The sequence below is a fragment of the Sphingomonas sp. Sphisp66 genome, from assembly GCF_047324325.1.
Taxonomy (GTDB): Bacteria; Pseudomonadota; Alphaproteobacteria; order Sphingomonadales; family Sphingomonadaceae; genus Sphingomonas.
Genome location: NZ_CP168508.1, coordinates 3590972 through 3646783, shown reverse-complemented (window position 1 = coordinate 3646783; position 55812 = coordinate 3590972). Strand labels below are relative to the sequence as shown.

53 protein-coding genes (2 of these 53 only partly in view) are annotated in these 55812 nt (G+C 67.6%); 26 read left to right on the top strand and 27 right to left on the bottom strand.

Translation table 11 applies throughout. The features are described 5' to 3' along the window. The 8 genes from miaB to ACEN8G_RS16415 form a co-directional block, all read right to left on the bottom strand. Nucleotides 1-730, bottom strand: partial view of a tRNA (N6-isopentenyl adenosine(37)-C2)-methylthiotransferase MiaB gene (gene miaB, locus ACEN8G_RS16450; protein WP_413416922.1) — the 5' portion only. 617 nt of this gene lie to the left of the window's left edge; 730 of the gene's 1347 nt are visible here — the first part of the coding sequence; the start codon lies at nt 728-730; the stop codon falls past the left edge of the window. A gap of 124 nt (nt 731-854) precedes the next feature. Further along, on the bottom strand, nt 855-1742 hold the full coding sequence (locus ACEN8G_RS16445; RefSeq protein WP_413416920.1) for a lysophospholipid acyltransferase family protein: 888 nt from the start codon (nt 1740-1742) through the stop codon (nt 855-857). Nucleotide 1743: 1 nt separating this feature from the next. Further along, a complete protein-coding gene (locus ACEN8G_RS16440) occupies nt 1744-2166 on the bottom strand; it encodes a Fur family transcriptional regulator (RefSeq protein WP_307117512.1) in 423 nt (140 codons plus the stop codon). A 127-nt stretch (nt 2167-2293) separates the two neighbouring features. Continuing rightward, the gene (locus ACEN8G_RS16435; RefSeq protein ID WP_307117513.1) at nt 2294-2707 is read right to left on the bottom strand and encodes a MucR family transcriptional regulator; all 414 of its coding nucleotides are present in this window, start codon (nt 2705-2707) and stop codon (nt 2294-2296) included. Between the two features lie 109 nt (nt 2708-2816). Next, the gene (rimI, locus tag ACEN8G_RS16430; RefSeq protein ID WP_307117514.1) at nt 2817-3302 is read right to left on the bottom strand and encodes a ribosomal protein S18-alanine N-acetyltransferase; all 486 of its coding nucleotides are present in this window, start codon (nt 3300-3302) and stop codon (nt 2817-2819) included. Next, entirely contained in the window at nt 3299-3928 is a 630-nt protein-coding gene (gene tsaB, locus ACEN8G_RS16425) for a tRNA (adenosine(37)-N6)-threonylcarbamoyltransferase complex dimerization subunit type 1 TsaB (RefSeq protein WP_413740799.1), read from the bottom strand. Before tsaB ends, rimI begins: the two co-directional genes overlap by 4 nt. Nucleotide 3929: 1 nt before the next feature. Continuing rightward, nucleotides 3930-4523: a malonic semialdehyde reductase gene (locus tag ACEN8G_RS16420; protein ID WP_413416917.1), complete on the bottom strand. Its 594-nt coding sequence runs from the start codon at nt 4521-4523 to the stop codon at nt 3930-3932. Between the two features lie 30 nt (nt 4524-4553). Next, nucleotides 4554-5126: a NifU family protein gene (locus ACEN8G_RS16415; protein WP_413416915.1), complete on the bottom strand. Its 573-nt coding sequence runs from the start codon at nt 5124-5126 to the stop codon at nt 4554-4556. Nucleotides 5127-5260: 134 nt separating this feature from the next. On the opposite strand from ACEN8G_RS16415, the gene ACEN8G_RS16410 reads away from it, so the two are divergent. Further along, on the top strand, nt 5261-5572 hold the full coding sequence (locus ACEN8G_RS16410; RefSeq protein ID WP_413416913.1) for a GIY-YIG nuclease family protein: 312 nt from the start codon (nt 5261-5263) through the stop codon (nt 5570-5572). Between the two features lie 46 nt (nt 5573-5618). On the opposite strand, the gene ACEN8G_RS16405 is transcribed toward ACEN8G_RS16410, so the two are convergent. Beyond that, a complete protein-coding gene (locus tag ACEN8G_RS16405; protein ID WP_413416911.1) occupies nt 5619-5885 on the bottom strand; it encodes a hypothetical protein in 267 nt (88 codons plus the stop codon). A 49-nt stretch (nt 5886-5934) separates the two neighbouring features. After that, a complete protein-coding gene (locus ACEN8G_RS16400; protein WP_413740624.1) occupies nt 5935-6762 on the bottom strand; it encodes an aspartyl/asparaginyl beta-hydroxylase domain-containing protein in 828 nt (275 codons plus the stop codon). A 417-nt stretch (nt 6763-7179) separates the two neighbouring features. Here ACEN8G_RS16400 and ACEN8G_RS16395 point away from each other — a divergent pair, with 417 nt between their 5' ends. Beyond that, nucleotides 7180-10074 (top strand): M16 family metallopeptidase, encoded by a 2895-nt coding sequence (locus ACEN8G_RS16395; RefSeq protein WP_413416907.1) that lies wholly within the window; start codon nt 7180-7182, stop codon nt 10072-10074. A 163-nt stretch (nt 10075-10237) separates the two neighbouring features. Here ACEN8G_RS16395 and ACEN8G_RS16390 read toward each other — a convergent pair whose 3' ends face one another. After that, nucleotides 10238-12019 (bottom strand): AMP-dependent synthetase/ligase, encoded by a 1782-nt coding sequence (locus ACEN8G_RS16390; RefSeq protein WP_413419035.1) that lies wholly within the window; start codon nt 12017-12019, stop codon nt 10238-10240. A 50-nt stretch (nt 12020-12069) separates the two neighbouring features. Further along, nucleotides 12070-13788 (bottom strand): gamma-glutamyltransferase, encoded by a 1719-nt coding sequence (ggt, locus tag ACEN8G_RS16385; protein WP_413419037.1) that lies wholly within the window; start codon nt 13786-13788, stop codon nt 12070-12072. Nucleotides 13789-13952: 164 nt separating this feature from the next. Here ggt and ACEN8G_RS16380 point away from each other — a divergent pair, with 164 nt between their 5' ends. Continuing rightward, complete coding sequence (locus tag ACEN8G_RS16380; protein ID WP_413419039.1) at nt 13953-14531, top strand: HdeD family acid-resistance protein; 579 nt, start codon at nt 13953-13955, stop codon at nt 14529-14531. Here the strand turns inward: ACEN8G_RS16380 and ACEN8G_RS16375 are convergent. Beyond that, a complete protein-coding gene (locus ACEN8G_RS16375) occupies nt 14528-15502 on the bottom strand; it encodes a quinone-dependent dihydroorotate dehydrogenase (RefSeq protein WP_413740623.1) in 975 nt (324 codons plus the stop codon). The two genes, ACEN8G_RS16380 and ACEN8G_RS16375, sit on opposite strands and share 4 nt — an antisense overlap. Nucleotides 15503-15772: 270 nt before the next feature. Between ACEN8G_RS16375 and ACEN8G_RS16370 the strand changes: the two genes are divergently transcribed. The 11 genes from ACEN8G_RS16370 to ACEN8G_RS16320 all read left to right on the top strand — a co-directional run bounded on the left by ACEN8G_RS16370 (nt 15773) and on the right by ACEN8G_RS16320 (nt 24248). After that, nucleotides 15773-16684 (top strand): DUF6597 domain-containing transcriptional factor, encoded by a 912-nt coding sequence (locus ACEN8G_RS16370; protein WP_413418716.1) that lies wholly within the window; start codon nt 15773-15775, stop codon nt 16682-16684. A 79-nt stretch (nt 16685-16763) separates the two neighbouring features. After that, on the top strand, nt 16764-17240 hold the full coding sequence (locus ACEN8G_RS16365) for an SUF system Fe-S cluster assembly regulator (protein WP_413418718.1): 477 nt from the start codon (nt 16764-16766) through the stop codon (nt 17238-17240). Between the two features lie 3 nt (nt 17241-17243). Continuing rightward, the gene (gene sufB, locus ACEN8G_RS16360; protein WP_413418720.1) at nt 17244-18707 is read left to right on the top strand and encodes a Fe-S cluster assembly protein SufB; all 1464 of its coding nucleotides are present in this window, start codon (nt 17244-17246) and stop codon (nt 18705-18707) included. Between the two features lie 140 nt (nt 18708-18847). Further along, nucleotides 18848-19261, top strand: a complete 414-nt coding sequence (locus tag ACEN8G_RS16355) for an endonuclease domain-containing protein (protein WP_413418722.1) — start codon at nt 18848-18850, stop codon at nt 19259-19261. Beyond that, complete coding sequence (locus ACEN8G_RS16350; RefSeq protein WP_413418724.1) at nt 19258-19833, top strand: hypothetical protein; 576 nt, start codon at nt 19258-19260, stop codon at nt 19831-19833. The genes ACEN8G_RS16355 and ACEN8G_RS16350 overlap by 4 nt, the downstream gene beginning before the upstream one ends. An 8-nt stretch (nt 19834-19841) precedes the next feature. Further along, nucleotides 19842-20585 carry a Fe-S cluster assembly ATPase SufC gene (gene sufC / locus ACEN8G_RS16345; protein WP_307117529.1) on the top strand — a complete coding sequence of 248 codons (744 nt, stop codon included), beginning with the start codon at nt 19842-19844 and terminating at the stop codon, nt 20583-20585. Continuing rightward, nucleotides 20582-20887 carry a hypothetical protein gene (locus ACEN8G_RS16340; protein WP_413418726.1) on the top strand — a complete coding sequence of 102 codons (306 nt, stop codon included), beginning with the start codon at nt 20582-20584 and terminating at the stop codon, nt 20885-20887. Before sufC ends, ACEN8G_RS16340 begins: the two co-directional genes overlap by 4 nt. After that, nucleotides 20884-21966, top strand: coding sequence for a SufD family Fe-S cluster assembly protein (locus tag ACEN8G_RS16335; protein ID WP_413418728.1), 1083 nt, complete (start codon nt 20884-20886; stop codon nt 21964-21966). Before ACEN8G_RS16340 ends, ACEN8G_RS16335 begins: the two co-directional genes overlap by 4 nt. Before the next feature lie 127 nt (nt 21967-22093). Further along, nucleotides 22094-23305, top strand: a complete 1212-nt coding sequence (locus tag ACEN8G_RS16330; RefSeq protein ID WP_413416099.1) for a cysteine desulfurase — start codon at nt 22094-22096, stop codon at nt 23303-23305. Continuing rightward, entirely contained in the window at nt 23302-23778 is a 477-nt protein-coding gene (locus ACEN8G_RS16325) for an SUF system Fe-S cluster assembly protein (RefSeq protein ID WP_413416098.1), read from the top strand. The genes ACEN8G_RS16330 and ACEN8G_RS16325 overlap by 4 nt, the downstream gene beginning before the upstream one ends. A 113-nt stretch (nt 23779-23891) precedes the next feature. Then, the gene (locus ACEN8G_RS16320) at nt 23892-24248 is read left to right on the top strand and encodes a HesB/IscA family protein (protein ID WP_413416097.1); all 357 of its coding nucleotides are present in this window, start codon (nt 23892-23894) and stop codon (nt 24246-24248) included. Here ACEN8G_RS16320 and ACEN8G_RS16315 read toward each other — a convergent pair. Then, entirely contained in the window at nt 24245-25312 is a 1068-nt protein-coding gene (locus tag ACEN8G_RS16315) for a glycosyltransferase family 2 protein (protein WP_413416096.1), read from the bottom strand. The two genes, ACEN8G_RS16320 and ACEN8G_RS16315, sit on opposite strands and share 4 nt — an antisense overlap. A gap of 79 nt (nt 25313-25391) precedes the next feature. On the opposite strand from ACEN8G_RS16315, the gene mgrA reads away from it, so the two are divergent. The 3 genes from mgrA to ACEN8G_RS16300 are packed head-to-tail and all read left to right on the top strand — an operon-like array spanning nt 25392 to nt 29117. Beyond that, on the top strand, nt 25392-26453 hold the full coding sequence (gene mgrA / locus ACEN8G_RS16310) for an L-glyceraldehyde 3-phosphate reductase (RefSeq protein ID WP_413416095.1): 1062 nt from the start codon (nt 25392-25394) through the stop codon (nt 26451-26453). Beyond that, complete coding sequence (locus tag ACEN8G_RS16305; RefSeq protein ID WP_413416094.1) at nt 26450-26917, top strand: GreA/GreB family elongation factor; 468 nt, start codon at nt 26450-26452, stop codon at nt 26915-26917. Before mgrA ends, ACEN8G_RS16305 begins: the two co-directional genes overlap by 4 nt. Nucleotides 26918-26942: 25 nt before the next feature. Further along, on the top strand, nt 26943-29117 hold the full coding sequence (locus ACEN8G_RS16300) for a penicillin acylase family protein (protein ID WP_413416093.1): 2175 nt from the start codon (nt 26943-26945) through the stop codon (nt 29115-29117). A gap of 234 nt (nt 29118-29351) precedes the next feature. Here ACEN8G_RS16300 and ACEN8G_RS16295 read toward each other — a convergent pair whose 3' ends face one another. Both ACEN8G_RS16295 and ACEN8G_RS16290 read right to left on the bottom strand, forming a co-directional pair. Next, nucleotides 29352-29720: a ribose-phosphate pyrophosphokinase gene (locus ACEN8G_RS16295; protein WP_413416092.1), complete on the bottom strand. Its 369-nt coding sequence runs from the start codon at nt 29718-29720 to the stop codon at nt 29352-29354. After that, nucleotides 29717-30268 carry a DNA-3-methyladenine glycosylase gene (locus tag ACEN8G_RS16290; protein ID WP_413416091.1) on the bottom strand — a complete coding sequence of 184 codons (552 nt, stop codon included), beginning with the start codon at nt 30266-30268 and terminating at the stop codon, nt 29717-29719. The genes ACEN8G_RS16295 and ACEN8G_RS16290 overlap by 4 nt, the downstream gene beginning before the upstream one ends. Before the next feature lie 86 nt (nt 30269-30354). Between ACEN8G_RS16290 and ACEN8G_RS16285 the strand changes: the two genes are divergently transcribed. Next, complete coding sequence (locus ACEN8G_RS16285; protein WP_413416090.1) at nt 30355-30786, top strand: hypothetical protein; 432 nt, start codon at nt 30355-30357, stop codon at nt 30784-30786. A 6-nt stretch (nt 30787-30792) separates the two neighbouring features. Here ACEN8G_RS16285 and dinB read toward each other — a convergent pair whose 3' ends face one another. Beyond that, a complete protein-coding gene (gene dinB / locus ACEN8G_RS16280; protein WP_413416089.1) occupies nt 30793-31860 on the bottom strand; it encodes a DNA polymerase IV in 1068 nt (355 codons plus the stop codon). Between the two features lies 1 nt (nt 31861). After that, a complete protein-coding gene (locus ACEN8G_RS16275) occupies nt 31862-32461 on the bottom strand; it encodes a TetR/AcrR family transcriptional regulator (RefSeq protein WP_413416088.1) in 600 nt (199 codons plus the stop codon). A gap of 171 nt (nt 32462-32632) precedes the next feature. Here ACEN8G_RS16275 and ACEN8G_RS16270 point away from each other — a divergent pair, with 171 nt between their 5' ends. The 6 genes from ACEN8G_RS16270 to ACEN8G_RS16245 all read left to right on the top strand — a co-directional run bounded on the left by ACEN8G_RS16270 (nt 32633) and on the right by ACEN8G_RS16245 (nt 43228). Continuing rightward, entirely contained in the window at nt 32633-33817 is a 1185-nt protein-coding gene (locus tag ACEN8G_RS16270) for an efflux RND transporter periplasmic adaptor subunit (RefSeq protein ID WP_413416087.1), read from the top strand. A gap of 11 nt (nt 33818-33828) precedes the next feature. Next, entirely contained in the window at nt 33829-37068 is a 3240-nt protein-coding gene (locus tag ACEN8G_RS16265) for an efflux RND transporter permease subunit (protein ID WP_307117545.1), read from the top strand. Next, nucleotides 37065-38480 (top strand): efflux transporter outer membrane subunit, encoded by a 1416-nt coding sequence (locus ACEN8G_RS16260; protein ID WP_413416086.1) that lies wholly within the window; start codon nt 37065-37067, stop codon nt 38478-38480. Before ACEN8G_RS16265 ends, ACEN8G_RS16260 begins: the two co-directional genes overlap by 4 nt. A gap of 358 nt (nt 38481-38838) precedes the next feature. Continuing rightward, entirely contained in the window at nt 38839-41880 is a 3042-nt protein-coding gene (locus tag ACEN8G_RS16255; RefSeq protein WP_413416085.1) for a TonB-dependent receptor, read from the top strand. A gap of 65 nt (nt 41881-41945) precedes the next feature. Next, the gene (locus tag ACEN8G_RS16250; protein ID WP_413416084.1) at nt 41946-43004 is read left to right on the top strand and encodes an alginate lyase family protein; all 1059 of its coding nucleotides are present in this window, start codon (nt 41946-41948) and stop codon (nt 43002-43004) included. 38 nt (nt 43005-43042) lie between these two features. Then, the gene (locus ACEN8G_RS16245) at nt 43043-43228 is read left to right on the top strand and encodes a hypothetical protein (protein WP_307117549.1); all 186 of its coding nucleotides are present in this window, start codon (nt 43043-43045) and stop codon (nt 43226-43228) included. Between the two features lie 6 nt (nt 43229-43234). Here ACEN8G_RS16245 and ACEN8G_RS16240 read toward each other — a convergent pair whose 3' ends face one another. From ACEN8G_RS16240 to ACEN8G_RS16225, 4 genes are all read right to left on the bottom strand, one after another. Then, nucleotides 43235-43924 carry a Crp/Fnr family transcriptional regulator gene (locus ACEN8G_RS16240; protein ID WP_413416082.1) on the bottom strand — a complete coding sequence of 230 codons (690 nt, stop codon included), beginning with the start codon at nt 43922-43924 and terminating at the stop codon, nt 43235-43237. Nucleotides 43925-44460: 536 nt separating this feature from the next. Next, complete coding sequence (locus ACEN8G_RS16235; protein ID WP_413416081.1) at nt 44461-45171, bottom strand: gamma-glutamyl-gamma-aminobutyrate hydrolase family protein; 711 nt, start codon at nt 45169-45171, stop codon at nt 44461-44463. Next, nucleotides 45168-46127 (bottom strand): serine O-acetyltransferase EpsC, encoded by a 960-nt coding sequence (epsC, locus tag ACEN8G_RS16230; protein WP_413416079.1) that lies wholly within the window; start codon nt 46125-46127, stop codon nt 45168-45170. Before epsC ends, ACEN8G_RS16235 begins: the two co-directional genes overlap by 4 nt. An 8-nt stretch (nt 46128-46135) precedes the next feature. After that, the gene (locus ACEN8G_RS16225) at nt 46136-46777 is read right to left on the bottom strand and encodes a peroxiredoxin (protein WP_413416078.1); all 642 of its coding nucleotides are present in this window, start codon (nt 46775-46777) and stop codon (nt 46136-46138) included. 338 nt (nt 46778-47115) lie between these two features. Here ACEN8G_RS16225 and ACEN8G_RS16220 point away from each other — a divergent pair, with 338 nt between their 5' ends. Beyond that, nucleotides 47116-47295 carry a hypothetical protein gene (locus tag ACEN8G_RS16220; RefSeq protein WP_413418421.1) on the top strand — a complete coding sequence of 60 codons (180 nt, stop codon included), beginning with the start codon at nt 47116-47118 and terminating at the stop codon, nt 47293-47295. Here the strand turns inward: ACEN8G_RS16220 and ACEN8G_RS16215 are convergent. Further along, complete coding sequence (locus ACEN8G_RS16215; RefSeq protein ID WP_413740622.1) at nt 47279-48520, bottom strand: MFS transporter; 1242 nt, start codon at nt 48518-48520, stop codon at nt 47279-47281. The genes ACEN8G_RS16220 and ACEN8G_RS16215 overlap by 17 nt on opposite strands. Further along, complete coding sequence (locus ACEN8G_RS16210; protein WP_413418425.1) at nt 48517-49914, bottom strand: glycoside hydrolase family 30 protein; 1398 nt, start codon at nt 49912-49914, stop codon at nt 48517-48519. Before ACEN8G_RS16210 ends, ACEN8G_RS16215 begins: the two co-directional genes overlap by 4 nt. 83 nt (nt 49915-49997) lie before the next feature. On the opposite strand from ACEN8G_RS16210, the gene ACEN8G_RS16205 reads away from it, so the two are divergent. Continuing rightward, nucleotides 49998-50984: a cupin-like domain-containing protein gene (locus tag ACEN8G_RS16205; protein ID WP_413418427.1), complete on the top strand. Its 987-nt coding sequence runs from the start codon at nt 49998-50000 to the stop codon at nt 50982-50984. Nucleotides 50985-51168: 184 nt separating this feature from the next. On the opposite strand, the gene ACEN8G_RS16200 is transcribed toward ACEN8G_RS16205, so the two are convergent. The 3 genes from ACEN8G_RS16200 to ACEN8G_RS16190 all read right to left on the bottom strand — a co-directional run. Continuing rightward, nucleotides 51169-52665 (bottom strand): tryptophan halogenase family protein, encoded by a 1497-nt coding sequence (locus ACEN8G_RS16200; RefSeq protein ID WP_413417186.1) that lies wholly within the window; start codon nt 52663-52665, stop codon nt 51169-51171. Nucleotides 52666-52799: 134 nt separating this feature from the next. Further along, nucleotides 52800-54743 carry a glycoside hydrolase family 3 protein gene (locus ACEN8G_RS16195; protein ID WP_413417184.1) on the bottom strand — a complete coding sequence of 648 codons (1944 nt, stop codon included), beginning with the start codon at nt 54741-54743 and terminating at the stop codon, nt 52800-52802. A 116-nt stretch (nt 54744-54859) separates the two neighbouring features. Beyond that, on the bottom strand, nt 54860-55812 hold the end of the coding sequence (locus tag ACEN8G_RS16190) for a TonB-dependent receptor (RefSeq protein ID WP_413417182.1). The gene runs 1921 nt beyond the window's last position; 953 of the gene's 2874 nt are visible here — the last part of the coding sequence; its start codon lies beyond the right edge, outside the window; the stop codon is at nt 54860-54862.

Sequence of the window (55812 nt, the reverse complement as noted above, 5' to 3'; positions counted from 1 at the left end):
GGCTGGTGGTGTAGCGGATGCGGTGCAGCCCCTCGATCCGGTCGAGCGCGTGGATCAGGCCGTGCAGGCCGGTGCCGGCCTCGTCGTCCCAGGCGTTGACGTTCTGGCCGAGCAGGGTGATCTCGCGCGCGCCAGCATCGACCAGCGCCTTGGCCTCGTCGACCAGCTCGGCGAAAGGCCGGCTGATCTCGGCGCCGCGGGTATAGGGCACGACGCAATAGGTGCAGAACTTGTCGCAGCCTTCCTGGACGGTGAGGAAGGCGGTGGGGCTCACCTTGCGGCGCTTGGGCAGCGCGCCGAACTTGCTGAGCGCCGGCATGTCGGTGTCGAGCGCCGAGGCGCCCTCCGCCGCCCTGGCGACCAGCTCGGGCAGGTTGTGATAGGCCTGCGGGCCGACCACGACATCGACCTTGGCGCGGCGGACGATCTCCTCGCCCTCGGCCTGGGCGACGCAGCCGGCGACTGCGATCATCGGCTCGGCCCGGCCCAGCTCGCGGGCGCCCTTCCGCAGGCGGCCGATGTCCGAATAGACCTTCTCGGTCGCCTTTTCGCGGATGTGGCAGGTGTTGAGCACGACGAGATCGGCAGCCTCGCCCTCGGCAGCGGCGGTCATGCCCTGCGCGGCCATCAGCTCGGCCATGCGCTCACCGTCATAGACGTTCATCTGGCAGCCGAACGACTTGACGTGGAAGGTCTTGGGATTGGCCTTGGGATTCTGGGGAGCGTTCATGATCGGCCGCCCCTTACACTAGCCGTCACCCCGGCGAAAGCCGGGGTCTCGTGCGGCTCCTGTCCCGCGCTACGGCATGAGATCCCGGCTTTCGCCGGGATGACGGTTATGGGCCGGGAGGCGCTCAGGCTTCGGGAGCCGGCTTCGGCTTGTAGCCGATCGGGTCCTCGGCGAAGCGGAAGGTGCGCAGGGGATGGCCGAGCGTCTTTACCAGCGCCTCCTCGATCCGCCGGCGGCTCTCCGCGGCGATCACCTTGCGGCCCGGGAAGTCGCGCGGGTGGAAAGGCTCGAGGAAATGGACGTCGAGGCGGAAGCTGCCCTTGCGGCTGAGGATGCGCTTCGCGTTGTTGAGGCCGGTTTCCTGGCCGATCCAGCAGATGTCGTCGGCCGCCGCGCCATAGTAGAGCATCACCGGCTGGACCATCACGCCGGGCGGTGGCGGCTCGAGCACGCGGAGCATCGGCGTCTTGAACGGCAGTAGCGACTTGCCGTCGGTGGTGGTGCCTTCGGGGAAGACGGTGATCGCCCAGGTCTCGGCCAGCGCGTCGCGCAGCTCGTTGATCTGCTCGGCGACGCCCAGCCGGTTCTCGCGCTTCACATAGACGGTGCGGTTGAGCCCGGCGAGCCAGCCGACCACCGGCGAGCTCTGGATCTCCGCCTTGGCGATGAAGGCGGTGCCGCTCGCGCCGCCGAGCGCAAGGATGTCGATCCAGCTGAGATGGTTGGAGATGTAGAAGACGTCGCGCTTGAGATGCGTGCCGATGCGGTTGACCCGCGCGCCGCAGATCCGCGCCGCGGTCGACAGAAAATAGCGCGGCCAGGGCGAGGGCAGGCGGACCAGCCGGAAGAGGTAATGGAGCGGCACCAGCACCAGCAGCGCAAGCACGAGCAGCGCGACGCGGCGCCATAGCCGGAACTGGCCGCGCAGGCTCAGCCTGGTGTCATGCCCCTGGATGGCCTCCTCGCGGAGGCGGGCGGCGCGTTCGGCCCGGGTTTCGCCCGCAGGCGCCACCTCAATTCTTGCGGTCGAGCGCTACGCCGTAGAGCTCCATGCGGTGATCGACCAGGCGGAACCCAAGCCGCTCGGCGATCTGCTTCTGGAGCTGCTCGAGCTCGGGATCGACGAACTCGATCACTTCGCCGGTCTCGACGTTGATCAAATGATCGTGATGCGCCTCGGGCGAAGGCTCGTAGCGGGCGCGGCCGTCGCCGAAATCGTGACGGTCGAGGATGCCGGCCTCTTCGAACAGGCGCACGGTGCGATAGACGGTGGCGATCGAGATGCCCGGATCGATTGCCGAGGCGCGCTCATAGACCTTCTCGACGTCCGGATGATCCTCGGCATCGGAGAGGACGCGCGCAATCACCTTGCGCTGTTCGGTGATGCGCAGCCCCTTTTCGTGACAAAGCGCTTCGAGATCGATCTTGCGAGCCATGGCCGCGATGTAGCGTGGGCCGGGCCAAGTTGGAAGACTGTGGCCGCGAAAAGGCGTGAACGCGAAACGAAAAGGCCGGCCCGGAGCGATCCCCGGGCCGGCCTTGCGTATTTCAACCTGTTGCAGCTCAGCGCTTGCGGCGCTTGGTGCCCAGGCCGATCTTCTTCGCCAGGCTGCGGCGCTGCTCGGCATAATTGGGGGCGACCATCGGATAGTCGGCCGGCAGGTTCCACTTGGCGCGGTACTGCTCGGGGGTCATCTGATAGTGCGTCATCAGGTGACGCTTCAGCATCTTGAGCTTCTTGCCGTCCTCGAGACACACAATGTAGTCCGGCTTCACCGAGGCGCGAATGGAGACGGCCGGCTCCTGCTTGACTTCGGGCTCGGCGACGGTGCGGCCAAGACCCGAAAGCGCGCCATGCACGTTCTGGATCAGAGTCGGAAGGTCGGAGACCGCAACACTGTTGTTGCTGACATGTGCTGCAACAATATCCGCCGTCAGCGTGACCAGCGTTTCATCAATCTCAGCTTGCGTTTCCATTTTTATCCTTTCGACCCGAATAAGAACGACTTTTACTCGCCGCCCGGAAACATCCTATCGGACCGTTTCGGTTCAAACGCAATACCATAATTGCGTGTTTCAGTAAGTCTCAGTCCAGGTCCTTGATGTCGCGTGCATAAGTATGCGCGTCGAACAATTGCCCGCTACGTCCCCGATAGTAATCCCGACGCTCCCCGACCTTTTCAAAGCCTTCGCGACGGTAGAGCCATACGGCATCGTTTCCTGAACGAACCTCGAGATGGATGCGCGCCACGCCGCGGCCGCGCGCTTCTTCGATCACCGCACGGAGGAGCGCGCCGGCGACACCCCGGCGGCGGGCGGCGGGTCGGGTGGCGAGGAGCAGCAGCTCGGCTTCGTCGAGCGTGACCCGGGCCAGCGCGAAGCCGACATCCTGCCCGTCGATGCTGGCGATCACCAGCCAGACGCCGGGCAGCGAGAGCATGCCCAGGCATTGGGCGCTGGTCCACGCCTCGCCATAGCGGGCGTCGAAGGCGTCCTGCATGATGATGTTGACGTTATAGAGGTCCTGCGACCCGCCTTCGCGCAGCTCGACCAGGTTGACCGTGCCGCTCACGCCAGCCCTCGCTCGGCCAGGGTCTTGGCATCGGGCGCCCGGCCATAGATCGGGCGGGCGGGAAGCGTGGTGAAGCCTGGCGCGAGGAGCCGGGCATCGGCGGCGGACGGAAGCGTCTCGCGCAGGGCGAGCCCCTCGGCCAGCGGGGCGAGATGGCGCACGCCGCTGCCAAAGGCCGGGCGGCCGGCCAGCGCCTCGAGCGCGGCGGCGGGAACGAGCGAGCGGAACGGCCCGTCTTCCCCGAAAGGCTGGGAATGGAACGCCTGCATGAACACCTCACCGTGCCCGCCTTCGAGCACCACGGCAAGCTGTGGGATGTCCGCATTGCCGGCAAAGCCGGACGCAGCGAGCAGCGCGAGCGACGAATAGCCGCGGACCTCGGCGCCCCAGCCGATCGACAGGCCGAGCGCGCCGCCCAGGCCGACGCGCACGCCGGTGAAGCTGCCGGGGCCGACATCGACCAGGATGCGCGCCGCGCGACCTTCGCCGGGCAGCGACGCGATCATCGGCACCAGCCGCTCGGCATGGCCGCGGCCCACCACTTCATGGGCCGCGGCGATCACCGTCGTTCCGTCGAGTAGCGCGACCGAGCAGGCTGCAGTCGCGGTCTCGATGACGAGAGTCAGATCAGAGGACGCGATTGAACTGCTCGAATTCGGGGCGGGGGAGTCGATCGAAGATGGAGGAAGGGTCGCCATGTCCCAGCGTGGAAATGAAGTTGGACTTCACATTGGGCTGGTCTGCAAAAAACGCTTCGTCAACCTTGGCGTTGTCGAAACCCGACATCGGGCCGGTATCGAAGCCGAGCGCGCGGGCGGCGAGGAGCAGATAGGCGCCCTGCAGCGACGAGTTGCGGAAGGCGGTGGTGTAGCGGGCTTCCTCGGTCGGGAACCAGTCCTTGGCGGTCGGCGCGTGCGGGAAGAGCCAGGGGAGCTGCTCGTTGAACGCCAGGTCCATGCCGATGATCACGGTGGCGGGCGCCTTGCGGATCTTGTCGGCATTGGCGGCGCTGGCGAACTGGGCGAGCTTTTCCTTGGCCTCGTCGGTGGTCAGCCAGATCAGGCGGGCGGCCTGGTTGTTGGCCGAGGTCGGGCCCATCTTGGTGAGCTCGTAGATGGCGCGGATATCCGCCTCGGTCACCGGGGCATCGGTATAGCCATTGTAGGAACGTGCGGCACGGAACAGCTTGTCCAGCGCCGCGTCGTCGAGCGGGGTGGCCATTTACTATAGTCCTTTCGTGGGCGTGTGGGCTCAGACGGCCCGGACTTCGGTGACTTCGGGAACGTAGTATTTGAGCAGCTGCTCGATGCCGTTCTTGAGCGTGGCGGTCGAGCTCGGGCAGCCCGAGCAGGCGCCCTGCATCTGGAGATAGACCTTGCCGGCGTCGAAGCCGCGATAGACGATGTCGCCACCGTCATTGGCGACGGCCGGACGCACGCGCGTCTCGATCAGTTCCTTGATCTGCGCGACGATCTCGGCGTCCTCGGGGTTGTCGCCGAAGTCGGCGCTCTCGGCCGGCACGCTGAACCCGGCGGCGGCGGCATGGAACAGCGGCATGTTCGCGGCGAAATGATCGAGCAGGATGCCGAGCACGTCGGGCTTCGCGTCGCGCCAGTCGGAACTGGGGGCGATGGTGACCGAGATGAAGTCGCGGCCGAAGAACACGCCGGTCACGTCGCCCAGGGTGAACAGGGCAGTGGCGAGCGGCGAGGCCTCCGCCTCTTCGGGCGAAGCGAAGTCACGCGTGCCGGCGTCCATCACGGTACGGCCGGGCAGGAACTTCAGGGTCGCCGGGTTGGGCGTGGCTTCGGTCTCGATCAGCATAGGCGCCATTTGGGCGCTCGGAGGGCGGGGATCAAGCGGGGAGGGGGAAACGAAAGGTTTCCTGGTGTGAGGGCCAACCAACTATCCGTCACCCCGGCCTTGTGCCGGGGTCCACTGCCCGGCAAGCTTCAAACATGGGGCGGGAGCGGCAACCTTGCGTCTACATCCTGGCGAGTACGCGGAACGGCACGCTCTATACCGGCGTCACGTCCGATCTGCTTGGGCGTATCTACCAGCACCGCAACGGCATCACGAAGGGTTTCGTGGCGGAGCATCGCACTTATCGGCTGGTCTTCTACGAGATGCATCAGGAGATGGAGACCGCGATATGCCGCGAGAAATCCATCAAGCGATGGAAGCGGGATTGGAAACTCAACATTATCGAGCGCGACAATCCGCATTGGGATGACCTAGCGGTGGCGCTGGGGTTCGAGCCTTTGCCATAGGATGCGCGGTACCGTGGACCCCGGCACAAGGCCGGGGTGACGATTATTACTGCGCGTCCTCATGCGTGGTCGCGTCGGTCACGCTCTGGTCGTGGCCGCTCTTGTCGCTGAAGAAGGCGGCGGCGAACAGGCCGCAGCCGAGCAGGGTGGAAATGAACACGCCGCCGATCGTCGCCGCGATCGCGGAAGGATACAGCGCGTCGTAGAGCGAGAGATACCAGAGCGCGCCCGCGACCATCACCACGCCCGCAAGCGCGATCCAGAAGATCATCCGGCGAAATTCGGTCCAGGCCCTGGTGCGTTCGCTAGCCATGTCGGCAACTCCTTGGTTGCGGCGCATGTGGGTGCGGTCAGGCAGTCTATCAATTGGACGGATTGCCCACCTGGTTCCACTGGGTCAGATTCGTGCGGGCATCCTGGACGAAGGCCGAATGGCGGATCCAGGTGAGGAACCTGTCGACGAACCAGCGGCCCGGCTGGCGCAGCGGGCGGCGGAACTGGATGAGCAGCACGATGCGGGTGCCGCTGGTGTCGTTCCACACCTCGTGGTCATAGGTGTCGTCGAACACCAGGGTCTCGCCCTCCGACCAGCGCAGGACGCGATCGTCGAGGCGCATGCGGGCATCGCCGTCGCGTGGCACGACCAGGCCGAGATGGCAGGTGATCAGCCCCTTGGTGACGCCGCGATGCGCCGGGATATGGGTGCCGGGCGCGAGGATCGAGAAGAAGGCGCTGTTGAGGCCGGGGATCGCCTCGACCAGCCGGGTGGTCACCGGGCAGCGATCGAGATTCTCCTGCACCAGATAGCCATAGCCGTAGAGGAAATAGCTGCGCCACTTGTTCGCCGGGGCGATCGCGCGGTGATCGGGCGAGACCTGGACGAGCGACGGCGCGCGGTGGTCGAGCGCGGCGGCGATCGCCTCGGCGCGGATCGCCTGCCAGTTGGCGCGCAGCGCCTCGGTCCAGGCGAAGTCGCGCACGTCGAGCACGGGCTCTGTCGAGACCAGAGAGAAGCGGGCGATGAACCGGTCGAAGGTGCCGCGCAGATATTTGCCATATTTGATCATGAAGGGGCGGTCGCGCTCGGCACGCAACGGCGCGTCGGGCATCACTGCCCCCGACATGACCGTGAGATCGGGAATCATCTCGCGCGCTTCCGCCGCTTCGACTTCGCCCGCGTCCCGCCACATTGCGCTGCCCCGCGCGCTCGGCTCGACCTTCACTGCACCTGACCTTGCTGGGTTCACCACCTGCTTCGTCCGCGAGTCGCGCCCGCATCTTGGCTGGATACGCGGCGCATGGGTCGAAAACATGGCCCTGCCGCGGCGCACAAGGGCGGGTTCGTGACGCAGGGGTAATGTATCCGAGCTCCTTCTCCCCTTGTGGGAGAAGGAAGGGGCCCGCTCGCGGAGCGAGTGGGAAGGATGAGGGGGCTTGAGTCTCACTCCCCCTCACCCTTCCGCCGACTTCGTCGGCTCCCTCCCTCTCCCACAAGGGGAGAGGGAGATGGTCAGGCCGTCCGCGCACCGCACATTCTCAACGCCACGTACATCCAGGAGAAAGGTTCGCGCTGGCATGCCCGGCGCTTCGCTCCTAGATGGACCTCTATGCACTCTTTCCTGCGTGCGCCTCTCGCGCTCCTCGCCCTTGCCTCGCTCGCCCCGGTGCTGCCGGCCCAGGCCCAGCAGAATACCAATCCTCCGGGCGTGCCCGATACGCAGACGGTGGGGCGCCCGGTCCAGACCGCGAAGGATCCGTGGCTCTACGAGAAGAGCGACCTGGTCCATGACGATGCGTGGAAGTTCGGGCGGCTCCCCAATGGCCTGCGCTATGCGGTGCGCAAGAACGGCGTGCCGCCGGGCCAGGTCTCGGTGCGGGTGCGCATGGATGTCGGCTCGCTGATGGAGCAGGACAGCGAGCGCGGCTTCGCGCACTTGCTCGAGCATCTCTCCTTCCGCGGATCGGTCCACGTGCCCGACGGCGAATCGAAGCGGATCTGGCAGCGGCTGGGCGTGACCTTCGGCTCCGACTCGAACGCCTCGACCACGTTCACCGCGACCACCTACAAGCTCGACCTGCCCAATGCGACGCCGGCCGGGCTCGACGAGAGCTTCAAGATCCTGGCGGGCATGATGTCCGGCCCGGACATCACCCAGAAGATCCTCGATTCCGAGCGTCCGGTGGTGCTGGCCGAGCAGCGCGAGCAGCCGGGGCCGCAGGTCCGCCTGCAGGACGCGATGCTCGACCTGATGTTCGCCGGCCAGCCGCTGTCGCAGCGCGAGCCGATCGGCACGGTCGAGACGCTGAACGGCGCGACGCCGGCGAGCGTCCAGGCCTTCCACGATCGCTGGTACCGCCCCGAGCGCGCCACCGTCATCGTCAGCGGCGATGTCGATCCGGCGCTGCTCGAGCAGATGGTGGTCAAGCATTTCTCCGACTGGAAGGGCACCGGCCCCGCCGTGCCGACGCCGGACTTCGGCAAGCCGGTGGAAGGCAAGCCGGTCGCCGCCAGCATCGTCGAGCCGGCGCTGCCGGTGCTGACGACCATGGCGATCGTCCGTCCCTGGACGGTCGATGGCGACACGGTGATCTTCAACCAGAAGCGGATGATCGACCTGGTCGCGATCCGCATCATCAACCGCCGGCTCGAGACGCGGGCGCGCTCGGGCGGCACCTTCATCGCCGCCGGCGCGGACCTGAGCGACGTCGGCCGCTCGGCCAACATCACCACGGTGCAGGTGCTTCCGGTCGGGGACGACTGGGAGGCCGCGCTGCGCGACGTGCGCGCAGTGATCGCCGATGCCCAGGCGACTCCGCCGACCCAGGCCGAGATCGACCGCGAAGTCGCCGAGATCGAATCGTCGATGAAGCAGCGGATCAACACCGCGCCGGTCGAGGCCGGGGCCAAGCTCGCCGACGACCTGGCCGAGGCGGTCGACATCAACGAGACGGTGACGACGCCTGAATTCTCCTACGCGATCTTCAAGGGCGCGGTGGACGGCAAGATGTTCACCCCCGCCACGGTGCTCGCCTCGTCGAAGACGGTGTTCCAGGGCACCGCGACGCGCGCGATGGTCAATCTCCACACGCCCGACGCGACGATCACCGCCAAGGTCGCCTCGGCGCTCGAGGCCAATGTCGCGGCGAACGCCAAGCGCAAGCAGGTCGGCAATGTCAGCTTCGACGCGCTGCCGAAGCTCGGCGTGCCCGGCAAGGTGGCGACCCGCGAGCAGATCCTGCCCGGCACCGGCATGGAGAAGCTGGTCTTCGCCAACGGCGTGACGATGCTGATGCGCCAGGATCCGTCGGAGACCGGCAAGGTCTATGTCAATGTGCGGTTCGGCCGCGGGCTTTCGGGCCTGTCCGGCACCGCCCAGACCCCGGCCTGGGCCGGCGAGGGCGCGCTGATGGCGAGCGGCGTCGGCAAATATGGCCAGGACGAGCTCGATGCGCTGACCGGCCGCCGCCAGATCGGCGCCGATTTCGACATGGACGACGATGCCTTCACGCTGAAGGCGCAGACCACCAAGGACGACCTGACCGACCAGCTCAAGCTGCTCGCCGCCAAGCTCGTCGCGCCGGGCTGGGATCCCAATCCGGTGCTGCGCGCCAAGGTCGCGACGCTGTCCGGCTATGCCAACCTGTCCTCCTCGCCCGACGCGGTGCTGAGCCGCGACCTCGAGCGGCTGCTCCACAATGGCGATGCGCGTTGGGGCATCCCGCCCCGGGCGACGATCGAGGCGACCACCCCGGCCAGCTTCCGCAAGTTCTGGGAGCCGATCCTGGCGAGCGGGCCGATCGAGATCGAGGTGTTCGGCGACATGGATGCCGAGGCGACGGTGAAGGCGGTGGCCGCCACCTTCGGTGCGCTCAAGCCGCGCCTGGCGAGCAAGGCGCCGCTCGCGCCGGTGGTCTTCCCCGCCCATGTCGAGACGCCGGTGACGCTGACCCACAAGGGCCAGCCCAACCAGGCCGCGGCGGTGATCGCCTGGCCGACCGGCGGCGGCACCGACAATGGCGGGATCACCGAGAGCCGCAAGCTCGAGGTGCTCGCCGCGGTGTTCCGCGACCGGCTGCTCGACCAGCTGCGCAGCCAGGCGGGCGTGAGCTATTCGCCCCAGGTCGCCAGCCAGTGGCCGCTCGGCCTGCCGGCAGGCGGCAAGATCATGGCGCTCGGCCTGGTGCCGCCCGACAAGGTCGACTTCTTCTTCGAGCTGTCGCGCAAGATCGCGGCGGACCTCGTCGCCAAGCCGATCGACGCGGACGAGCTCAACCGCGCGCTGACGCCGCTCAAGCAGCAGATCCTGCGCATGTCCTCGGGCAACATGTTCTGGATGCGCCTGGTCGAGGGCGGCACCTATGATCCGGCCCGGATCGCCGGCGTCGAGACGCTCGCCGCCGACTATTCGCGGGTGACGCCGATGGACGTGCAGGGGCTGGCGATGAAGTATCTCCGCCCGGACAAGGACTGGACGCTGAAGGTGGTGCCGGAGAAGAAGTGACCTTCCAACTCCCCTCCCTGCAAGGGAGGGGTCGGGGTGGGTTGCGAGCGCAGCGAGCTCCGTCCTTCGCCATCGATGAAAAAGAAAAGGCCGGGGATCGACCCCGGCCTTTTCTTTACCCACCCCTAGCCCCTCCCTTGCAGGGAGGGGAATCTGGGATGCATCACTTGTACAACGCGTCCAGCCGCTCGCCATATGCCGCCTTCAGCACGTGCCGGCGGATCTTCAGCGACGGAGTCAGCTGCTCGTTCTCGATCGTGAACGGCTCGTCGGCGACGATGAACTTGCGGACGCGCTCGATCACCGACAGGTCCTTGTTGACCCGCTCCACCGCCGCGCCGAGCGCCGCCTTGTAGTCGGGGTCGTGCGCCAGTTCCTTGAAGTCGCACTTGGTGGCGGTGTGGGCGCACCATTCGGCGGTCCATTCGGGATCTGGGACGATCACCGCCGACATGTAGGGCTTCTTGTCGCCGGCGATCATCGCCTGGACGATCTCGGGCTGGAGGGTCAGCATGCCCTCGACCTTCTGCGGCGCGACATTGTCGCCCTTGTCGTTGACGATGATGTCCTTCTTGCGGTCGGTGATCTTGATCCGGCCCTTCTCGTCGATATGGCCGATGTCGCCGGTATAGAGCCAGCCGTCCTTGAGGACGCGCTTCGTCTCCTCCTCGTTGCGCCAATAGCCGTGCATGACCAGCTCGCCGCGCACCAGGATCTCGCCGTCATCGGCGATGCGCACCTCGACGCCCTCCAGCGGCGGGCCGACCGTGTCCATCTTGAGGCCGGCCTTGGGCCGGTTGCACGAGATCACCGGGGCGGCCTCGGTCTGGCCGTACCCTTGCAAGAACGTGATGCCGAGGCTCTGGAAGAAGATGCCGACCTCGGGATTGAGCGGGGCGCCCCCCGAGACCATCGCCTTGATCCGCCCGCCGAACTTCTTCGAGAGCTTGGGCTTGAGCGTGGCGCCGAGGAGCAGGTTCATCGGCAGGTCGCGGATCCCCGAATTGCCCGCCGCCTTGCGGCCGCCGATCGCCACCGCCTTGTCGAGCAGGAAATTGGCGAAATTGCCCTGCTTCTCGACCTGCTTGACGATGCGGGTGCGCAGCACCTCGAACAGGCGGGGCACGACGACCATCAGCGTCGGGCGGACTTCCTCGATGTTCGAGGCGAGCTTCTCCAGCCCTTCGGAATAATAGATCTGCGCGCCCAGCCCGATCGGGAAATATTGCCCGCCAGTATGCTCATAGGCGTGGCTGAGCGGCAGGAAGCTGAGGAACACTTCCTCCTCCCAGCCGAAATCCTCCGAGATGATCGCGCAGCACGCCTCGACATTGCTCAGGATCGCGCCGTGATGCTGCATCACGCCGCGCGGGGAGCCGCCGGTGCCGCTGGTATAGATGATGCAGGCCAGGTCCTCGCGACGGAAGGTGCAGCTCACCCCGCGCGGGTCGGTGTCGTGCCTGGCGATCAGCGCGCGCCAGTCATGGAATTCCAGGCTGCCCTGCTGGCTGATGCGCAGATCCTCGAGCCCGATGATCATCCGCGCGGTCGAGGCGCGGATCGCCGCGGGCAGCAGTGTCTTGGCCAGCTTGCCGTTCGAGACGATGATCGCGCAGGCGCCCGAATTCTCGATGATGTGCTGGTGGTCGCGCTCGGTGTTGGTCGTGTAGGTCGGCACGGTCACGCAGCCGGCGGCCATGATCGCCAGGTCGCTGATGCAGAATTCCGGGCGGTTCTCCGAGACCAGCATCACCCGGTCGCCGCGCTTCAGGCCGAGCGCAGTGAGCGCCGCCGACAGGCTCGCCACCTGCCGCGCGGCTTCCGCCCAGCTGGTCGGCTGCCATTTCCCCCCTGCCTTGTGCCAGAGGAAGGGCGCATCGCCCTTTTCCTTCGCCCGTGCGAAGAACATCTGGACCAGGTTGTCGAACCGTTCGAGCCTGCGCATTCTCTCTCCCCATTGCGGGCGCCCCTTTGGAGCGTCCCGCCTTGCCCCGACTATTCCGACGGCCGGTTCGGCTGCGCGCCCACACGGCTGATAACGGTCGTGTGGCCCTGTTGGTCCATCACGACGCCTTCACTGCGCGGATCGGCGCCGCCGGTCCAGCGGCCATTCACCCGTTCCACTGCATTCATCTTGAGTCCGAGCGGGGCCGACTGGACCTTCTCGCCCAGCGCCTGCAGCGCCGGGAGCATCGCGTCCAGCTGGGTGCCCTTCTCGGCATAGGCGGTCGGGCCGGGCGCATAGAGCAGGCCCAGCGCGATCGCGTCCTGCGCCGAGAGCTTCCAATCGACCACGCCGATGATCCCCTTCGCCACTTGGGCGATGATCGTCGAGCCGCCGGCCGCGCCGATCGCCAGGCGGACCTTGCCGTCCGGGCCATAGACGATGGTCGGTGCCATCGAGCTGCGCGGGCGCTTGCCGCCCTCGACCCGGTTGGCGACCAGATAGCCGTCCTTCTCGGGCACGATGTCGAAATCGGTGAGCTCGTTGTTGAGCATCGTGCCGTCCACCGACAGGCCCGATCCGAAGGCGCCTTCGATAGTGGTGGTCACCTGGGCGACGTTGCCGGCCTTGTCGACCACCGAGAGCGAGGTGGTGCCGGGCACTTCCTGCGGCTTCACCGCGATGCGCTTCGGCGCGCCGGCGGGCAGGCCGGCCTTGACCTCGGCCATCGAGCTGTCGGCGTGGATCAGCGCCGAGCGGCTTGCGAGGTAGCTGCGGTCGAGCAGGCCGGCGATCGGCACCTGCACATAGTCGGGATCGCCGACATACATGTCGCGGTCGGCATAGGCGAGGCGCGAGCTCTCGGCGAACAGGTGCCAGGCGACGGGATTGTCCTTGCCGAGCTTCGCCATGTCGAAGCGCTCGAGCTGGGCGAGGATCATCATCACCGCGACGCCGCCCGAGGAGGGCGGGCCCATCGAGCAGATCTTGTAGGCGCGATACTTGCCGCACAGCACCGGGCGATCCTTGGCCGCATAGGAGGCGAGGTCCCCGGTGGTCATCTTGGACGGGTTGCGTGCCGCGCCGTTCACCGTGGCGACCAGCTTCTCGGCCTGCGGGCCAACATAGAAGCTGTCGGGGCCGAGCCTGGCGACGCGCTCGAGCAGGTCAGCCTGGGCGGTGTTGCGGACATGCGCGCCGGCCGGCATCGGCTTGCCGGCGGCGTCGTAGAAGATCGCGCGGACGCCGGCATCGACATGCGGGCCATAGCTGCGCAGCGCATTGCCGAGCCGCGACGAGATGTCGAATCCGTCGCGGGCAAGCCGGATCGCGGGCTGGAACAGCCGGGCCCAGGGCAGCTTGCCGCCGCGCTGATGGGCGAGGGCCATCGCGCGCAGCGTGCCCGGCACGCCGACGCTGCGGCCGCCCGGCACCGCCGCCATATGGCTGAGCGGCTGGCCGTCGGGGCCGTAGAACCAGTGGTCGGTGGCGGCCATCGGCGCGGCCTCGCGGCCGTCGACCGTGGCGATCTTGCCGGTCTTCACATCGTACTGGAGGATGAAGGCGCCGCCGCCGATGCCGGCGCTCTGCGGCTCGACCACGTTCAGGGCGAGCATCGTCGCGATCGCCGCATCGGTGGCGCTGCCGCCTGCGTTGAGGATCTCGGTGCCGGCGGCGGCGGCGCGGTAATCCGCCGCGCTGACCACACCCTGGGCGGAAGCCGCGACCGGCGCGGCGACGAGGGCGAACAGCAAAAGCAACTTCTTCATGGCGCTAGGCCTAGCGGGCTTTGGCCGGAGCGCAAAGACGCTACGTCGGGCGTCATACAATCGGATGATTGCCTGGGGGTATAACCAGGCGCAATCTCCCGGGCAGGGAAAGCGCGGGTATCCGCCCATGCCGGACGGCCACGCGCTTCCATGGAGGGCTCGCCATGACCGACACTGCCAGCTTCGCATCCACCACTCCTTCGCTGCTGCGTGCGCTTGGCAAGCGCTGGTGGCTGTTCGCGCTGCGCGGTGCCGCCGGCATCGCCTTCGGCTTCCTCGCGCTGCTCTGGCCGGGCCTCGCGCTGCTTACCCTGGCGCTGGTCTGGGGCGCCTATGCGCTGGTCGATGGCTGTTTCGCGCTGGCGGCGGCGATGTCGGGGATGCGCAGCGGCGACACGCCACGCTGGTGGCTGGTGCTGACCGGCCTGGCCGGGATCGCCGCAGGCCTGCTGACCTTCATCTGGCCGGGCATCACCGTGCAGGTGCTGCTGCTCCTGATCGCGGCCTGGGCGATCGTCACCGGGGTGATGGAAGTCGCCGGTGCGGTCGCGCTGCGCAAGGAGATCGAAGGCGAGATCTTCCTGATCCTCGCGGGGTTGATCTCGATCGCCTTTGGCGTGGTGATCCTGGGCTGGCCGGCGGCTGGCGCGCTCAGCCTGGTGCTGCTGGTCGCCTGGCTCGCGATCATCGGCGGCGCGGCCTATATCGGCCTGGCGCTCCGCCTGCGGAAGCTGGCGCGCTAGGCAAGCGCCTTGGCGATGGCCCGGGCCAGGCCTGGCCCCTTGAACACGAGGGCCGAATAGATCTGGACCAGCGTGGCGCCGGCATCGATCCGGCGCTTCGCCTCGTCCGGTCCGTCGATCCCGCCCGCCGAGATCAGCGGCAGCGCGCCCGCGGCGATCTCCGCTGCCTCGACCAGCTTGGCGCGCGCCAGCTCCTGGAGCGGCTTGCCCGACAGCCCGCCGGCCTCTCCCGCATGCGCCGAGCGCAGCGGCGGGCGCGAGATGGTGGTGTTCGAGACGATCAGCGCGTCGACATGGTTGTCGAGCGCCGCCCGGATCGCGCCTTCGAGCCCCGCCCGGTCGAGATCGGGCGCGACCTTCAGGAACAGCGGGACCTCGCCGCGCGCGGCATGGCTGGCCGCGAGCAGCTCGTCGAGCGCGGGGCGCGACTGGAGGTCGCGCAGGCCCGGGGTGTTGGGCGAGCTGACGTTGATCGTGATGTAGTCGGCATGCGCCGCCGCCTTGCCGACGCCCAGCGCATAGTCCGCCACCCGGTCGTCGCTGTCCTTGTTCGCGCCGACATTGATGCCGAGCACGCCCTTGCGCGCCTTGAGCTTCGCGATGCGCGCCAGCGCCGCGTCGATCCCGCCATTGTTGAAGCCCATGCGGTTGATCACCGCCTCGTCCTCGGCAAGCCGGAACAGCCGCGGCTTGGGGTTGCCCGGCTGGGGGCGGGGGGTCAGCGTGCCGACCTCGACCGCGCCGAAGCCCAGCGCGAACAGCCCCGGGATTGCCTCGGCATCCTTGTCCAGCCCCGCGGCGAGGCCGATTCGGTTGGGAAAGGTCAATCCTCCCAAATGGATGGGAGATCGAACCATATCGGATCCAAAAACGGTTCCGATCGAATCCCACAGCGCCAGCGCGCGGATCGCGGCGCGGTGCGCCTTTTCGGCATCGAGCGCGAACAGCGCGGAACGGAGCGGATAGGCCATGGACGGGGCCTTCGCACCGCTTTTCCCCTCCGTAAAGCTGCGTATGTCGATTCCTTGCAATACGCGTGTCGGGCGCTCGGCTAGAAAAGTGCTGCGACCCGAGGGGTTTCCGCTCAATGGGGGAACCCTTTCCTTTTGGCCCGGTTGGCTTAGGCTGACCGGGCCACTTTTCTATTCCGCGACTGTGCGGTATATTTGCGTGGAAAATAAGGAATCCGAGGAGGGGATAATCTCGGATCAACAGGGCAAGAGATGCGGGGCGCAACCAGGATGAAACCGGCCCAACCGGCCGCCATGAACGACCGCGAGCCGCGGCCGCAGATCGAATTCCGCAAGGCGGAAGGCGCGCTGATCCCCCATGTCGAATCCTATTATCTCTATCGCTACGACGGCGGCGAGATCGAGGGGATCGAGCGCGTCGACCTCGGCCAGCTCCGCTTCCTGATCCAGGGCAGCGGCACGGTCCATTTCCCCGACGGCCATAGCGAGAGCACCAAGAAGGTGATGATCAACGGCCCGGGCACGGCCGCGGCGACCTATCGCATGCAGGGGCCGTTCCAGTGCTTCGGCGTGTCGCTGCGCGCGATCGGCTGGAAGGCGCTGATCGGCCTGCCGGCCTACAAGGTCACCGATCATATCGTCGATGGCGAGAAGCTGTTCTGCGAGCAGGCCGGCCTGCTCTGGCACCGCCTCCACAAGATGGAGACGCTGGAGGAGATGATCGCCGCGATCGAGCCGCTGCTCCGCATGCGCCAGCAGGAAGTGAAGCCGGTGCCGGCGGCGCATCTCGTCTTCCTGCGCGCGGTCCGCGAATGGGCAGCGACCAAGGACCCGACGATCGACGATCTCTATGCCCGCATCCGCAAGAGCTCGAACATCGGCGAGCGCCAGGTCCAGCGGCTGTGCAAGGACTATTTCGCCGGCAGCCCCGCCCATCTGAAGCGCAAGTTCCGTGCGATCGGCGCGGCGATGCGCATCTATCAGGGGGCGAGCGTCGACGAAGTGGTCGAGCCCTTCTCCGACCAGTCGCACATGATCAACGAGGTCCGCCAGTTCACCGGCCACACCCCGACCTCGCTGCGCGCGCGCATCGATCCGGTGCTGGCGCTGACGCTCGACAACGAGACCTTCCATTTCCTGCCCGACGTGATCCCCGAATCGGTTGACCTTCGCCGCCGTTGAGCCCATTTGCCCAATCGGAACGAATTTATCCGATTGAGCCCGTGGCGCGGTTGCGCGCAGGGCGGCCAAGGGATTTGAAGTGCGCCTGTCGAGCCTTGCCGACTATGCGGTGGTGATGATGTCCGCGGCGGCGCGCCATTGCGGCGCGACGTGCCGGCTCAACGCGACCACGCTCGCCGAGGATACCGGGCTGCCGCTGCCCACCGTGCAGAAGCTGGTCAGCAAGCTCTCCGGCGCCGGCCTGCTCGAGAGCGCGCGCGGCACCGGCGGGGGCTTCCGCCTCGCCCGTCCCGCCGCGGCGATCAGCCTGGCCGATATCGTCGAGGCCGTCGAAGGCCCGATCGCGCTGACCTCCTGCGTCGATGCCGGCAAGCAGGATTGCTGCGTGCAGGACAGCTGCAAGGTCAAGCCGCACTGGAATGTCGTGAACGGTGCTGTAAAGGGCGCGCTCGCGGGCATTTCCCTCGCCCAGATTTCCAGCGCTCCGGCCCAGGCCGAAGCGCCACATCCGGCAGATCAGATCCGGACCCCGGCGCTGGCCGGGGAGCAGGTGTAAAGCATGGCTACGAAGAATGCGGAAGCACTGGCGGCCGCCAACAAGAAATATGAATGGGGCTTCGCCTCCAACGTCGAGCAGGAGTTCGCGCCCAAGGGATTGAGCGAGGACACGGTCCGCTACATCTCGGCCAAGAAGGGCGAGCCCGAATGGATGCTCGAATGGCGGCTCAAGGCCTTCCGCATGTGGCAGGAGATGACCCTGCCGGAATGGGCGAAGCTGTCGATCCCGCACATCGATTACCAGGACGCGTACTACTACGCCGAGCCCAAGCAGAAAAAGACGATCAGCTCGCTCGACGAGCTCGATCCCGAGATCCGGCGCACCTATGAGAAGCTGGGCATCCCGATCGAGGAGCAGAAGGTGCTCGCCGGCGTCGAGGGCGCGCGCAAGATCGCGGTCGACGCGGTGTTCGACAGCGTCTCGGTCGCGACCACCTTCCGCGAGGAGCTGAAGGCCGCCGGCGTCATCTTCCTGTCGATCAGCGAGGCGATCCGCGAATATCCCGAGCTGGTGAAGAAGTGGCTCGGCAAGGTCGTCCCGGTCCGCGACAATTTCTATTCGGCGCTGAACAGCGCGGTCTTCTCGGACGGCACCTTCGTCTATGTGCCCGAGGGCGTGCGCTGCCCGATGGAGCTCAGCACCTATTTCCGGATCAATGCCGAGAATACCGGCCAGTTCGAGCGCACCCTGATCGTCGCCGACAAAGGCGCGTACGTCTCGTACCTCGAAGGCTGCACCGCCCCGATGCGCGACGAGAACCAGCTCCACGCCGCCGTGGTCGAGCTGGTCGCGCTCGACGATGCCGAGATCAAATATTCGACCGTGCAGAACTGGTATCCTGGCGACGAGAACGGCGTCGGCGGCATCTTCAACTTCGTGACCAAGCGCGCTTTGTGCTCCGGCACCAATTCGAAGGTGAGCTGGACCCAGGTCGAGACCGGCAGCGCGATCACCTGGAAATATCCGAGCTGCATCCTGCAGGGCGACGGTTCGGTCGGCGAATTCTATTCGGTGGCGGTCACCAACGGCCACCAGCAGGCCGATACCGGCACCAAGATGCTGCACATCGGCAAGAACACCAAGTCGACGATCGTCTCCAAGGGCATCTCTGCGGGCAAGTCGAACAACACGTACCGGGGGCGGGTGCTGGTCAATGCGGCGGCGGAGAATGTCCGCAACTTCACTCAGTGCGACAGCCTGCTGCTCGGCGACCAGTGCGGCGCGCACACCGTGCCCTATATCGAAGTGAAGAACCCGAGTGCGCAGATCGAGCATGAGGCGACCACCTCCAAGATCAGCGAGGACCAGATGTTCTACGCGATGCAGCGCGGGCTGGACCAGGAGGCCGCGGTGGCGCTGATCGTCAACGGCTTCGCCAAGGAAGTGCTGCAGCAGCTGCCGATGGAGTTCGCCGTCGAGGCGCAGAAGCTGCTGGGGATCTCGCTGGAGGGGAGTGTCGGCTGATGTCTGCTCCGGTCGACAAGGGCTGGAACAGAAAAGCCCCTCCCCTTCAGGGGAGGGATCGCTTGGGTCGAAATGCCTCCCAGGCATTTCTAAACCATGCCGGGGGCATGGTTTACCCAAGCGATGGGTGGGGGCTGTCCGTGGAACAGATCCGGTGGCTGCAGCAGCGTGCGACCGAGATGCGCCGCAATCCGACCGAACCCGAGAAGCGCCTGTGGCGGAACCTGTCCAACTCGCAATTGGCCGACCACAAGTTTCGCCGGCAATCGGTTATCGGTCCCTATGTCGCCGATTTCCTCTGTGCACAGAAGGCGCTGATCGTCGAAGTCGATGGCGACACGCATGATGCGGTGAAGGATCGGCTGCGTGACGACATTCTCGGCGAGCGTGGCTTTCGCGTTCTCCGGGTCAGCAATTACGAGGTGATGTCGAACATGGACGGGGTGATCCAGGTCATCGCTTCCGCTCTCGGCGAAATGCCTGACCGCTGGGACAGGCCCCACCCCAACCCCTCCCCTGAAGGGGAGGGGCTTTTGGAAGGTGAGACCCTGTGATCCTCACCGCCGCCCTCCTGCTCTTCGCCCAAGACGTCCCCGCCACCCAGGCGGTCGGCGCCCCCGTGGAGGACGAAGCGAACATCGTCGTGCGCGCCACCTTCGGGCGCACCACGATGCTGTTCGACAAGGGTGCGGACGGCCGGCTGCGCAACTGCCGGGTGATGATATCGAGCGGCAGCCAGCGGCGCGACAGCAATGCCTGCCAGGCGACGCCGGTCTGCTACGCCAGGACCGCCGACGAAGTGACCGATTGCCGCGAGCTGAGCGTGCTGGAGCAGGCCGCCGCCGCAGTGTCCGCGCCGCCGCCGATACCGGCACCCGGCAAGGCACAGGTCTTCGAGCTGCCCAAGCTGGTCCAGCCCAAGGCGGCGCTGCCGAGCTCCGCGATCGGCCCCAATGCGTCCAGCGAGGAAAGCCGCGAGACCGAGCGCCAGCGCGTCAAGCCGATCGCCCCGCCGGTGAACCCGGCCGCGGACGGCCCGGTGGTGCGCTTCACCACCGGCAACCAGCCCCAGCGCGACGATACCGACAAGTCAGAGAAGGGGCCGATTTTCGGGCCCAAGGAATGAACGACAGCATGTTGAAGATCACCGACCTCCGCGCCGAAATCGACGGCAAGGAAATCCTCAAGGGCCTGAGCCTGGACGTGAACGCGGGCGAGATCCACGCGATCATGGGCCCGAACGGCGCCGGCAAGTCGACGCTCGGCTATACGCTGGGCGGACGCCCCAATTATGAGCCGACCGGCGGCAGCGTGACGTTCGACGGCCAGGACCTGCTCGAGCTCGCACCGCACGAGCGCGCCGCGGCGGGCCTGTTCCTCGGCTTCCAGTATCCGGTCGAGATCCCCGGCATCTCGAACCTGCATTTCCTGCGCGAGGCCTTGAACAGCCAGCGCCGCGCCCGCGACGAGGCTCCGCTCTCGGGCGGCGAGTTCCTCAAGCTCGCCCGTGCCCAGGCCGATGCGCTCGGCATGGACGTCGAGATGCTCAAGCGCCCCGTCAATGTCGGCTTCTCGGGCGGCGAGAAGAAGCGCAACGAGATGGTTCAGATGGGCATCATCGGTCCGAAGCTGGCGATCCTCGACGAGACCGATTCCGGCCTCGACATCGACGCGCTCAAGGCAGTGGGCGAGGGGATCAACCGGATCATGCGCGCGCCCGACAAGGCCGTGCTGCTGATCACGCATTACCAGCGGCTGCTCGATTATGTGCAGCCCGACTTCGTCCATGTCCTCGCCGATGGCCGCATCGTCCGCTCGGGCGGGCCCGAGCTCGCGCACGAGCTGGAGCGCGAAGGCTATGGGATCCTGGCGGCGTGATCCTGTCCCTGATCCTGGCATTGGCGGTGCAGGAGGCGCCGCAGGACGAGCTCAACATCGAGGTCGTCGGGCGCAAGCTCGCGGCGATCTCCGCGACGGTCAGCCAGGGTGCGGGCGGCAAGCTCGGCTGCGCGCTGAGCGAATCCAGCGGTTACGCGAAGCTCGACGAACAGCTCTGCCGCACCGCGACTGCCTGCGTCCGCAAGGGCGCGCGCGATTCCGCGGGCGTGAAGGCCTGTATCGACAAGCGCAAGCCGGCGCTGCTCGCCGACTTCAAGCGCAATTGGAGGGCCGGCCAGTGACCACGCTCGCACTCCCGACGCCGCGCATGGAGGAATGGCGCTGGGCCGACATGGCGGCGCTCAAGGCCGCTGCCGACAGCCCACGCGCCGACACCGCGATCGATCCCGCCACGCTGTTCCTCGACATCGAAGGCCCGCGCCTGTTGTTCGTCGATGGCCGTTTCGAGCCGGCACATTCCACGCCCGGCCCGGTCCAGGTGACCCAGCAGCTGGCCACCACCGATCACCCGCTCGGCAGCCTCACCGATGGCGAGGGCTGGTCGCTGCATCTCGGTCCCGAGCATGCCGCGACCTCGATCCAGATCGTCCATGTCGGCAGCGGCGGCGAGAGCCATGTGCCCGCCCGGCTGATGCTCGACGAGGATGCGGTCGCCTCGGTGATCGAGACCTATGCCGGCTCGGGCTGGGCCAACCGGCTGACCACGCTCTGCCTCAAGCGCGGGGCGCGGCTGATGCGCTCGGTGCGGCTGGTGCAGTCGGACGGCTTCGTCTCGCTGCGCGACGAGGCCGAAGTCGGCGAGGCCGCGAGCCTCGTCTCGATCTTCCTCGGCGCCGGCGGCATGGGCAGCCGGATCGACGGTTCGCTGCTGATCAACGGCAAGGGCGGTTTCGCCGAGATGGGCGGCGCGCTGCTCACCTCGGGCAGCCAGAAGCAGGAGGCCGCGGTCGCGGTGCGCCACGAGGATGTCGAGGGCACCTCGCGCCAGCTGTGGCGCGCGGTGGCGGCGGACAAGTCGGCTGCCAGCCTCGCCGCCCGGGTCGAAGTGGCCCGCGGCGCCCAGCAGACCGATGGCGAGCAGTCGCTGCGCGGCCTGCTGCTCCAGCGCACGGCGACGGTCAATTTGAAGCCCGAGCTCGAGATCTTCGCCGACGACGTGAAGTGCGCGCACGGCGCGACGGTCGGCGAGCTCGACAAGATGGCTTTGTTCTATCTGCAGAGCCGCGGCATCGACAAGGGCCGCGCCCAGGCGCTGCTCACCCGCGCCTTCGTCGCGGATGCGCTGGCTCGCATCGGCGAGGACGCGGTGCGCGAGGCGTTCGCGGCGGACGCGGACAAGTGGCTGGATACCGCGCTATGAACAGGCAGACGAACCTAAAGCCCCTCCCCTTCAGGGGAGGGGTTGGGGTGGGGCCTGTCCGCGGGGCGTTCGGTCTCGATGAGACACATTCCCCACCCCAAACCCCTCCCCTGAAGGGGAGGGGCTTATGACCGTGGCAACCGACGCCCGCCCCCTCGACCTGCTCGCCGATTTCCCGGCGATCCCGCATGGCTGGCATTATCTCGACACCGCCGCGACTTCGCAGAAGCCGCAGCCGGTGCTCGACGCGATCAACCGCGCCTATGGCGAGACCTATGCCACCGTGCATCGCGGGGTGTACCAGCGCTCGGCCGACATGACGCTCGCCTATGAGGCGGCGCGCAAGCGGGTGGCGAAGTTCCTTGGGGCGCGCGAGGAGGAAGTCGTCTTCGTCCGCGGCGCGACCGAGGGGATCAACCTCGTCGCGCAGTGCTGGGCGGGGACGCAGCTCAAGGCGGGCGACCGCATCCTGCTCTCCACGCTCGAGCATCATTCGAACATCGTGCCCTGGCAGATGGTCGCCGAGCGGGTCGGCGCCGAGATCGACGTGGTGCCGCTCACCGCCGACCAGCGCATCGACCTCGACGCGATGGCGGCGATGCTCACCGATCGGCACAAGCTGGTCGCGCTCGCCCATGTCTCGAATGTGCTGGGCTCGGTGCTCGATGCGAAGCGCGCGACCGAGCTGGCGCATGGGGTCGGGGCGAAGATCCTGCTCGATGGCTGCCAGGCGGTGCCGCGCATGCCGGTGGACGTCGCCGAGATCGGCTGCGACTTCTATGTGATGTCGGGCCACAAGCTCTACGGGCCGACCGGCATCGGCGCGCTGTGGGGCCGCTACGAGCTGCTCGACGCGATGCCGCCCTATCAGGGTGGCGGCTCGATGATCGACCGGGTGACCTTTGCGAAGACGACCTATGCCCCGCCGCCGGGCCGGTTCGAGGCGGGGACGCCGCACATCGTCGGGGTGGTCGGGCTGCATGCGGCGATCGACTATGTCGATGGCATCGGGCTGGACCGCATCCACGCACATGAGACGGCGCTGGTCACCCAGGCGCGCGAGGCGCTGTCGCAGCTCAACTCGGTCAGGCTGTTCGGCCCGGCCGACAGCGCCGGCATCGTCAGTTTCGCGGTCGAGGGGGTGCACCCGCACGATGTCGCCACCATATTGGATGAAGCCAATGTCGCGATCCGCGCCGGGCATCACTGCGCCCAGCCGCTGATGGACAATCTGGGCGTGCCGGCGACGGCGCGGGCGAGCTTCGGGGTGTACAACGGTGCGAGCGACATCGCCGCGCTGGTTGCTGGAATAGAACGGGTCACAAGGATCTTCGGATGAACGAAGAGCGTAAGATTGAAGTCGAGGAAGTGGAGGCCGTGGCGGCCCCGCCCAAGGCGCGCGTCGATGACGTGGCGGAGAGCGTGGGAGAGACGTTCGAGCGCAAGCGCGACTATCTTTCGGGCTTCCTGTCGCAGAAGCCGCAGGCGCTGTCGGGCACCGAGCCGGGCGGCGAGCTCTATGAGGCGGTGATCACCGCGCTCAAGGAGATCTACGATCCCGAGATCCCGGTGAACATCTATGATCTCGGCCTGATCTACGGCGTCGACATCACCAATGACGGCCATGCCGCGGTGACGATGACGCTGACGACGCCGCACTGCCCGGTGGCGGAATCGATGCCCGGCGAAGTCGAGCTGCGCGTCGGCTCGGTGCCGGGGATCGGCCATGCCGAAGTGGCGCTTGTCTGGGATCCGCCTTGGGACCCGCAGAAGATGAGCGACGAGGCCAAGCTCGAACTGGGGATGCTCTAAGTCATTCCCCTCCCGCGTGCGGGAGGGACTAGGGGAGGGGATGTCCTCTTCCCATGTTGAACAGGCCCTCCCCCGACCCCTCCCGCAAGCGGAAGGGGAGAAGGAAGAAGAAGATGACCGAAGCTACCACCCGCGCCCGCCCCGCCGCGCTGATCCTGACGCCGGCCGCCGAACAGCGCATCGCCGACCTGATGGCCAAGGCGCCCGCCGATGCAGTGGGCGTCAAGCTCTCGACCCCGCGCCGCGGCTGCTCGGGGCTCGCCTATTCGGTCGATTACGTCACCGAGGCCAAGCCGTTCGACGAGAAGATCGAGACGCCCGGCGGCATTTTCTATGTCGACGGCAGCTCGATCCTCTACCTGATCGGCTCGACGATGGACTGGCAGGAAGACGACTTCACCGCCGGCTTCGTGTTCCAGAACCCGAACGCCAAGGGCAGCTGCGGCTGCGGCGAGAGCTTCACCGTCTAGGCGGCGCGCCGCCGGCGCATGCCCGCGGCCATGTCGGCATAGCGCTTGGCATCATCGTCGATGCCAAGCGTCTCGTAGAACATCGCGAGGTTCTGCGCGGCGAGATGGCTGCCGCAGCCCTCGACCGAGCCGTCGAGATCGGGCCGCTCGCCGATCTCCAGGCAGCGCTTCCAGGCGCTCTCGACGATCGGCAGCAGCTCGCTCATCGCGATCGCCGGATTGCGGCTCGCCCAGTCGAGATAGAGGTCGGCGACGGCGAAATAGAAGTCGGGCGAGCGCTGCCAGTTCCGGTGCTCGAGGTCGGCGAACGCCAGCGCCTCCTCGAACCGCTCGGCCCGCTTGAGCGCCTGCAGCGTCGCGACGACGGTGCCGTGGCGCCATGCCGTGTCGGGCGCGCCGGTGCGGTGCGCGGTGAGCAGCGCGTCGGCGGCCTGGCCGGGCCGCTCGCGCACCAGATGCTCGCGACCGAGCTGGTACCAGAGATAGGAATCCTCCGGCGTCACCGCGAGTTCTGCGCGGAGCAGCGCCTCGTTGCGGCCGTCCTTGCGGGCGAGCTGGGCTTCCTCGAAGCCGTCATGGCGGAGCGCAAGCGGCAGCGGCACCAGCGGCAGCGGCGAGACCGGCAGCTCATGGATGCGCCCCTGATAGCGCACCCCGCGCGGCAGGAGCCGGGGCGACAGGCGGCGGGTGGCGGGGGCGTCGTCCTGGCTGCGGTTGACCAGTTGCATGCAGCCGAGGAAGCGCGGTGGCGCGATCGAGGCGGGCGGAAGCGTGGCAGCGCCGAGCGCGGCGGCCTCGCCTTCGATCCATTCGTCGGCGTCGAGGATCAGGTTCCAGTCGGCGTCGGAATGGTCGAGCGCGGCGTTGCGCGCCGCCGAGAAGTCGTCGCACCAGGTGAAGTGATGCACCGTCGCGCCGCAACGCTCGGCGATCGCGACCGTGGCGTCGGTCGAGCCGGTGTCGAGCACGATCATCGCGTCGACATGCGGAAGCGCGCTTTCGAGGCAGCGCGCAAGGCACCTTTCCTCGTTCCGCACGATCATGACGAGCGCCAATCGGGGCATTTGCATGGAATCCTTCACTGCTGGCCGGGATTCATTATAGGACGCCGCGAAGCCGAAACGCGCCACGCGGAGAGACCCGATGCCCCATCCCCAGCCCTACACTGCCGATCCCGCCCGTTACGACGGCCGCATGCCCTATCGCCGCTGCGGGCGCTCGGGGCTCGACCTGCCGGCGATCAGCCTCGGCCTCTGGCAGAATTTCGGCGGCACCGATGTGTTCGAGACCGGCCGGGCGATGCTGCGCCGCGCGTTCGACCGGGGCGTGACGCACTTCGATCTCGCGAACAATTACGGCCCGCCCTATGGCTCGGCCGAGGAGAATTTCGGGCGCGTGATGGCGACCGACTTCGCGCACCACCGCGACGAGCTGATCGTCTCGACCAAGGCCGGCTGGGACATGTGGCCCGGGCCGTACGGCGACGTCGGCGGCTCGAAGAAGTACCTGATCGCCTCGTGCGACCAGAGCCTCAAGCGGATGGGGCTCGACTATGTTGACATCTTCTATTCGCACCGCGTCGATCCCAAGACGCCGCTCGAAGAGACGATGGGGGCGCTTGCCCAGCTCCACCGCCAGGGCAAGGCGCTCTATGTCGGCATTTCGAGCTATTCGCCCGAGCTGACCCGTCAGGCCGCCGCGATCCTCGCCGAGCACAAGGTGCCGCTGCTCATCCACCAGCCGAGCTATTCGATGCTCAACCGCTGGGTCGAGGCCGAGCTGCTGAACACGCTGGGCGATCTCGGCACCGGCTGCATCGCCTTCTCCCCGCTGGCGCAGGGCATGCTGAGCAACAAGTATCTCAACGGCGTGCCCGAGGATGCTCGCGCGGCCAAGGGCGGCTCGCTCAACCAGCGGCTGCTGTCGGACGACAATATCGAGCGTATCCGGGCGCTGCACGCCATCGCCCAGAAGCGCGGCCAGACGCTGGCGCAGATGGCGATCGCCTGGGTGCTGCGCGATCCCCGCGTCACCTCGGCGCTGATCGGCGCACGCACCGTCGAGCAGCTCGACAACTCGCTGGACGCGGTCAACAACCTCGATGTCAGCGCGGAAGAACTGGCCGAGATCGATCGCCATGCAACCGATGGCTCGCTCGATCTTTGGAAAGTCTCGTCCAGCATCGAGGAACTCCCCCAGGCATGAGTGTCGCGTTTCGCCGCGAAAGCGACGAGGAACATAAGGAACCGAAGTTCGAGCTGCCGCTGCCGCCGGGACCCAATATGGTCACGGCGCGCGGCCTGAACCTGATCGAGGCGAAGGTCGCCGAGCTGGAAGCCGCGGTCGCGGCGGGCGGCGAGGAAGAGGCGCTCGAGGGACTGAAGCGCGAGCTGCGCTACTGGAACACCCGCCGCACCACCGCGCAGATCGCGCCGGCGCCCGAGGAAGGCGTGGTCGGCATCGGATCGCGGGTGCGGATCAGGATGGCCGGCAAGGAGCGGGTGATCGACCTGGTCGGGCATGACGAGGCCGATCCCGCCGCCGATCGGCTGTCCTTCCAGGCGCCGCTCGCCAAGGCGCTGCTCGGCGCCGAGGAAGGCGAGAAGGTCGATTTCGCCGGCAAGGCACAGGCAATCGAGATCGCCGCGATCGAAACGATTCCGGGCTGAGCGAAACCCGGCCTAGAGTAGGTGCATGACTCGCCTGCTCCTCGCCGCCGCGCTGCTCGCCTCCACCGCTGCCCATGCGCAGACCGATGCCGATCGCTGGAAGGCGAGCGCGGCGCGGGTGACGATCACCCGGGACGATTGGGGCGTCGCGCACATCAACGGCAGGACCGACGCCGATGCGGTGTTCGGGATGATCTATGCCCAGGCCGAGGACGACTTCAACCGGATCGAGACCAACTATCTGGTCAGCCTCGGCCGGCTTGCCGAGGCGGAGGGCGAGGGGGCGATCTGGCAGGACCTGCGCCAGCGGCTGTTCGTCGATCCCGAGGTGCTGAAGGCGGACTATGCGAAGAGCCCGGCCTGGCTGAAGAAGCTGATGAACGCCTGGGCGGACGGGCTGAACTATTACCTTGCCACCCATCCGGAGGTGAAGCCGCGGGTGCTGACCCGGTTCGAGCCGTGGATGGCGCTGAGCTTCTCGGAAGGCAGCATCGGCGGCGATATCGAGCGGGTGCCGCTCAGCCAGCTCGAGGCGTTCTACGGCAAGCAGAAGCTGGCGATGACCAATGCCGAGAAGGACCTGCTCTACAAGGAGCCCAAGGGCTCGAACGGCTTCGCGATCGCGCCGAGCCACACGAAGAACGGCCATGCGCTGCTGCTGATCAACCCGCACACCAGCTTCTTCTTCCGCTCCGAGCAGCAGGTGACGAGCGGCGAGGGGCTGAACGCCTATGGCGCCGCGACCTGGGGGCAGTTCTTCATCTACCAGGGGTTCAACGCCAGGGCCGGCTGGATGCACACGTCGAGCGGCGTCGATAATGTCGATGAGTTCGCCGAAGAGATGATACCCGGCGGCTGGGACAAGGACTTTGCCTATCGCTACGGCAAGAAAAAGCGACCGGTGACGTTCAAGTCGATCGTGATTTCCTATCGCACCGCGAGCGGCACGCGCACGGAGCGCACTTTCCTCACCTATGCCACGCACCACGGGCCGGTCGTCCGCGAGGCGGCGGACGGCAAATGGGTCGCGGTCTCGCTGATGAACAGGCCGGTCGAGGCGCTACAGCAGAGTTTCCTGCGCACCAAGGCCACCGACTATGCGAGCTTCATGAAGGTGGCGGAACTCAAGGCCAACAGCTCGAACAACACGCTGTTCGCGGACTCGAAGGGCGAGATCGCCTTCCTGATGCCGCAGTTCATGCCGGTGCGCGACGATCGCTTCGACTATCGCAAGCCGGTCGACGGCAGCGATCCGGCGACCGACTGGAAGGGGCTGCACAGCCTCGCCAGCCTGCCCCAGGTGGTGAATCCCAAGAATGGCTGGGCCTTCAACTCGAACAACTGGCCCTGGACCGCGGCGGGGGCCGACAGCCCCAAGGCGGCGGACTATCCGCGCTATTTCGACCAGGCCGGCGAGAACCCGCGCGGCGCGCATGCGCTGCTTGTACTGAATGCACGCCGGGACTTCACCCCCGAGACGCTGCGCCAGGCAGCCTATGACAGCTTCCTGCCCGCCTTCGACCGGCTGCTGCCCGGGCTGGTGAGCGCCTGGGAGAAGCTGCCGGACGGTGACGCGCGCAAGGCAAGGCTGGCCGAGCCGGTGGCGCTGCTCAAGGCCTGGGACCGGCGCTGGGCCGCGGGCTCGACCGCGACTTCGCTGGCGGTGTTCTGGGGTGAGGCGCTCTGGGCGCCATCCGCGGCGCCAGCCAAGGAGGCGGGGCTGCCTGTCTGGGACTGGATGGCCGAGCGGGCGACCGATACGCAGCGGATCGATGCGCTTGCCTCGGCGGTGGACCGGCTGACCCAGGACTTTGGCAGCTGGAAGGTCGCCTGGGGCGAGATCAATCGCTTCCAGCGCAATGACGGGGCGATCCAGCAGAAGTTCGACGATGCCAGGCCGAGCATCCCGGTGCCCTTCACCTCGGCGCAATGGGGCTCGCTCGCCTCGTTCGGGGCGAAGCGCTGGCCGGGGACGAAGCGCTATTACGGCACGCTCGGCAACAGCTTCGTCGCGACGGTGGAGTTCGGGCCGAAGGTGAAGGCCTGGGCGGTGACCGCGGGCGGCGAGAGCGGGCATCCGGAGTCGAGGCACTTCAAGGACCAGGCCGAGCGCTATGCGGCGGGCGACCTGCGGCCGGTGTATTTCTACCCCGAGGACCTGAAGGGGCATGTCGAGCGGGTGTACCGGCCGGGGGAATAGGCGTTCCTACATCCTGAGCGGCGCCGGCGCGCCAAAGGACATGAAGTACACGCCAAAAGCGGGTTTTTGCGCTCGGAAGTTCACTAAGTTCGCACCATTGGCGGTTCCTCCCGCGCCAGCCGCACAACATCCTTGCGCGTGCGGGATCCTATCTTTCCTACGGTGTCAAAGTGCGGCTGGAGCAGGGCTCCGGCCGGTTGAGCCAAGCAGGCGAAATCCTATTTTGCAAGCCGCTCAGGCTGTGGACCAATGGTCGAAGGCCTCGCGCTGGAGCCTGTCGACGAACGCCCGTGCCTCCGGGCCTTCCCAGGGGCCGGCATGCCCCTCCAGCGAGGCGCGGGGGCTGACCCACCAGCCCTGGCCGGGCATGCCGTCGGATTCGCGGACGACCAGCACGGCGAGCTCGGGTTCGCCCTTTGCCGCGGCATCGTCGTCGATCACGTCGAGCGTCTTGCACAAGGCACGCATCAGCGGGCGGGTGAAGCGGTGGCCGAGCAGCGCCAGCATCTCGGAATAGCTGACCGCGCGGCGCTCGCGGGCCGCCTCGATCAGCAAAGCGCGGACATGGGCGATGTCGGAGACCGGGATCGGATCGCCGGTCATGGCGCGAACGGCTTGCTGAGGAAGCGCGAGCCCGCCTCGCCGAAGCGCCAGGGCGTGTCGACCGCCTTGCTGATCCCGATCCGCACGCCGACCGCAACGGTGCGCGGGGCATCGGCGTCGCGCAACTCCAAGGGCGGCGCGTCGATCGGGGCGCCGTCCAGGCTGCGATCGACGGCCAGCGCCTGGCAGAGCCGGCCCGGTCCCGAGCAGAGCAGCCGCGGATCGCCGGTGCCGCGGCGCTCGACCATTTGTTCGATGCCGTGGCGCGGCTCGATCGCACGGATCAGCACTGCGCTGACGGGGCTGCACACGAAGTTCATGCACCAATGCAGGCCATAGATGCGATAGATATAGGCATGGCCGGGCGGGCCGAACAGGACGGCATTGCGCGCCGTCGGACCGCGAAAGCTGTGCGAGGCGGGGTCGCCCGCGTCATAGGCCTCGGTCTCGACGATCGGCCCGCCGACGCCATCGACCAGCACCTCGACGCCGATCAGCGCGCGGGCGACGGTTACCGCGTCGCGCTCGAAGAAGGTGCGGGTGAGCATCGGCGTTCTCTATCACATTGTCTGAAAGGCGCGGATATCCGGGGCCCGCCATTGCGAATGCCATCGAGCCGTTGCACGGTACTACGATGGCTGTTCCCGATCCTTCGCGCTTGCGCCTCACCAGCCTCGCCTGGGGCATCGGAATAACCACCGGGCTGATCGCCGCCGCCGCTTTCGTCGCATCATTCGTTCGGGATGGAGTGGATGCCGCGCTCAGTCCTGATGCGGGCGGTGGTGCGACGCTGGGCATCCTCCTGCTTGTCGGCGGCTTTGGTTTCATGTTTGGGCTGAGCCTCGCCGCCATCGCACGGATGATTGCACCAAAATCCTGGATAGTGGTCGTGATAGCACTGGCAATATTCTGTACATTTGGCGGTCGGTTCAACGCATCCCCGGTCTTCGTACTTGCGCATTGGGTGGACGGCGCGCTGCTCAGTCTGGGCTTTGCGGCCGCGTCGATTGGCGTTGCGGCTATGGTGCAATGGCTGGGAAGGTGGACGCGACAGATCCGGGCCTGAACAGTCTTAGAACGGCAGTTCCTCGCCGAGCCGTTCCTCGAAGTTCGACACCGTCACGCCGACCAGTCGGATTCCCTTGGGCGTGGGCAGCACCGAGCGGATCAGCGAGAGGCTCATGTCGCGCAGCGCCTCGCGGCGGTCGACCAGGCCGGCGGAGAGGCTGCGGCTGCGGGTGATGATCTGGAAGTCGGCATATTTCACCTTCACCGTGACGGTGCGGCCGAACTCCTGCGCCTTTTCGCACCACAGCCAGACTTCCTCGGCCATCTCCAGCACCCCGGCCTCGATCTCCGCGTTGCCGGTGAGATCGGTGTTGAAGGTGGTCTCGGAGCCCGAGGATTTGCGGATGCGCTCGGCATCGACCGGGCGGTCGTCCTCGCCGCGGGCGATCGCGTAATACCAGTCGGCCGAGCTGCCGAAATGGGCGCGGAGGAACTCGATCGGCTTGGCGCGCAGGTCGGCGCCGGTCTCGATGCCCAGGCCCTGCATCTTGCGCGCGGTCACCGGGCCGACACCGTGAAAGCGCTTGACCGGCAGGGTCTCGACCCAGGCCGCACCCATTTCGGGCGTCACTGCGAACTGGCCATTGGGCTTGCGCTGGTCCGAGGCGAGCTTGGCGAGGAACTTGTTGTAGGAGATGCCGGCCGAGGCGGTGAGGCCGGTCTCTTCGAGGATGCGGGCGCGGATCTCCTTGGCGGTGGCCCAGGCGGTCTCGATCCCGCGCAGGTTCGCGGTGACGTCGAGATAGGCCTCGTCGAGCGAGAGCGGCTGGATGATCGGGGTATAGTCGGCAAAGATCGCGTGGATCTGCTTGGAGACGGCGCGATAGACGTCGAAGCGCGGCTTGACGAAGACCAGCTCGGGGCAGCGGCGCAGCGCGGTGACCGAGGGCAGGGCGGAGCGCACGCCGAACTTGCGCGCCTCATAGCTTGCTGCCGCGACCACGCCGCGCGCCGCGGCATAGCCTACCGCGACCGGCTTGCCGCGCAGCCCCGGATCGTCGCGCTGCTCCACCGACGCGTAAAAGGCATCCATGTCGACATGGATGATCTTGCGGACCGGCGCTTGCGCCATGTCAGTCGTCCATCGGCTCCAGGGCGGCGGCGAAGATGCGGGTGAGGCGCTTCTCGAAGCGTGCATCCTCTTCGGGGGTGCATTCGAGCGTGTCGATCGAGAGCATGTTGTGCATGATGCCCATGCCCATCAGCACCGCCAGCGCCATGGCCGCGCGCATCTCCCGATCCTCGCCCTCCAGCTCCTGGGAGACGGGATCGAGGATATCGGCCTGCACCGCGTCGTGGATGATCTGCCCGGCCTTGGGCGAGCCGATCGAGTGGAGCAGGATCAGGATACGCTCGATATGGATGTCGCGCTCGCCCGGCGGCGCATCGTCCTTTTCGAGGAAGAGCTGGGCGAAATGGCGGGCGAGCGTCTCGCGCGTCGCGCCGTCCATGATGTCCTTCTCGTCATCGTCGCGCAGCGTCTCGCGGAACAGGGCTTCCTTGCTGCCGAAATAGCGGCTGACCAAGGCGGGATCGACGCCGGCATGGCCGGCGATCTCGCGCAGGCCGACATTCTCGTAATTCTCGCGTGCGAAATGCTTGCGTGCCGAGGCCAGAATGGCCTGGCGCGTCGCAACGGCATTGCGATGCCGCGACGGAACCGGTGGGATCATGGATATTTTCCCTAACATGGCGGTGAACATAGTCAACCGTCGTGGACATATGTCACCCGTCGTTGACAAGTTCCCAGAACCTGCTTAGCGGGACGAAATCGGAAGTCGTTCGTTTCCAGCAACGACACCGCGGAGGATGTCCGGCCAGGGGCACGGATTTAGGGATCGGAAATGCACTCGAAGAACCGCCAGCTGCTCATCCCGGCTCTCGCAGCCGCGCTTGTCCTTTCCGGCTGCGGCGGAGGCGGTGCGCAGCCGCCCCAGCAGGGTGCGCCGCCCGTCACCGTCTCCGCGCCGCTGGTGCAGGACGTGGTCGACTGGGACGAGTTCGTCGGCCGCTTCGAGGCGATCCAGAACGTCGAGGTGCGCCCGCGCGCCTCGGGCTATCTCCAGGGCGTTTGGTTCAAGGACGGCCAGTTCGTCCGCAAGGGCCAGCTGCTCTTCACCATCGATCCGCGCCCGGCCCAGGCCGCGGTGTCGCAGGCCGTGGCGCAGGTCGCCCAGGCCAAGGCGACGCTCGCCAACGCCCAGACCGAATATGCCCGCTCGGAAGCGCTGGTCGCCCAGCGCGCCGCCAGCCAGGAAGAGCTCGAGCAGCGCCGTGCCGCGCTGCGCTCGGGCGCCGCGCAGGTGGCCGCCGCCGAGGCGAATCTGCGCGCCCGCCAGCTCGATCTCGGCTTCACCCGCGTCGTCGCGCCGCTGAGCGGCCGCATCTCGGAGCGCAAGGTGGACGTCGGCAACTCGGTCGCCGCCGACCAGACGGTGCTGACCACGATCGTCTCGGTCGATCCGCTCCACTTCGTCTTCCAGGGCTCGGAAGCGCTGCTGCTCAAGTATCAGCGCCAGGGCACCGGCACGCAGGACGGCACGCCGGTGAAGGTCAAGCTCAGCGACGAGACCGACTACACGCATACCGGCTCGCTCGACTTCGTCGACAATGCGCTCGATGCCGGCGCCGGCACGATCCGCGCCCGCGCGATCATCGCCAATCCGGGCGGCTTCCTGAAGCCCGGCATGTTCGGTTCGGCCCGGCTCGAGGCGAGCAAGCCCTATCCGGCGCTGCTGGTGCCGGACACGGCGGTGATGGCCGATGCGGCGCGCCAGATCGTCTTCGTCGTCGACAAGAGCAACACGGTGACGGCGCGCCCGGTGCAGACCGGTCCGCTGCGGGGCAATTTGCGCGTGATCCGCTCGGGCCTGACCAAGGATGACCGGGTCGTGATCGACGGCACCCAGCGCGCCCGCCCGGGCGTGAAGGTCACGCCGCAGCCGGGCAAGATCACCGAGACGCCCGCCGCCTCGGTGCCGCCGTCCGATCAGCCCGCCGGCACCGCCCAGCCGGCCGGCAACCGCTAAGGATCGCGGCCATGAGCGAACCCCAGGCCCAGAAGCCCGAGGCGCAGACGCGCAGCGGCTTCTCCAGCTTCTTCATCGACCGGCCGATCTTCGCGGCCGTGATCTCGGTGTTCATCACCCTGATCGGCGCCTTCTGCTATCCGCTGCTGCCGCTGTCGCAATATCCGGAGATCGCCCCGCCGACGATCGCGGTGAGCGCCTTCTATGCGGGCGCATCGCCGGAGATCATCGCCGAGACGGTCTCGACGCCGCTCGAGCAGGAGATCAACGGCGTCGAGGGCATGCTCTACATGAGCTCGTCCTCGACCCAGGGCGCATCGACCGTCACCGTCACCTTCAAGCCCGGCACTGACCTCGATGCCGCGCAGGTGCTGGTGCAGAACCGCGTCAACCTGGCCGTGCCGCGCCTGCCCGACCAGGTCCGCCAGATCGGCGTGACGGTGAACAAGCAGGAATCGGGCTTCCTGATGATCGTGGCGCTCACCTCGCCCGACAACAGCCTCGACGTCGACTATATGGGCAATTACGCCAACACGGTGATCCGCGACCGGCTGCTGCGCCTCGAGGGCGTCGGCACGGTGCAGATCTTCGGCGGCGGCAACTATTCGATGCGCGTCTGGATCGACCCGGACAAGGCGGCGGCGCGCAACCTGACCGCGGCGGAGATCGTCACGGCGCTCAAGGCACAGAACATCCAGACCGCCGGCGGTGCGCTCGGCTCGGCACCGACGGGCAGGGACAATCCCTCGTTCGAAGTGCCGGTGGACGTGCAGGGCCGCCTCGCCACGGTCGAGCAATTCTCCAACATCACGGTCAAGGCCGACCCGACCGGCGCGGCGCTCACCAAGCTGGGCGACGTCGCGCGGATCGAGCTGGGCAGCCAGGATTATTCGATCCGCGGCTCGTTCGGCGGCAAGCGCGGCATCGCGCTCGCCATCGTCCAGCAGCCGGGCGCCAACTCGCTGAACGCGGCGGACCTGGTGCTCAAGGAGATGGACACGCTCAAGAAGGACTTCCCGCAGGGCCTTCAGTACACCATCCCCTACAACCCGACCGAATATGTCGCGGCATCGGTGGAAGCCGTGCAGCACACGCTGCTCGAAGCGGTGGTCCTCGTCGTCGTCGTCGTGGTGATCTTCCTCCAGACCTGGCGCGCGGCGGTGATCCCGATCGTCGCCATCCCGATCGCGCTGGTCGGCACCTTCGCGGTGCAGCTCGCGCTCGGCTATTCGATCAACTCGCTGTCGCTGTTCGCGCTGGTGCTCGCCGTGGGCATCGTGGTCGACGACGCGATCGTCGTGGTCGAGGCGGTGGAGAAGCATATCCGCGAGGGCAAGAACCCGCGCGAGGCCGCGCACCTGACGATGAAGGAAGTGTCGGGCGCGCTGGTCGCGATCGGCCTGGTGCTCGTCTCGGTGTTCATCCCGACCGCGATGGTCGGCGGCATCCCCGGCATCTTCTACCGCCAGTTCGCGGTGACGATCGCCGCGGCCTCGGCGATCTCGCTGCTCGTCTCGCTGACCCTGTCGCCGGCGCTCGCCGCGCTGCTGCTCAAGCCGCACCAGCATATCGACGCGGACAAGGGGCCGCGCTGGATGCGCCCGATCCGGGTCGGCGCGGACAAGTTCAACCAGGGCTTCGACTGGCTGTCGGACCGCTATGGCCGCGTCACCGGCCGGCTGATCCGCATGGGCCTGATCATGATGCTGATCTATGCGGGCCTGCTCGCGCTGACCGGCTGGCGCCTGACCGCCACGCCGACCGGCTTCATTCCCGAGCAGGACCAGGGCTTCCTGATCGGCGTCGTCCAGCTGCCGCCGGGCTCGTCGCTCGACCGCACCAGCGAAGTCGTCGACAAGGCCTATGACATCGCCGCCAAGACCGACGGCGTGATCGACGGCGCAGCGTTCGCCGGCCTGGACGGCGCGAGCTTCAGCCAGGCATCGAATGCGGGCGTGTTCTTCATCAAGCTGAAGGACTGGTCCGAGCGCGGCAAGAAGCAGAGCGCGGAAGCGCTGGCCGGCCAGCTGACCGGCGCGATCGCCGGGCAGATCAGCGGCGCCAACATCTTCATGATCGCGCCGCCCGCGGTGCAGGGCCTGGGCAATGGCTCCGGCTTCGTGATGATGATCGAGGACCGGGCGGCCAATGGCGGCTGGCGCGGGCTCGAGGGCGCGACCGGCGCGATGATGGGCGCGGCGATGCAGGAGCAGAAGGTCACCCAGGTCTTCTCGCTGTTCAACACCGCCAATCCCAAGATCCGCGCGGATGTCGACCGCGACAAGGCGCAGATCCTCGGTGTCGATCCCAGCCAGGTGTTCGACGCGATCGGCACCTATGTCGGCTCGACCTATGTCAACGACTTCAACCTGCTCGGCCGCACCTTCCGCGTGACCGCCCAAGCCGAACCGCATGCGCGCGACGATCTCGCCGATCTCGGCCGCCTGCAGGTGCGCTCGTCGAGCGGCCAGATGGTGCCGGTCTCGGCGGTGGCGACCTTCCACCGCGATTCGGGCTCGTCGCGTGTGGTCCGCTACAACCTGCTGCCCGCAGTGGAGCTGCAGGGTGCCGCGGCGCCGGGCGTCTCCTCGGGCGATGCGCTCGCGGCGATGGAGGCGATGGCCAGCAAGGTGCTGCCGCAGGGCTATGGCTATGAATGGACCGGCCTGGCCTATCAGCAAAAGGCGGCGGGCAGTTCCTCGGCGCTGATCTTCGTGCTCGCCGTGGTGTTCGTCTTCCTCGTGCTGGCAGCCCAGTACGAAGCGCTGACGCTGCCGCTCGCGGTGATCCTGATCGTGCCGATGTGCATCCTGGCGGCGCTGCTCGGCGTGAACCTGCGGGGGATGGACAACAACATCCTCACCCAGGTCGGCCTGGTCGTGCTGATCGCACTGGCTGCGAAGAACGCGATCCTGATCGTCGAGTTCGCCAAGCAGGGCGAGGAAGAGGGCATGAACCGGTTCGACGCGGCGATCCACGCGGCCCGTTCGCGTCTCCGTCCGATCCTGATGACCTCGTTCGCCTTCATTTTCGGCGTGGTCCCGCTGGCGATCGCCAGCGGCCCGGGCCAGGAGATGCGCCAGTCGCTCGGCACCGCCGTGGCGTTCGGCATGATCGGCGTGACCGTCTTCGGCCTGATCTTCACCCCGATCTTCTATGTGCTGCTGCGCAAATGGGGCGGCGGGAAGGTCAGTGCGAACGCGCCCTCGGTGCCCGAGACGCCTGCAACCGCGACGGGAGAAGCGCAGTGAAGCGTAGCATCATCCTGCTCGCCGCCGGCCTGACCCTGTCGGGCTGCGTGGTCGGCCCCAACTATGTTTCGCCCGCGCCCAAGGCGCCGGCCCAGGGCGATCTCAGCCAGGCGCACGCGCCGGGCTTCGTGCCCGACGAGCCGCCGGCGGACTGGTGGAAGCTGTTCGACACGCCGGTGATCGACCGGCTGGTCGGCGAGGCGCTGGCGGCCAATACCGACCTGCGCGTCGCCGAAGCGAACCTGCGCCAGGCGCGGGCGGTGCTGCGCGAGACGCGCTCGCAGCGGCTGCCGAGCACCACGGTCAATGCCCAGGCGACGCATGCCCGCACCCCGGGCGCGGCGATGGGCATCCCCAACGCCTCGTTCGAGGGCGAGACCTACACCGTCGGCCTCGATGCCAGCTACCAGGTCGACCTGTTCGGCAAGATCACCCGCGCCATCCAGGCCGGACGGGCCGATGTCGAGGCCAGCCAGGCCGCCTATGACCTGACCCGCGTCACCGTCGTCGCCGAGACGATCCGCGCCTATGCGGATGCCTGCGCCGCCGGCCAGCAGCTCAAGGTCGCGAACCAGACGCTCAAGCTGCAGGAAGACACGTTCGACCTGACCCGCCGGCTCGAGGCAGGCGGCCGCGGCACCGGGCTGGAGACGGCTCAGGGCGGCGCGCTGCTCGAGCAGACCCGCGCCACCGTCCCGGTGTTCGAGGCGCAGCGCAAGGCGGCGCTGTTCCGCCTCGCAACGCTCACCGGCAAGCCGCCGGCGGAAGCGCCGACCGATGTTGCCGGCTGCGAGACGGTCCCCGTGGTCCGCCAGGCGATCCCGGTCGGTAATGGCGCGACGCTGCTCGCCCGCCGCGCCGATGTGCGCGCCGCCGAGCGCCGCCTGGCTTCGGCCACGGCGCAGATCGGCGTCGCTACCGCGGACCTCTATCCGAACATCTCGATCGGCGGCTCGATCGGCTCGACCGCGCTCGACCCCAAGGACCTGTTCAACAGCTCGAGCTTCCGCTTCAGCGTCGGCCCGCTGCTCTCGTTCAGCTTCCCGAACATGACCGTCGCCCGCGCGCGCATTGCCCAGGCCAGGGCCGGGGCGGATGCGGCGCTCGCCACGTTCGACGGCACCTGGCTCACCGCGCTGCGCGACACCGAGACCGCGCTCGCCAGCTATGTGGCGCAGGGCCAGCGGGTCGAGGCGCTGCGCCGCGGCCGCGACCAGAGCAGCGAGGCGGCGCGGATTGCTCGGCTGCGCTACCGCGCTGGTGCCGAGCCGTTCCAGACGGTGCTCGATGCCGAGCGCTCGCTGGCCAACAACGAACTGTCGCTGGCGCAGGCCGAGTCGGACTTCTCCGACGCCACCGTAACCCTGTTCCTCGCGCTTGGCGGGGGATGGCAGCAGTCTCCCCAGGGCTGAACTGCCACCCCTCGCCCCCGCGCCCCGCGTGCCTTTCGGCGCGCGGGGGCGCGGCTGTTTCGGCGGCCTGACGGCGCCGAACGCGGTTTTCTACCCGAAAGTGTAGCTGGACACAGCCCGCATGGGCGTGGCCATTTGACCCGCCGCGGAGGCGTTTTCGTGCCTCCGGCGTCCTGTGCCCGACCAATAATGCAATGTGGCCTGACCACTCTATTGACACTTGTCGCGGTATCGGCCTTATTGGCCTGACACCGGTGGCCAGCATGGACTGGCAACGCACAAAAGCCGGGGACAGACGGGGAGGAGAGTCATGCGAAGGACTACTCTATTTGCCAGTTCGGCGCTTTGCGCCGTCCTGATGGCGGCGCCTGCGCTCGCCCAGAATAGCAGCACGAATACGAGCACCAGCACCGACGGTCAGGCCAGCCCGCCACAGGCGGCGGAACCCACGCCTTCGGACCAGATCGTGGTTACCGGTTTCCGCCGGGCCTATGCCGATGCGCTCAACATCAAGCGCGAGTCCGATCAGATCACCGATTCGATCTCGTCCGACGGCCTGGGCCGCTTTCCGGACCTGAACGTCGGCGAAGCGGTGCAGCGCATCCCGGGCGTGCAGATCAACCGCGAGGCGGATTCGCGCAACGCGACGATCTCGCTGCGCGGCCTGCCGGGCTCGTTCGCGCGCACCACGCTGAACGGCGGCGGCTTCGCCGACCCGATCCTGGGCAGCGCGACCAACACTTCGTCGACGCCGCTCGGCGCGTTCAATTCGGACATCTTCTCGGCGATCACCGTGATCAAGTCGCCCTCGGCGGCGAACCTTGCCGGCGGTCTTTCGGGCAATGTCGACCTGCGCATCGCCTCGGCGCTGAGCCGCAAGGCCGGCGGCTGGGCCAAGGCGTCCTATGAGTATAACGACCTGGGCGACCTGGGCAGCCCGGCGATCTCGGCCGGCTACAACGCGCACATCACCGACAATTTCGCGGTGTTCGGCGTTGTCGCCTGGAAGGACGAGAAGTTCCGCCGCGATTCGATGTCGGTGAACAGCTGGGCGAACCGGCTGGGCTCGATCCAGGTCGGCAACCAGGCGGTGCCTGCGTCGAACCCGACCTATCAGGCGCTGATGGCGCAATATCCGGGCGGGGTTTACTATCCCACTCAGGTCCGCCAGTTCGTCCGCCTCAACAAGGGCCATCTGCTGACCGGTGCGGCCGGTTACGAATGGCAGGCGACCGACAAGATCAAGTTCGGCGCCACCGGCTTCTATACCGAGCGCAACCTCGACCAGGGCACCAACCACCTGCTCTATATCGACACCTCGGCGGGCAATAACGGCACCGGCGCGCTCGGGCCGACTTCGGCGGTGGCGCATTTCACCAGCCTGGGCACGCCCTATGTCGTCCAGACCCCGAACGGGCCGCGCGCATACATCAACAAGTTCACCGCCGAGAATCTGCAGACCTACGACTCGATCCGTTCCGAGCCGGCCAAGCAGAAGACCTGGGCGATCAACCCGACGATCGAGTTCAAGGACGATCAGTGGCGGGTGACCGCGCAGGGCACGATCTCGCGCGCGCAGGTGCTGGCCAACCAGATCGAGCTGGACATCATCCAGAACCCGTACCGCAATCTCAGTGGCCTGAACGGCATCACCGCCTCGGTCTATACCGGCGGCACGAGCCTGCAGAACGCGCAGTTCATCCTGAACACGCCCAATGCCTCGCACATTCCGAACGGAGGCTATCCGCTCGCCTCGCCGGCCAACCAGGCGACCCAGGCGGGCGCGCAGATGCCGGGTGCGCCGGCGAACACGCTGGGCGACCGCTTCGGCGTCACCGGCACCAACGGCCAGTCGTGGAACGCGCTCGATGCGATCCAGCTCGATATCGAGCGGAGCTTCGCGAACAGCTTCGTCTCGGGCTTCCAGGTCGGGCTGCGCTACGAGAACAACGAATATACCTCGATCGGCTCGCGCAACACCTCGATCGGCGCGATGACCGGCAATGTCACGCCGGGCATGTCGCTGGTGAACCCCTATGTCGGCGACTTCTTCGGCGGCACTGCGCCCGGCTACACCACCAACTGGCGCGACATGAACGTCAACCAGGTGCTCGGCGCGATCACCCCGGTGGTGCTCACCCCACGCCCCTCGCAATTCGCCAACGGCCTGCCGCCGCAATTCGCCTATGGCGCGCAATATGGCGTGTTCCTCACCCCATACGGGCTGGTGAACAATTACTGGGATCCGAACTACTGGAACAACAACTTCACCAACAGCAAGGAGGTCATGTCGGCCTATGCGATGGCGAAGTTCGACGGCGACCTGTTCGGCATCCGCATCCGCGGCAATGTCGGCCTGCGCTACGAGACCACCACGCAGAAGATCGACGCGCTGGACTGCCGCAACTGCAGCGCCGGCCTGTCGCTGCAGCCGCTGCCGGTGAACCACAGCATGTCGCGCCGGGTGTACAAGGACGATTACGATTACTGGCTGCCCTCGGCGATGTTCGCCGCGGATCTGACCAGCAAGCTCGTCCTGCGCGGCGCCTATTACCAGACCTATGTCCGCCCGCAGCCGCGCGACAATGTGCCGGCGACTTCGGTGCAGATCCCCGATCCGGCGGTGGTCGGCACGCCGACCTACAATGTCATCATCGGTGCGACCAACCTCAGTCCCTATACCGCGGATTCCTACGACCTATCGCTCGAATGGTACAACCGTCCCGGCGGGGCCTTCGCGGTGGCGGTCTATCAGAAGGACATCCAGGGCTATGTCGGCCCGATCACCGACCGCCGCGTGCTGTGCCCGACCAACGGCCAGTATAACGGCATCGATTTCGGGCTGGGCCAGCTCCAGGACGACGGGGTCAACTGCAACATCGTCGGCAGCCCGACGCTGGCGCGGGTGACCGCCAGCGGCATCACCAACCAGAACCCGATGCGCGTGCGCGGCGTCGAGGTCTCGGTGCAGCAGAATCTCGATTTCCTGCCGGGCTTCCTCAAATATCTCGGTGGTGCGGCCAACTACACCTATACCGAGATCAGCGGGAAGGACACGCAGGGCAATCCGATCACGCTGCCCAGCGTCGCCAAGCACAACATCAACCTGATCGGCTATTACGAGACCAAGCTGTTCGGCCTGCGCGTGGTGTTCAACCATCGCGGCAAGTACGACCTGGCCGCCGGCAACAGCTTCGTCGGCGATGCCCGCACCGTGAAGGCGCGCAGCCAGCTCGATGCCTCGGCCTCGCTCAACATCATGAAGAACTTCTCGATCTCGCTCGACGCGTTCAACCTGACCAACGCGACCCGATCGGAATATGAGAGCGATCCGATGCTGCCGCGCCGTATCGACTATGACGGCCGGACCTATACGCTGACGATCCGCAGCAGCTTCTAGCATCCCCTGAAGCGGAGCGGCTATCTTGCGGCCGCTCCGCACTCCTTCCGGCGAGTCCCGTCCTGATGAAGCTTCTCCTCTCCAGCGCCGTCGCCCTGCTCGCGCTCGGTGCCGTTCCTGCATCGGCGCAGGACAATGCGATCCTCGGCCCGGGCTTCGCGAAGAATATCCCCGCGAGCGATCCGGTCGCGCGGCAGGTGATCGCCCGCGCCAATGCGGCGCTGGACCGGGCGCCGGGCGCGATCCCCCAGCTCCACACCGAAGGCACGCTGCCCGGCAAGGGCATCCGCGAGATCAGCCTCAAGGCCAAGCAGGACCAGCCGATCGTCATCGCGCTGGCGCTCGCCTGGCGGCTGACCGGCGACCGGCGCTATCTCGACCAGGCCGGCCGCTATCTCGAGAATTGGGCGGACACCTACCAGATGTCGTTCAACCCGATCGACGAGACCGGGTTCGACACGCTGATCCTCGCCACCGACCTGACCGAGGGCGATCTGCCGCCTGCGCTCAAGGCCAAGCTGGATGGGTTCTGGCGCAGGATGGCGAAGGGCTATCTCGACGCGATGGACGGCGCGCCGAAGAATTCCCACACCAACTGGCAGAGCCACCGCATCAAGCTGGCGACGATGGCGGCGTTCGAGGTCGGCGATGCGAAGCTGATCGAGCGCGCCCGCGCGGCGTTCCGCAAGCAGGTGGCCGGCAATATCCGGCCCGACGGATCGGTGTTCGACTTCTACGAGCGCGATGCGCTCCACTATGTCACCTATAATCTCGATCCGATGCTGATGGCCGCGCTTGCGGCGCAGGCGCATGACCAGGCCTGGTACGACTGGAAGAGCCCGACCGGATCGAGCCTGGCGGGCGCGGTCAAATGGCTGGAGCCCTATGCGCTGGGCGAGAAGACCCATATCGAGTTCGCCAATTCGAAGATCGCCTTCGACCGCGAGCGCGCGGCGGCCGGGCAGAAGGAATATGCGCCGCATCCCTGGGATCCGGGCAATGCGGTGAACACCTATGCGCTTGCTGCTGCGATCATCGGCCTTCCCTATCGCGACTTCGCTGCGAAGCTGGCGGAGCGCACCGGCCGCAAGCCGATCGACTGGGTGACGCTGATAGGGCGCTGAGCGGGAACCATCGGCGGGCGTCGCTGGTAGGAGCCTCCATGGAACCGCAGGAATCGCCGCCGCTGACGCCCCGCCGCCGGCGCGGGCTGGTGCTCATCCCGATCATCATCCTCGCGCTGGTGGTGGTGATCTTCGTCGGCCTGAACCTGAGCCACTACAAGCAGGTGGAGCAGGGCGAGGCAGTCGGCAACGCATCGGGTGTGCCGGGGCCGGACAATCGCTGACTTGGCCTAGCGGCGCGGGTGCATCGACAGCGATACGCGGAAGGGCGCCCAGCCGATCCGGCTGGCGAGCGCCTGGGGATCGGAGAGGACGAGATAGCCGGCGGCCCAGAGCGCCTCGTCGTCCTGGCGCATCGTCTTGACCACGCGGTTCACATGGACCGGGGTGAGCCCGGTCACGTCGGCGACCAGCTCCTGGGTTAGCGGATGCTCGAAGCCGTTGCCCCGGGTAAGGCCGGCCATCGACAGGCGCTCGAACAGCTCGAGAAAGAGATCGGCCAGCCGCTCGCTGGCGTTCATCCGGCCGAGCCGGGTGATCTGGGCGAGGAGGAAGGCCTCGTCGAGCGCATGGCTGGTCGCATAGACGCATTCGAGCGAAGGGAAGTCCTGCGCCGAGGGCGCCGAGCATATCTCCAGGTCGGTCAGCGCCATGATCGTCGAGGTGGCGAGCGGCTGGGGCTGGTAGCAATGGCCGATCAGGTCGCCGGGGAGCAGCAGGCCCATGATCTGTCGGCGCCCGTCGGGCAGGATGCGGATGCGCGCGGCCCAGCCGGACAGCAGGATCTGCGGCTCCATCACCGGCTTGCCCTCGGACAGCAGCTCGTGCCGGACCGAGATGCGCCGCGCGCGGCGTGCGGCCTCGTGCAGTGCGGCGCCTGCCGCTTCGTCGAACGCCCCGAGCGCGGCGAGCCTGCGCAACGCCGGGAGCGCGGGAGGTGGAGCAATGGCTGCCTGACTCATGCGCCGGCTACCGTGGCCCGGCGCGGATGCCCGGTCGCGAGGGCGCGTATCGTTTCGAGGCCCTTCCGTGGCATCTGCTCATCCCCCTCCGCGTCCCCTGCCGCGATCCCGTCCGGCGGACGCGAGCGCGGCAACCGACGTCCCCCCCAAAAAGCCCGAGCGGCAGGGCCTCGACCAGCCTGCGCTCAAATCCTTGAGGTGTCGGCTGAATTGGGGCGGGGACGCCCTTTGGCGTCCATCTAGGGTCGAGCCGAGGCAGCGCACCACAACCCATGTTGGTGCTCCTGTTTATGTCGCGCCGCCGCCAGCGCGGCCTTGGCCGATATCCGATCGCATTGGCAGCGAGACATTGGGCGCCGCACCTGCGGCTCTGCGCGAAGCGGGCGCGCGCTTCGGCAGGAAGGACACCGATCGGGGTCGGGCATCGTCGCCTGCCTTGCAGGCTCAACGCATGGTGCGTGGCTTTGGACCCATCAGGGTCCGGATGCGACCGGTCAGGCGGCCAGCGCCTCGCCGATCAGGCGGAAGAAGGCGCGGCTGCCGGCCTGCTGCTCGACATGCCATTCGGGATGCCATTGCACCGCCAGCACCGGCGCGCCGTTGGGGCGGGCGGAGAAGCCCTCGACCAGCCCGTCCTCGGGCGAAAGCGCCTCGACATCGAGCCCGGTGCCGAGCCGGTCGATGCCCTGGCGGTGCACCGAATTGACCGCGAGCCGGGTTTCCCCGGTCGCGGTGGCGAGCACGCCCGCCTCGCTGAGCGTCACGTCGTGGCCATGGGTGAACAGGCATTCGAACGGCCGGCTGTCATCCTCGAGATGATGGCCGTCGAGGTCGCCGCGCAGCGTGCCGCCGAACAGCACGTTGAGCTCCTGCAGGCCGCGGCAGATGCCGAACACCGGGCGGCCGGCATCGATCATCGCGCCGGCCAGCGCCAGCGCCACTTCGTCGCGCTGCTCGTCGAGCGGGGTCTGGTCCCAGCTGCCGCCATAGCGATGCGCCGCGACGTTCGAGCGGGAACCGGTGAGCAGCAGCCCATCGAGCCGGCGCGCGATCGAGCGGGCGTCGAGCGTGTCGGCGAGCGCCGGCACCAGCAGCACGGTCGCGTCGGACAATCTGGAAAGCGGCGAGATGAAGCGGCTCGCCACCGCCTGGATCGGCCGCTCCGAGACTTCGTTGCAGCAAAGCACGCCGATCAGCGGTTTCATGCGCCATGCTCCGCCAGGCGGGCGCCGATATGGTGCGCGTCGCTGTCGTCGAGCCGCTGCGCGCCGGGCTGCACCACCACGCTGTTTGCAGGCACGTCGTCGAGCAGCCAGACATTGCCGCCAATCGTGCTGCCGCGCCCGATCGTCACCCGGCCGAGGATGGTGGCGCCGGCATAGACGATGACATCGTCCTCGAGGATCGGATGCCGGGCGAAGCGCTCGCGCGGGCCGGCAGGCGCGAGGCCGAGCGGGCTGCGGCCGCCCAAGGTGACGTGCTGGTAGAGCCGCACGTTGCGGCCGATGATCGAGGTCTCGCCGATCACCACGCCGGTGCCGTGATCGATGAAGAAGCTGTGCCCGATCACGGCGCCCGGATGGATGTCGATGCCGGTGCGGGCGTTGGCGAGCTCCGAGACGATCCGCGCGACGATCACGGCGCCGAGCGCATGAAGCTCATGGGCGATGCGGTGATAGCGGATCGCCAGCGCGCCGGGATAGGAGACCAGGATCTCGTCGACGCTGCGCGCGGCGGGATCGCCGACGAATGCCGCCTCGACGTCGGCGTCGATCGCCGCGCGGATCTCGGGCAGGGTCGCGGCGAACAGGCGGACGATCGCCTCGGCCTGGTCGGGATCGAAGGGCTGATCGGACTCGCGTTGCCAGTAATCGAGCTCGTTCCCGATCTCCTGGCCGAGCAGGCGGAATGCCTGGCCGAGATGCCCGGCGACGAAGTCGTCCTCGCGCGCCAGCCCGCCGCGAAAGCCGCCGAGCCGGGCGGGGAAGAGCGCGGCCGAAAGATGCTCCACCGCCTCCGCCAGCACGGCGGGGGACGGGAAGCGGGTCACGGCGTGGCGCCCGGCCTGGCGATCCCGCCAGGCCGAGCGCGCCGCATTGAGCGCGGATACCGCACCGGCGATCTCCGCCGAAAATGGCGACGAGAGAGGAGATGCCGTCACGGGTTCGCTCAATGCGTGATGCCGGGCTGCGCCACGGTGCGCAGATAGGAAGTGTGCTCGGTCCAGCCGGCGGGGAAGAGCGCGCGCGCCTCCTCGGTGCCGACCGAGGGAAGGATGATCACGTCCTCGCCCTGCTGCCAGTCGGCCGGGGTGGCGACCTTGTGGTTGTCGGTCAGCTGCAGGCTGTCGATCGTGCGCAGGATCTCGTCGAAGTTGCGCCCGGTCGAGGCGGGATAGGTGAGGGTGAGGCGCACGCGCTTCTGCGGGTCGATCACGAAGACGGTGCGCACGGTCACCGTGTCCGAGGCATTGGGGTGGATCAGGCCGAGCAGCTCGGAGATGCGCCGGTCGACATCGGCTAGCAGCGGGAAATTGAGCGAGGAGCCTTGCGTACGGGCGATGTCGTTCGCCCAGTCGAGATGGCGGTCGACCGGATCGACCGACAGGCCGATCACCTTGACCCCGCGCCTGTCGAATTCGGGCTTGAGCCGGGCGACGGTGCCCAGCTCGGTCGTGCATACGGGGGTGAAGTCGCGCGGGTGCGAGAAGAGCACCACCCAGTCCTTGCCCGCCCAGTCATAGAAATTGAGTGTGCCGAAGGTCGATTCCTGGGTGAAGTCGGGAACGGTATCGAAGAGCTTGAGCGACATCGGGTCACCTTTGGCTGGGAGTCTCTGGCCGGTTTCTGATCGCTAGAATATCCTACTGAATTAGTAGGTGAATAAACAAATGCTTCTGTAGGGGCATGGCGAAACTAGGCTGGCCGTTCTCAATCCTCCCCCGCCTGGGGGCGGGGGACCGCCGAAGGCGGTGGTGGGGAGGTAAGCGACCAACTATCGGCTCGCTTACCTCCCCCTCCGTCGTGCTGCGCGCGCCACCTCCCCCTGGCGGGGGAGGATTATTTGGATGTGGATAGCATGGCTGGGCCACTGGACAGCCGCCGCGCCGGCTGGCTACGGGCCGCCAAATGCCTGTCATTGCCACCGTCATGAATTCGACCACCGGTCAGCCGATCCAGAAGATGAGCTTCGGCCGCATGCCCAAGCCCTGGGCCTCGTTCAATCTCGAGAATGGCGAGCTGGTCGCGATCGACCGCGTCGATATCGGCAAGCCTGCGCCCGGCAAGGTGGTGGTGCCGGTCCATGTCTGGGTCACCCCGAAGAAATAGCCCGGCGGCCCGCTGCCCGGGCGAAACCCAGGATGTAGAGATAGGCCAGGGCCGGCACCGCGAAGGCCCAGCCGAGCCCCGCCGCGTCGGCGACCCCGCCGGCGAGCAGCGGCAGCGCCGCGCCGGGGCCGACCGCGAGGATGAGCAGCCCCGACGTCACCGCGGCTGGCGCGCCCGAACGCTCGAGTGTCAGCGCGAAGATCGTCGGGAACATGATCGAGTTGCACAGCCCCACGGCGAGCAGGCACCAGGCGCTGGCCGGTCCCGGCAATGCCAGCGAGGCGAGGCAGAGCGCTGCTGCGGCGGCGCCGGCAAGCGCGAGCAGGTGCGGTGCGGGCACGAAGCGAAGCAGCCAGCTGCCGAGGAACCGCCCCGCCAGCGCGCCGCCCCAATAGAGATTGGCGACCCGGGCGCCGGCCGCGTCGAGCGGAAGACCCAGCGTATCGGCCTGGGAAAGATAGAGGATCAGCGCGCTGCCGATCGTCACCTCCGCCCCGACATAGAGCGCGATGCCGAGCGCGCCGAGCAATGCCCAGCGCGAGCGCAGCGCGGCGAAGGCGCCGCCGGCGGCGGGCGGTTCGGGGATATGGGCGGCGGCGATGCTGCGGCGGGCGAGGAGCGACAGCAGGGCGAGACCGGCGAGCAGCAGCGCCATGACCAGATAGGCCTGCGCCATCGCGTCGATGCCGGCGGCACGCTCGGTGGCGGAACGGATCGGCGCGGCCGACTGGAACACCGGCCCGGCCAGCACGAAGCGCGCGCCGAAATGGACGCCGCAGACGACGCCGAGGGCGTTGAACGAATGGGCGAGGGTGAGCCGGTAATGGCTTTGCTCGGGCGGCCCCAGCGCGGCGGCGAGCGGATTGGCGGCAACCTGGAGCAGGGTGACGCCGCTCGCCAGCACGAAGATCGCGCCAAGCACCAGGGCGAAGTCGGGCAGCCAGCGGATGCCCTGCATCGCCAGGCATCCCGCCGCCATGCCGGCCAGCGCCAACCAGATCGTCCGCACCGCGCCCGCCCGGGCCAGCAATGAAGCGGCGGGGAGCGACAGCAGCGCGAAGGCGAGGAACGAGGCGATCTGGGTGAACAGCGCCTCGGTATAGCTCAGCCCGAACACCCGCCTCGCCGCGGCGATCAGCGGATCGTTGTTCGCGCAGATGAAGCCCCAGCCGAAGAACAGCGCGGTGACGCTGGCAAAGGCGAAGCGGGCGGGGCGTGCGCTCAACGCGGCTTGCGCCACCGGAAGGTCGCGGCGCCCTGCGCGGCGAGACGATAGGCGAAATGACTGCCCTCGGCCGAGACGCTGAGGTCGCGCGCCTGCTTGCCGGCATTGAAGGCGATCAGCACGCGGGTGCCGTCCGGATTGGCATAGGCGACGGTCTCGATCCCGCCCGGCTCGCTGGTCGCCGCGATCCGCGTGGCGCCGGGGCGGACGAAGCGCGAGGCCTGGCCGAAGGCATAATATTCGGGGTTGCGGGTGATCGCGCCGGTTCTGCTGTCGATCGTCACCACGCCGCGGCAATCGCCGCAGCCGCCGAGATGCGGCCCGTGATTCTCGTCGAGCGCGAGGTTCCACATCAGCACGCCGCGCGCCCAGTTGCGCGGGGCGCCCATCACCAGGGTGCGCAGCGTCCAGCTCCAGCTGTCCGCCCAGGAGCCGGACCAGTTGCCGCCCGAGCATTCGGTGAAGAACACGTCCTTGCCGGGATAGGCCTCGCGCACCTTGGTCTGCGCCGAGACGTCACCGCCATAGCAGTGCCAGGCGACCCCCGCGACATGGCGGTTGGCGGCCGGATCGGCGAGGACGCCGACCGGATGCTCGGGTTTGTCCCAGTTATGGTCCCAGTCGAGGATCCGCGTCTTCAGCCCCAGCCGCGCGAATTCGGGGCCGACATGGTCGCCGATGATCCGCGCGCGCTGGGCGGCGCTCAGGCGCATGCCCGGGTAGTTGTCGGGCTCGAAATCGGGCTCGTTCTGGATGCTGAGATAGTCGATCGGACCGATCGCGGCGGCGAAGCCCTGCACCGTCCGGCCGAGATAGCGGGCGAAGGGGGCATAGGCTTCGGCCTTCAGCGTGCCCTGCACCAGCGAGTCGGTCGATTTCATCCAGCCCGGCGCGCTCCACGGCGAGATCATCACCGTGAGCTTCGGGTTGATCGCCCGGGCGGCGCGGGCGGTGGGGAGGACGTCCTGCCGCGCGGGCGCGATCGAGAAATGGGCGAGGGCGGGATCGCTCGCGCCCTTCGGCATGTCGTCATAGCTGTAATGGCTGCGCGAGAAGTCCGAGGCGCCGACGGTCAGCCGGGTGAAGGCGAAGCCCAGGCCTTCGCTGCCGAACAGCTCGCGGAGCAATGCGGTGCGCTGGCGCGGGTTCAGCTTGCGCTGGATCAGCCAGGCCGAGGCATCGGTGATCGCCGCGCCGAAGCCGACCATCTTCTGGTAGCGCTTCGCCGGATCGACCGCGATCGTGCCGGTGGCGCCGCGCTGGAGCGGAACCGGGGTCTGCCGGGCGAGCAATGCCGACTTGTCGGGCAGGGTGAGCCAGACCTCGACCTGCGGCCGGGGCGCGGGCGCCGCGGCGGTGGCAGCGAGGAGGGCAAGGGCGGGCAGGAAGCGCATCATTTCTCTCCTCGGCAGGGCGTCGGGAACGGGATGGTGCGTGCATCGACGCAGGGAAGCCGGGCTGTTAGGCTCGGGCGATCATGACACCCATCCGCATCCGGCACGACGTTACGCCCGAAGCCTTTCAGGAGATCCGCGCGGCCGGCGAGCCGGTGGTGATGAAGGGACTGGCGGCGGACTGGCCGCTGGTACGCGCTGCCGATGCCGCCGACTTTCTGCGCGGGCTCGCCTTGCCCGGGGCGGTGCACTTCATGCGCGCGCCGCCCGAGATCGAGGGGCGCATGCACTATGGCGCGACGATCGGCTCGCGCAATTTCACCCGCGAGGAGACGAGCTTCTCCGGCTTTCTCGACCTGCTCGCCGAGCAGGCCGGGAAGGAACGGCCGGACGCCATCGCCCTGCAGGGGCTGCCCGCGCCGCAGCTGATGCCGGGCTTTGCCGAGGTCCATCCGATGGCCCTCGTCCCCGGCGTCTCGCCGCGGCTGTGGATCGGCAATGCCGCCAAGGTCGCGATCCATCACGACCCGACCGAGAATATCGCCGTGGTCGGGGCCGGCCGCCGCCGCTTCACCCTGTTCGCGCCCGAGCAGGTGGGCAATCTCTACATGGGCCCGTTCGACCCGACCCCGGCGGGCGTGCAGGTGAGCATGGTCCATTTGACCGCGCCCGATCTCGAGCTTTATCCGCGCTTCGCCGCGGCGCTGGCGGCGGCGCGGGTCGCCGAGCTCGATCCCGGCGACGCGCTCTACATTCCCTATCAATGGTACCACCATGTCGAGGCGCTCGACCGGTTCAACGTGCTGGTGAACTATTGGTGGGACCCGGTGCAGCACGCCTCGCCCTGGGAGGCGATGATGCACGGCTTCGTCAGCCTGCGGAGCCTGCCGCCCGACCAGCGCCGCGCCTGGCGGGCGATGTTCGACCGCTATGTCTTCCTGACCGATGGCGATCCGGGCGCCCACCTGCCGCCCGAGGCGCGCGGGGTGCTCGGCGCGACCTCGCCCCAGGCGATCGCGCAGATGCGGGCGATGTTGTTCGACGGGTTGCGGAAGCGGCTGGGGCGGTAGGGCGGCTTTACTCCCCTCCCTGCTTGCAGGGGCGGGGCGGGGGTGGGTCCGCGCGTCTGCGCGGCCAAAAGATCCAATCCGGTGTTCGGCAAAAAGGCATCGGACGGGGCATCGAGCCCCGCCCGATGCCAACCCACCCTGGCCCCTCCCTTGCAGGGAGGGGAAAATTTACTGTCGGCGATATCTAAGCCGCGCATGTCTTCGCCACGAACTCGGCATGGCTCGGCATCACGGCGACGCATTTGGCGATCACCCGCTGGACGTTGCCGAGATACTCCTCGACCTGCGCCTCGGGCCGGATGTCGACCAGCGGGTCATAGCCGCGCGGGATCACCCCCTGGCCGAGGAACACCTGGATCCAGCTCTCCTCGGTGAACAGCTCGTCGTCCTCGCGGAAGACGCGGCCATTGGCGGCGAACAGGTCGATCTTGCGCCGGAGCGTGTCGGGGACCTCCATGTCGCGGCACTGGCGCCAGAAGCTCGTGTCGTCGCGCTCGGTCGCCTTGTAGTGGAGGATGATGAAATCGCGGATCCGCTCGTACTCGAAGTCGGTCTGGCGGTTGAACTCGGCGATCGTCGCGGGATCGAAGCCGCCATCGGGGAGCAGCCGGACGAGCCGGATCACCGAGGACTGGATCAGGTGGATGCTGGTCGATTCGAGCGGCTCGAGGAAGCCGGAGGCAAGGCCGATCGCGACGCAGTTCCTGTTCCAGATCCGCTTGCGCTTGCCGGTGGTGAAGCGAAGGCGATTGGGCTCGGCGAGCTGCGCGCCGTCGAGATTGGCGAGCAGCTGCGCCTCGGCTTCTTCATCCGAGATATGCGCGCTCGAATAGACATGGCCGTTGCCGGTGCGGTGCTGGAGCGGGATGCGCCATTGCCAGCCGGCGGTGCGGGCGGTGGCGCGGGTATAGGGAGTGAAGGGCTCGGTGCGCGCGCAGGGCACGGCGATGGCGCGGTCGCAGGGCAGCCAGTGCGTCCAGCTTTCATAGCCGGTCTGCATCGCCTGCTCGATGATCAGCCCGCGAAAGCCCGAGCAGTCGATGAACAGGTCCGCGGCGATCGTCTCGCCGTCCGCCATCGTCACCGATTCGACGAAGCCGTCCGCGCTGCGCAGCGTGACGTCCGCCACCTTGCCCTCGCGCCGCACCACGCCGCGCGCCTCGGCATAGCTGCGCAGGAACTTGGCATAGAGGCCGGCATCGAACTGAAAGGCATGGGCGATATGGCCGATCGGGCTTTCGGCCATCTTGGGATCGGCGCGCAGGAACTTGTTGGCGCGCGCCGCGGCGCTGTTGATCGAATAGGCGGAGAAATCGGCGGCGCGGCCCTGGGGGCGCATCTTGAGCCAATATTGGTGGCAACGCAGCCAGCCCAGGTCCTGGCCGATCACGCCGAAGCTGTGGAAATAGGCGTCGCCCAGCCGCGTCCAGTCGACGAACTCGATGCCGAGCTTGAAGCTGCCCTGGGTGCGCCGGACGAAGTCGTTCTCGTCGATCTCGAGCAGTTCGTTGTATTTCTTGATCGCGGGGATCGTCGCCTCGCCGACGCCGACCGTGCCGATCTCCTCGCTCTCGATCAGGGTGATCTCGTACAGACCCTGGAAGAGCTTGCCGAGCAGGGCGGCGGTCATCCAGCCCGCCGTGCCGCCGCCTACGATCAGGATGCGCTTGATCTGCTGCATCGCTTTTCATCCCCTGTTGTCACCCCGGCCTTGTGCCGGGGTCCACTGTGCCTCGCGGGCCGGCGTGGAGCCTCTTGTCCGCAGCTTGCCTCCCGGTGGACCCCGGAACAAGTCCGGGGTGACGGGGGAGGGTGTCAGCATGTCGCCGGCACCGCCGGCTCGGGAAGCGCGCCGGTGTTGCCCGGCCTGGCGTAGCTCAGGCCGTAGCCGCGGACGAACTGCACCACCTCGCCCGGCCCCTCCCCGGTAGAGCAGGCCGAGCCCGGCCAGGCGAAGGACAAGCGGCCGGTGAAGTCGTAGCGCCGGCCGACGAGCAGGTCGGCCAGGCCCGCGCCTTCGGTGCCGGGCAGGAAGGCGGCGACAAAGGCGTCGGACAGGTTGATCAGGTCGTTGGCATAGGCAGGGCGGCCCGAATAGAGCAGCGAGACCACCGGCACGCCCTTGCCCGTAACGCGGCGGAGCACGGCGAGATCGTCGGGGTACAGCGCGCTGTGCGCCACCGGCCTGGGCGCGCGGACGTCGCCATGATATTCGGCATAGGGTGTCTCGCCGATCACTGCGACGACCGCATCGAACTTGCTCGGGTCGACACCCTTGCCGTCCGCGTCGAAGCTGACGTTCGAAGTGCCCAGCGCGTCGCGCAGCGCGGCGAGCAGGGTGGTGCCGCCCTTGAAGTCGCGGTTGCGGTTCTCGGTGCCCTGCCAGGTAAGCGACCAGCCGCCGGTCTGGTTGGAGAGGCTGTCTGCACTGCTACCTACGACCAGCACGCGCTTGCCCGGCGCCAGCGGCAGCACGCCCTGGTTCTTGAGCAGCACCACCGACTTGCGCACCGCCTCGCGGCCCACGTCACGGGCATCGAGCGCATCGGCTTTGCCGGCATAGGCGCTGGCGTTCGGATTGCGGTCGAACAGGCCGGCGCGCAGCTTGACGCGCAGGATGCGAGTGACCGCATCGTCGATCCGCGTCTCGGCGATACGGCCCGCGCGGACATCGGCGACGGTGTTGGCGATGAACGCCTTCCAGTCATCGGGGACCATGATCATGTCGATCCCGGCATTGACCGCCTGGGGGCAATGATCCTTGGCGCAGCCGGGCACCTGCTGGATGCCGTTCCAGTCGGAGACGACCAGCCCGTCAAAGCCGAGCCGGGCCTTGAGCACATCGGCGATCAGCTCGCGATTGCCGTGCATCTTGCCATAGTCCTTGCCGGCGCCGACGTCGTTCCAGCTGCTGTACGAGATCATCACCGTCTGCACGCCGGCCTTGAGCGCGGGATAATAGCCGGCGCCCTGGACCTGGATCATGTGGGTGCGCGCGGCACGGTTCTCGCCCTGGTCGATGCCGTCAAAGGTGCCGCCGTCGCCCAGATAATGCTTGGCGGTGGCGACCACGTCGCCGTCGCCGGTCAGCCCGCCCTGCAGGCCGTGGACCATGGCGCGCGCATAGGATGCGACGATTGCCGGATCGCTCGAATAGCTTTCATAGGTGCGGCCCCAGCGGCGGTCCTCGCCCACCGCCAGCGTCGGCGCGAACACCCAGGAGATGCCGGTGGCGCGCACCTGCCGGGCGGTGGCGCGGCCGATCCGCTCGACCAGCGCGGGATCGTGCGCCGCGCCCAGCCCGATATTGTGCGGGAACAGCGTGGCGCCGGCGACATTGCCATGGCCATGGACCGCGTCGGTGCCCCAGATGACGGGGATCTGCACCGCCATGTCGGTCGACATCGAGGCGCGGTAATAGGCGTCGGACAGGGCGGTCCAGTCGGTGACCGCGGCGTCCTTCTTCTGCCCCGGCCAGGCGCCGCCGCCGTTGAGCACCGAGCCGATATAATAGCGGCGCACCTCGTCCGGGGTGATCGAGCGTATGTCTGCCTGGGTGATCTGGCCGATCTTCTGCTCGATCGTCATGCCCCTGAGGATCGTCGCGATCCGTGCCTCCATCGCCGCGTCGCGCGGGGTGGGGGAGCGCAGGGCCGGCCAGTCCTTGCCGTGCCAGAGCAGGTCGCCGCCCGGGCTGGTGCCGGCGCAACTCGCCAGCAGGGGGAGGACCAGCCAGAGGCCGGAGCGCAGAGCTTTCATGTTCGACACTCGTACTGGGGGCCGAGCCAGCGGCCGCGCGGATAAAAAAGGGGAGGCGCCGGCATTGCCGTGCACCTCCCCTCGAACGCCCGGAAGGTCGACCCGGGGGGAGGAAATCAGAAGCGGTAGCTCATCCCGAGCAGGAACTGCCGGCCGTATTTCTCATAGGTCTCGGGCAGCGGCGTGCCGTCGCTGGTGTGCGTGCCGCCGGTGTCGAGGCCGAGCCGGGTGCGATAGGGCGAGTCGGTGACGTTGCTCACCTGGAGCAGTACCCCGAGGCCTTTCAGCGCCGAGCTGTCCGGGAAGGTATAGCCGATCTGCGCGTCGAGCTGCTTGTCGGCGAGGATCTCGGTATAGCCCCGGTTGGTGAACAGCTGCACCGTCTCGCCCTTGAAGGCCGAGCGGAAGCGGTAGCTCGCCCGCGCCTGGAAGCCCCATTTCTCGAAATAGCCGGTGACGTTGTACACCGTGCCCGACAGGCCGGGGATGCGCACCACGTCGTTGGTGTCGGTCGGGTTGAGACTGGCCTCGGTGTAGGAATAGCTGCCGGTGAAGCCGAAGCCGTCGAGCGCCGGGATCAGCCGCCCGATCTCGAACGCGCCGCTGACCTCGATGCCCTTCAGATTGCCGCCGGGGCCGTTCGCCGGCATCGTCACCTGCCCGAACGGACTGATGTTGACTCCGGCCGGGATCAGGTTGGTCGGGATAGGCAACCCGGTGAAGTCCACCACGAAGTTGCGGTTGTAGATGTAGTTGTCGAGCCATTTGTAGAAGCCGGCGACGCTGATGTAGGTCGCCTTGCCGACATACCATTCATAGGCCACGTCCAGCGCCTTGGCGCGCCAGGGCTGGAGGTTCGGATTGCCGCCGGTCGCCGACCAGGGGTTCACCGTTCCGCCCGGCTGGCAGGGCGAGGGCGTGCCGCTGCACGGATTGACGTTGAAGCTCGGCGTGAAGTTTGCGCGCATGTCGTCCATGCGCGGCCGCGCCAGCACCTTGGACGCGGCGAGGCGGAAGCGGTGGCCGCCGCCGAGGTCGTAGATCAGGTTCACGCTCGGCAGCACGTCGG

What these genes read in the sequence shown, in the direction of transcription:
- ACEN8G_RS16440 (WP_307117512.1), bottom strand. Translation starts at nt 2,166, where the DNA reads ATGGCTCGCAAGATCGATCTCGAAGCGCTTTGTCACGAAAAGGGGCTG.
- ACEN8G_RS16435 (WP_307117513.1), bottom strand. Translation starts at nt 2,707, where the DNA reads ATGGAAACGCAAGCTGAGATTGATGAAACGCTGGTCACGCTGACGGCG.
- ACEN8G_RS16420 (WP_413416917.1), bottom strand. Translation starts at nt 4,523, where the DNA reads ATGGCCACCCCGCTCGACGACGCGGCGCTGGACAAGCTGTTCCGTGCC.
- ACEN8G_RS16415 (WP_413416915.1), bottom strand. Translation starts at nt 5,126, where the DNA reads ATGCTGATCGAGACCGAAGCCACGCCCAACCCGGCGACCCTGAAGTTC.
- ACEN8G_RS16410 (WP_413416913.1), top strand. Translation starts at nt 5,261, where the DNA reads ATGGGGCGGGAGCGGCAACCTTGCGTCTACATCCTGGCGAGTACGCGG.
- ACEN8G_RS16405 (WP_413416911.1), bottom strand. Translation starts at nt 5,885, where the DNA reads ATGGCTAGCGAACGCACCAGGGCCTGGACCGAATTTCGCCGGATGATC.
- ACEN8G_RS16400 (WP_413740624.1), bottom strand. Translation starts at nt 6,762, where the DNA reads ATGTGGCGGGACGCGGGCGAAGTCGAAGCGGCGGAAGCGCGCGAGATG.
- ACEN8G_RS16395 (WP_413416907.1), top strand. Translation starts at nt 7,180, where the DNA reads ATGCACTCTTTCCTGCGTGCGCCTCTCGCGCTCCTCGCCCTTGCCTCG.
- ACEN8G_RS16390 (WP_413419035.1), bottom strand. Translation starts at nt 12,019, where the DNA reads ATGCGCAGGCTCGAACGGTTCGACAACCTGGTCCAGATGTTCTTCGCA.
- ggt (WP_413419037.1), bottom strand. Translation starts at nt 13,788, where the DNA reads ATGAAGAAGTTGCTTTTGCTGTTCGCCCTCGTCGCCGCGCCGGTCGCG.
- ACEN8G_RS16380 (WP_413419039.1), top strand. Translation starts at nt 13,953, where the DNA reads ATGACCGACACTGCCAGCTTCGCATCCACCACTCCTTCGCTGCTGCGT.
- ACEN8G_RS16375 (WP_413740623.1), bottom strand. Translation starts at nt 15,502, where the DNA reads ATGGCCTATCCGCTCCGTTCCGCGCTGTTCGCGCTCGATGCCGAAAAG.
- ACEN8G_RS16370 (WP_413418716.1), top strand. Translation starts at nt 15,773, where the DNA reads ATGAAACCGGCCCAACCGGCCGCCATGAACGACCGCGAGCCGCGGCCG.
- sufB (WP_413418720.1), top strand. Translation starts at nt 17,244, where the DNA reads ATGGCTACGAAGAATGCGGAAGCACTGGCGGCCGCCAACAAGAAATAT.
- sufC (WP_307117529.1), top strand. Translation starts at nt 19,842, where the DNA reads ATGTTGAAGATCACCGACCTCCGCGCCGAAATCGACGGCAAGGAAATC.
- ACEN8G_RS16330 (WP_413416099.1), top strand. Translation starts at nt 22,094, where the DNA reads ATGACCGTGGCAACCGACGCCCGCCCCCTCGACCTGCTCGCCGATTTC.
- ACEN8G_RS16325 (WP_413416098.1), top strand. Translation starts at nt 23,302, where the DNA reads ATGAACGAAGAGCGTAAGATTGAAGTCGAGGAAGTGGAGGCCGTGGCG.
- ACEN8G_RS16320 (WP_413416097.1), top strand. Translation starts at nt 23,892, where the DNA reads ATGACCGAAGCTACCACCCGCGCCCGCCCCGCCGCGCTGATCCTGACG.
- ACEN8G_RS16315 (WP_413416096.1), bottom strand. Translation starts at nt 25,312, where the DNA reads ATGCCCCGATTGGCGCTCGTCATGATCGTGCGGAACGAGGAAAGGTGC.
- mgrA (WP_413416095.1), top strand. Translation starts at nt 25,392, where the DNA reads ATGCCCCATCCCCAGCCCTACACTGCCGATCCCGCCCGTTACGACGGC.
- ACEN8G_RS16305 (WP_413416094.1), top strand. Translation starts at nt 26,450, where the DNA reads ATGAGTGTCGCGTTTCGCCGCGAAAGCGACGAGGAACATAAGGAACCG.
- ACEN8G_RS16300 (WP_413416093.1), top strand. Translation starts at nt 26,943, where the DNA reads ATGACTCGCCTGCTCCTCGCCGCCGCGCTGCTCGCCTCCACCGCTGCC.
- ACEN8G_RS16295 (WP_413416092.1), bottom strand. Translation starts at nt 29,720, where the DNA reads ATGACCGGCGATCCGATCCCGGTCTCCGACATCGCCCATGTCCGCGCT.
- ACEN8G_RS16290 (WP_413416091.1), bottom strand. Translation starts at nt 30,268, where the DNA reads ATGCTCACCCGCACCTTCTTCGAGCGCGACGCGGTAACCGTCGCCCGC.
- ACEN8G_RS16285 (WP_413416090.1), top strand. Translation starts at nt 30,355, where the DNA reads ATGGCTGTTCCCGATCCTTCGCGCTTGCGCCTCACCAGCCTCGCCTGG.
- dinB (WP_413416089.1), bottom strand. Translation starts at nt 31,860, where the DNA reads ATGGCGCAAGCGCCGGTCCGCAAGATCATCCATGTCGACATGGATGCC.
- ACEN8G_RS16275 (WP_413416088.1), bottom strand. Translation starts at nt 32,461, where the DNA reads ATGATCCCACCGGTTCCGTCGCGGCATCGCAATGCCGTTGCGACGCGC.
- ACEN8G_RS16270 (WP_413416087.1), top strand. Translation starts at nt 32,633, where the DNA reads ATGCACTCGAAGAACCGCCAGCTGCTCATCCCGGCTCTCGCAGCCGCG.
- ACEN8G_RS16265 (WP_307117545.1), top strand. Translation starts at nt 33,829, where the DNA reads ATGAGCGAACCCCAGGCCCAGAAGCCCGAGGCGCAGACGCGCAGCGGC.
- ACEN8G_RS16255 (WP_413416085.1), top strand. Translation starts at nt 38,839, where the DNA reads ATGGCGGCGCCTGCGCTCGCCCAGAATAGCAGCACGAATACGAGCACC.
- ACEN8G_RS16250 (WP_413416084.1), top strand. Translation starts at nt 41,946, where the DNA reads ATGAAGCTTCTCCTCTCCAGCGCCGTCGCCCTGCTCGCGCTCGGTGCC.
- ACEN8G_RS16245 (WP_307117549.1), top strand. Translation starts at nt 43,043, where the DNA reads ATGGAACCGCAGGAATCGCCGCCGCTGACGCCCCGCCGCCGGCGCGGG.
- ACEN8G_RS16235 (WP_413416081.1), bottom strand. Translation starts at nt 45,171, where the DNA reads ATGAAACCGCTGATCGGCGTGCTTTGCTGCAACGAAGTCTCGGAGCGG.
- ACEN8G_RS16225 (WP_413416078.1), bottom strand. Translation starts at nt 46,777, where the DNA reads ATGTCGCTCAAGCTCTTCGATACCGTTCCCGACTTCACCCAGGAATCG.
- ACEN8G_RS16220 (WP_413418421.1), top strand. Translation starts at nt 47,116, where the DNA reads ATGAATTCGACCACCGGTCAGCCGATCCAGAAGATGAGCTTCGGCCGC.
- ACEN8G_RS16210 (WP_413418425.1), bottom strand. Translation starts at nt 49,914, where the DNA reads ATGCGCTTCCTGCCCGCCCTTGCCCTCCTCGCTGCCACCGCCGCGGCG.
- ACEN8G_RS16205 (WP_413418427.1), top strand. Translation starts at nt 49,998, where the DNA reads ATGACACCCATCCGCATCCGGCACGACGTTACGCCCGAAGCCTTTCAG.
- ACEN8G_RS16200 (WP_413417186.1), bottom strand. Translation starts at nt 52,665, where the DNA reads ATGCAGCAGATCAAGCGCATCCTGATCGTAGGCGGCGGCACGGCGGGC.
- ACEN8G_RS16195 (WP_413417184.1), bottom strand. Translation starts at nt 54,743, where the DNA reads ATGAAAGCTCTGCGCTCCGGCCTCTGGCTGGTCCTCCCCCTGCTGGCG.